The 56569-nt window shown below is 66.3% G+C and carries 51 protein-coding genes and 2 pseudogenes (1 of these 53 cut by a window edge); 23 read left to right on the top strand and 30 right to left on the bottom strand.

Annotated features, from left to right (window positions below; all coding sequences use genetic code 11):
• The 4 genes and pseudogenes from G0A00_RS19585 to ybgC all read right to left on the bottom strand — a co-directional run.
• Window positions 1-319: pseudogene (locus G0A00_RS19585) on the bottom strand (cell envelope biogenesis protein TolA); the annotation flags it as partial.
• A 10-nt stretch (window positions 320-329) separates the two neighbouring features.
• Complete coding sequence (tolR, locus tag G0A00_RS19590) at window positions 330-821, bottom strand: protein TolR (RefSeq protein WP_066107648.1); 492 nt, start codon at window positions 819-821, stop codon at window positions 330-332.
• A 3-nt stretch (window positions 822-824) separates the two neighbouring features.
• Window positions 825-1520, bottom strand: a complete 696-nt coding sequence (tolQ, locus tag G0A00_RS19595; RefSeq protein ID WP_066107651.1) for a protein TolQ — start codon at window positions 1518-1520, stop codon at window positions 825-827.
• 270 nt (window positions 1521-1790) lie between these two features.
• Window positions 1791-2180 (bottom strand): tol-pal system-associated acyl-CoA thioesterase, encoded by a 390-nt coding sequence (gene ybgC / locus G0A00_RS19600; protein WP_164183446.1) that lies wholly within the window; start codon window positions 2178-2180, stop codon window positions 1791-1793.
• 102 nt (window positions 2181-2282) lie between these two features.
• Between ybgC and G0A00_RS19605 the strand changes: the two genes are divergently transcribed.
• Complete coding sequence (locus G0A00_RS19605) at window positions 2283-3470, top strand: APC family permease (protein WP_164183444.1); 1188 nt, start codon at window positions 2283-2285, stop codon at window positions 3468-3470.
• Window positions 3471-3535: 65 nt separating this feature from the next.
• On the opposite strand, the gene G0A00_RS19610 is transcribed toward G0A00_RS19605, so the two are convergent.
• The 14 genes and pseudogenes from G0A00_RS19610 to G0A00_RS19670 all read right to left on the bottom strand — a co-directional run bounded on the left by G0A00_RS19610 (window position 3536) and on the right by G0A00_RS19670 (window position 16204).
• Entirely contained in the window at window positions 3536-4792 is a 1257-nt protein-coding gene (locus G0A00_RS19610; RefSeq protein ID WP_164183442.1) for an MFS transporter, read from the bottom strand.
• An 11-nt stretch (window positions 4793-4803) separates the two neighbouring features.
• Window positions 4804-5160, bottom strand: a complete 357-nt coding sequence (locus G0A00_RS26590) for a glutaredoxin domain-containing protein (protein WP_368667723.1) — start codon at window positions 5158-5160, stop codon at window positions 4804-4806.
• Window positions 5161-5262: 102 nt separating this feature from the next.
• Window positions 5263-6300, bottom strand: a pseudogene (gene cysK / locus G0A00_RS19615) (cysteine synthase A); the annotation flags it as partial.
• A 37-nt stretch (window positions 6301-6337) separates the two neighbouring features.
• Complete coding sequence (locus tag G0A00_RS19620; RefSeq protein ID WP_164183439.1) at window positions 6338-6493, bottom strand: hypothetical protein; 156 nt, start codon at window positions 6491-6493, stop codon at window positions 6338-6340.
• A gap of 92 nt (window positions 6494-6585) precedes the next feature.
• Entirely contained in the window at window positions 6586-7284 is a 699-nt protein-coding gene (locus tag G0A00_RS19625) for a response regulator (RefSeq protein WP_164183437.1), read from the bottom strand.
• Window positions 7281-9191: an ATP-binding protein gene (locus tag G0A00_RS19630; protein ID WP_164183434.1), complete on the bottom strand. Its 1911-nt coding sequence runs from the start codon at window positions 9189-9191 to the stop codon at window positions 7281-7283. The genes G0A00_RS19625 and G0A00_RS19630 overlap by 4 nt, the downstream gene beginning before the upstream one ends.
• A gap of 2 nt (window positions 9192-9193) precedes the next feature.
• The gene (locus tag G0A00_RS19635; protein WP_164183432.1) at window positions 9194-10246 is read right to left on the bottom strand and encodes an adenylate/guanylate cyclase domain-containing protein; all 1053 of its coding nucleotides are present in this window, start codon (window positions 10244-10246) and stop codon (window positions 9194-9196) included.
• 4 nt (window positions 10247-10250) lie between these two features.
• A complete protein-coding gene (locus G0A00_RS19640) occupies window positions 10251-10607 on the bottom strand; it encodes a group 1 truncated hemoglobin (protein WP_066105019.1) in 357 nt (118 codons plus the stop codon).
• A 314-nt stretch (window positions 10608-10921) separates the two neighbouring features.
• Window positions 10922-11854, bottom strand: a complete 933-nt coding sequence (locus tag G0A00_RS19645; protein WP_164183430.1) for an isoaspartyl peptidase/L-asparaginase family protein — start codon at window positions 11852-11854, stop codon at window positions 10922-10924.
• The gene (locus G0A00_RS19650; RefSeq protein ID WP_066105012.1) at window positions 11851-12750 is read right to left on the bottom strand and encodes a polysaccharide deacetylase; all 900 of its coding nucleotides are present in this window, start codon (window positions 12748-12750) and stop codon (window positions 11851-11853) included. The genes G0A00_RS19645 and G0A00_RS19650 overlap by 4 nt, the downstream gene beginning before the upstream one ends.
• Window positions 12747-13499 (bottom strand): SDR family NAD(P)-dependent oxidoreductase, encoded by a 753-nt coding sequence (locus tag G0A00_RS19655; RefSeq protein WP_164183428.1) that lies wholly within the window; start codon window positions 13497-13499, stop codon window positions 12747-12749. Before G0A00_RS19655 ends, G0A00_RS19650 begins: the two co-directional genes overlap by 4 nt.
• On the bottom strand, window positions 13490-14509 hold the full coding sequence (locus G0A00_RS19660) for a ketopantoate reductase family protein (RefSeq protein ID WP_164183426.1): 1020 nt from the start codon (window positions 14507-14509) through the stop codon (window positions 13490-13492). Before G0A00_RS19660 ends, G0A00_RS19655 begins: the two co-directional genes overlap by 10 nt.
• Window positions 14506-15207 (bottom strand): creatininase family protein, encoded by a 702-nt coding sequence (locus tag G0A00_RS19665; RefSeq protein WP_164183424.1) that lies wholly within the window; start codon window positions 15205-15207, stop codon window positions 14506-14508. The genes G0A00_RS19660 and G0A00_RS19665 overlap by 4 nt, the downstream gene beginning before the upstream one ends.
• A gap of 1 nt (window position 15208) precedes the next feature.
• The gene (locus G0A00_RS19670) at window positions 15209-16204 is read right to left on the bottom strand and encodes a GntR family transcriptional regulator (RefSeq protein WP_164183422.1); all 996 of its coding nucleotides are present in this window, start codon (window positions 16202-16204) and stop codon (window positions 15209-15211) included.
• Window positions 16205-16373: 169 nt separating this feature from the next.
• On the opposite strand from G0A00_RS19670, the gene G0A00_RS19675 reads away from it, so the two are divergent.
• From G0A00_RS19675 to G0A00_RS19700, 6 genes are all read left to right on the top strand, one after another.
• Window positions 16374-17945 (top strand): ABC transporter substrate-binding protein, encoded by a 1572-nt coding sequence (locus G0A00_RS19675; protein WP_164183420.1) that lies wholly within the window; start codon window positions 16374-16376, stop codon window positions 17943-17945.
• A 92-nt stretch (window positions 17946-18037) separates the two neighbouring features.
• On the top strand, window positions 18038-19012 hold the full coding sequence (locus G0A00_RS19680) for an ABC transporter permease (RefSeq protein WP_164183418.1): 975 nt from the start codon (window positions 18038-18040) through the stop codon (window positions 19010-19012).
• Window positions 19012-19947, top strand: coding sequence for an ABC transporter permease (locus G0A00_RS19685; RefSeq protein WP_164183416.1), 936 nt, complete (start codon window positions 19012-19014; stop codon window positions 19945-19947). The genes G0A00_RS19680 and G0A00_RS19685 overlap by 1 nt, the downstream gene beginning before the upstream one ends.
• On the top strand, window positions 19944-20909 hold the full coding sequence (locus tag G0A00_RS19690) for an ABC transporter ATP-binding protein (RefSeq protein WP_164183414.1): 966 nt from the start codon (window positions 19944-19946) through the stop codon (window positions 20907-20909). Before G0A00_RS19685 ends, G0A00_RS19690 begins: the two co-directional genes overlap by 4 nt.
• Entirely contained in the window at window positions 20906-21928 is a 1023-nt protein-coding gene (locus tag G0A00_RS19695) for an ABC transporter ATP-binding protein (RefSeq protein ID WP_164183412.1), read from the top strand. Before G0A00_RS19690 ends, G0A00_RS19695 begins: the two co-directional genes overlap by 4 nt.
• Window positions 21925-23406, top strand: a complete 1482-nt coding sequence (locus G0A00_RS19700; protein WP_164183410.1) for a carboxypeptidase M32 — start codon at window positions 21925-21927, stop codon at window positions 23404-23406. Before G0A00_RS19695 ends, G0A00_RS19700 begins: the two co-directional genes overlap by 4 nt.
• Before the next feature lie 18 nt (window positions 23407-23424).
• On the opposite strand, the gene G0A00_RS19705 is transcribed toward G0A00_RS19700, so the two are convergent.
• Complete coding sequence (locus G0A00_RS19705; protein WP_164183408.1) at window positions 23425-24318, bottom strand: LysR substrate-binding domain-containing protein; 894 nt, start codon at window positions 24316-24318, stop codon at window positions 23425-23427.
• Between the two features lie 119 nt (window positions 24319-24437).
• On the opposite strand from G0A00_RS19705, the gene G0A00_RS19710 reads away from it, so the two are divergent.
• The 4 genes from G0A00_RS19710 to G0A00_RS19725 are packed head-to-tail and all read left to right on the top strand — an operon-like array spanning window position 24438 to window position 27584.
• A complete protein-coding gene (locus G0A00_RS19710; RefSeq protein ID WP_066104974.1) occupies window positions 24438-24719 on the top strand; it encodes a (2Fe-2S)-binding protein in 282 nt (93 codons plus the stop codon).
• Complete coding sequence (locus G0A00_RS19715; RefSeq protein WP_164183405.1) at window positions 24716-26095, top strand: NAD(P)/FAD-dependent oxidoreductase; 1380 nt, start codon at window positions 24716-24718, stop codon at window positions 26093-26095. Before G0A00_RS19710 ends, G0A00_RS19715 begins: the two co-directional genes overlap by 4 nt.
• Window positions 26092-27243, top strand: a complete 1152-nt coding sequence (locus G0A00_RS19720; protein WP_164183403.1) for an FAD-binding oxidoreductase — start codon at window positions 26092-26094, stop codon at window positions 27241-27243. Before G0A00_RS19715 ends, G0A00_RS19720 begins: the two co-directional genes overlap by 4 nt.
• A complete protein-coding gene (locus G0A00_RS19725; protein ID WP_164183401.1) occupies window positions 27240-27584 on the top strand; it encodes a RidA family protein in 345 nt (114 codons plus the stop codon). The genes G0A00_RS19720 and G0A00_RS19725 overlap by 4 nt, the downstream gene beginning before the upstream one ends.
• A gap of 163 nt (window positions 27585-27747) precedes the next feature.
• On the opposite strand, the gene G0A00_RS19730 is transcribed toward G0A00_RS19725, so the two are convergent.
• The 7 genes from G0A00_RS19730 to G0A00_RS19760 form a co-directional block, all read right to left on the bottom strand.
• Window positions 27748-29481, bottom strand: coding sequence for a hydantoinase B/oxoprolinase family protein (locus tag G0A00_RS19730; protein ID WP_164183399.1), 1734 nt, complete (start codon window positions 29479-29481; stop codon window positions 27748-27750).
• Window positions 29482-29484: 3 nt separating this feature from the next.
• A complete protein-coding gene (locus tag G0A00_RS19735; RefSeq protein WP_164183397.1) occupies window positions 29485-31509 on the bottom strand; it encodes a hydantoinase/oxoprolinase family protein in 2025 nt (674 codons plus the stop codon).
• A 27-nt stretch (window positions 31510-31536) separates the two neighbouring features.
• A complete protein-coding gene (locus G0A00_RS19740; protein WP_066104955.1) occupies window positions 31537-32826 on the bottom strand; it encodes a TRAP transporter large permease in 1290 nt (429 codons plus the stop codon).
• Entirely contained in the window at window positions 32823-33320 is a 498-nt protein-coding gene (locus tag G0A00_RS19745; RefSeq protein ID WP_164183395.1) for a TRAP transporter small permease, read from the bottom strand. Before G0A00_RS19745 ends, G0A00_RS19740 begins: the two co-directional genes overlap by 4 nt.
• A gap of 71 nt (window positions 33321-33391) precedes the next feature.
• Window positions 33392-34387, bottom strand: a complete 996-nt coding sequence (locus tag G0A00_RS19750; protein WP_164183393.1) for a TRAP transporter substrate-binding protein — start codon at window positions 34385-34387, stop codon at window positions 33392-33394.
• A gap of 28 nt (window positions 34388-34415) precedes the next feature.
• Window positions 34416-35528, bottom strand: a complete 1113-nt coding sequence (locus tag G0A00_RS19755; RefSeq protein WP_368667722.1) for an NAD(P)/FAD-dependent oxidoreductase — start codon at window positions 35526-35528, stop codon at window positions 34416-34418.
• Between the two features lie 577 nt (window positions 35529-36105).
• On the bottom strand, window positions 36106-36777 hold the full coding sequence (locus tag G0A00_RS19760) for a GntR family transcriptional regulator (RefSeq protein ID WP_164183391.1): 672 nt from the start codon (window positions 36775-36777) through the stop codon (window positions 36106-36108).
• A gap of 119 nt (window positions 36778-36896) precedes the next feature.
• Between G0A00_RS19760 and G0A00_RS19765 the strand changes: the two genes are divergently transcribed.
• The 11 genes from G0A00_RS19765 to G0A00_RS19815 all read left to right on the top strand — a co-directional run bounded on the left by G0A00_RS19765 (window position 36897) and on the right by G0A00_RS19815 (window position 50734).
• Window positions 36897-38996 carry a hydantoinase/oxoprolinase family protein gene (locus tag G0A00_RS19765; protein WP_164183390.1) on the top strand — a complete coding sequence of 700 codons (2100 nt, stop codon included), beginning with the start codon at window positions 36897-36899 and terminating at the stop codon, window positions 38994-38996.
• Window positions 38993-40597: a hydantoinase B/oxoprolinase family protein gene (locus G0A00_RS19770; RefSeq protein WP_164183389.1), complete on the top strand. Its 1605-nt coding sequence runs from the start codon at window positions 38993-38995 to the stop codon at window positions 40595-40597. Before G0A00_RS19765 ends, G0A00_RS19770 begins: the two co-directional genes overlap by 4 nt.
• A 67-nt stretch (window positions 40598-40664) precedes the next feature.
• Entirely contained in the window at window positions 40665-42194 is a 1530-nt protein-coding gene (locus G0A00_RS19775) for an ABC transporter substrate-binding protein (RefSeq protein WP_164183388.1), read from the top strand.
• A 10-nt stretch (window positions 42195-42204) separates the two neighbouring features.
• A complete protein-coding gene (locus tag G0A00_RS19780; protein ID WP_066104934.1) occupies window positions 42205-43161 on the top strand; it encodes an ABC transporter permease in 957 nt (318 codons plus the stop codon).
• Window positions 43161-45014, top strand: a complete 1854-nt coding sequence (locus G0A00_RS19785) for a dipeptide/oligopeptide/nickel ABC transporter permease/ATP-binding protein (protein WP_164183387.1) — start codon at window positions 43161-43163, stop codon at window positions 45012-45014. The genes G0A00_RS19780 and G0A00_RS19785 overlap by 1 nt, the downstream gene beginning before the upstream one ends.
• On the top strand, window positions 45011-46018 hold the full coding sequence (locus G0A00_RS19790; RefSeq protein WP_203595446.1) for an ABC transporter ATP-binding protein: 1008 nt from the start codon (window positions 45011-45013) through the stop codon (window positions 46016-46018). Before G0A00_RS19785 ends, G0A00_RS19790 begins: the two co-directional genes overlap by 4 nt.
• A 289-nt stretch (window positions 46019-46307) precedes the next feature.
• Window positions 46308-47117, top strand: coding sequence for a creatininase family protein (locus G0A00_RS19795; RefSeq protein ID WP_066104927.1), 810 nt, complete (start codon window positions 46308-46310; stop codon window positions 47115-47117).
• A 76-nt stretch (window positions 47118-47193) separates the two neighbouring features.
• The gene (locus G0A00_RS19800) at window positions 47194-48195 is read left to right on the top strand and encodes a TRAP transporter substrate-binding protein (RefSeq protein ID WP_164183386.1); all 1002 of its coding nucleotides are present in this window, start codon (window positions 47194-47196) and stop codon (window positions 48193-48195) included.
• A complete protein-coding gene (locus G0A00_RS19805) occupies window positions 48192-48755 on the top strand; it encodes a TRAP transporter small permease (protein ID WP_083191219.1) in 564 nt (187 codons plus the stop codon). Before G0A00_RS19800 ends, G0A00_RS19805 begins: the two co-directional genes overlap by 4 nt.
• A 3-nt stretch (window positions 48756-48758) precedes the next feature.
• Window positions 48759-50045, top strand: coding sequence for a TRAP transporter large permease (locus G0A00_RS19810; protein WP_066104918.1), 1287 nt, complete (start codon window positions 48759-48761; stop codon window positions 50043-50045).
• An 11-nt stretch (window positions 50046-50056) separates the two neighbouring features.
• Window positions 50057-50734, top strand: a complete 678-nt coding sequence (locus tag G0A00_RS19815; protein WP_164183385.1) for an RraA family protein — start codon at window positions 50057-50059, stop codon at window positions 50732-50734.
• A 4-nt stretch (window positions 50735-50738) separates the two neighbouring features.
• Here G0A00_RS19815 and G0A00_RS19820 read toward each other — a convergent pair whose 3' ends face one another.
• Window positions 50739-51650, bottom strand: coding sequence for a LysR family transcriptional regulator (locus G0A00_RS19820; RefSeq protein WP_066104909.1), 912 nt, complete (start codon window positions 51648-51650; stop codon window positions 50739-50741).
• Window positions 51651-51691: 41 nt separating this feature from the next.
• Between G0A00_RS19820 and G0A00_RS19825 the strand changes: the two genes are divergently transcribed.
• A complete protein-coding gene (locus tag G0A00_RS19825) occupies window positions 51692-52624 on the top strand; it encodes a glyoxylate/hydroxypyruvate reductase A (protein WP_164183383.1) in 933 nt (310 codons plus the stop codon).
• Between the two features lie 66 nt (window positions 52625-52690).
• Here the strand turns inward: G0A00_RS19825 and G0A00_RS19830 are convergent, their stop codons facing one another.
• The 3 genes from G0A00_RS19830 to G0A00_RS19840 all read right to left on the bottom strand — a co-directional run.
• Window positions 52691-53419: an SDR family NAD(P)-dependent oxidoreductase gene (locus G0A00_RS19830; protein ID WP_164183381.1), complete on the bottom strand. Its 729-nt coding sequence runs from the start codon at window positions 53417-53419 to the stop codon at window positions 52691-52693.
• A gap of 61 nt (window positions 53420-53480) precedes the next feature.
• On the bottom strand, window positions 53481-55148 hold the full coding sequence (gene ggt, locus G0A00_RS19835; RefSeq protein ID WP_164183379.1) for a gamma-glutamyltransferase: 1668 nt from the start codon (window positions 55146-55148) through the stop codon (window positions 53481-53483).
• A gap of 420 nt (window positions 55149-55568) precedes the next feature.
• On the bottom strand, window positions 55569-56569 hold the 3' portion of the coding sequence (locus G0A00_RS19840) for an FGGY family carbohydrate kinase (protein ID WP_164183377.1). The gene runs 403 nt beyond the window's last position; the window shows 1001 of its 1404 coding nt (coding positions 404-1404); the start codon falls outside the window, past its right edge — the gene reads right to left on this strand; its stop codon occupies window positions 55569-55571.

The following is a 56569-nucleotide window of genomic DNA, read 5'->3' on the forward strand; positions in this document are numbered from 1 at the left end:
CCACCGGCTCGGGGGTGGTTTCCGGTGCCGGTTCGGGCGCGGGCTGCGGCGGCTCTGGGCTCGGCGCGGGTTCCGGCTCGGCGGGCGCAGGGGCCGGCTCGGGCTCGGGTTCCGCAGCGGGCGCGGGCGGTGCGTCGACCTCCTGAGCGGTCTCCGGCGATTGCGCGGCACGGGTCATCGCAGCGAACTCGGCTTCCGAGATCACCGTCACCGCCGAGGTCTCGACCTGCGGCGGATCGGGGCGGAACACATTGCCGAAGATCGCCCAGAGGATCACGGCAAGGTGCAGACCGCCCGAAATATAGAGGCTCTTGCGCAAGGGCGCTCCCTCAGTTGCCAGACAGTCCGGCCGCGCCGTCGAGCGCCGGGCCGCCGGTGTCGGTGACCAGACCGATCGACGAGAACCCGCCACGGTTCAGCGCGCCCATCACCTTGGCCACGGTGTCATAGGGCACCGAGCCGTCAGCGCGCAGGAAGATGCGGTCGTCACTGCGTTCCTCGGCGATGGCCCGCAGGCGCGGGGTCAGCTCGTCCATCGCCACCTCGGTGGTCTGGATCATCACCATGCCATCGGCGGCGATGGTGACGGTGAGCGGCTCCTCGGCCTCGTTCGGCAGCGCGGTCGCGGCGGTTTTCGGCAGCTCCACGGGCACGCCCACGGTGAGCAGCGGGGCCGCGACCATGAAGATGATCAGCAGCACCAGCATCACGTCCACCATCGGCGTGACGTTGATCTCGGCCATGGGCTGGCCGCCGCCACCAGAGCGGCGCCGCCTGCGGCGACCGCCGCCGCCTCCCTTTTTCATCACGCCTCCGGCCATGGTTCAGGCGTCCAGCTGGCGCGACAGGATGGTGGAGAACTCGTCGGCAAAGGCCTCATAGCCCGCGATCACGCGGTCCGAGTCTGCCGAGAGCTTGTTGTAGAAGATCACCGCCGGGATGGCCGCGACGAGGCCGAGCGCCGTGGCAAAGAGCGCCTCGGCGATCCCCGGAGCCACGACCACCAGCGAGGTGTCCTGCTGCGCGGCGATCTCGATGAAGGCATGCATGATGCCCCAGACCGTGCCGAAAAGCCCGACGAAGGGCGCCGCCGAGGCGACCGTGGCCAGCACCGGCAGTCCGCGCTGCAGCGCCTCAGCCTCTTTCTGGATCGCCACATCCATCGAACGGTCGATGCGCGCGCTGGCGTTGGCGATCATGCCGCCGTCGCCGCGATGCGAACGGCGCCATTCGGTCATGCCCGCGGCAAAGACCCGCTGCGCGCGGCCGCGCGGCTCGGGGCCGATCTGGTCAAACAGCTCGTCCAGCGGCTCGCCGGACCAGAAGGCGCGGTCGAAGACGGCGGCTTCGCGACGAGCGCGACGATAGGCGACGAGTTTCTCGAAGATGATCGCCCAAGCCCAGACCGAAGCGAGGATCAGCATCAGCATCACCAGCTTGACGGTCAGTGTGGCGCGGGCAAAGAGCCCCCACATGGAGAAATCGATCTCCTGCGCGAGCGCGAGGGTATTTGCGTCCATAAGCCTGCTCTTCCTCATGGGCTATGAAATGGCCTCTGTGCCGAGGCTCTGATTACCGGTCTACATAGCCGATTTGCAGCGCCGACACCAACACAATGGCGTCATTTTGGTGTCAGGGCGGCGCATTTCCCGCAGGAAATTGCCGATTTCCGTAGCGGCATGCAGGGCGTTTCGGGGGCGCTGCCCCCGCTTGGCCTACGGCCAATTCACCCCCGGCGTATTTTTAAAGAGAAGAAGGACCGGTAAAGAGAAGAAGGGCCGGCGGCGCGCTCAATGCACCTGCTGGCGGATCGCGGCGGGCAGGCGCGCGGGCTGGCCTTCGGCGGTGATCGCCACCAGCGTCACCTCGGCGCGGAACAGCGGCTTGCCCGCGCGCTGCACCTCCTGCACCAGTCCCAGCCGCACGCCGGAGACCGATTTCACCTCGGTGCGCACCATGAGATCTTCGTCGAAATGCGCCGGAGAGAGATAATCGGCCTCGAGCCGGCGGACAACGAAGACGATGCCCTCGGCCTCGCGCAGCGCGTTCTGGTCGATGCCGCGCGCACGCACCCAATCCGAGCGGGCGCGTTCGATGTATTTGAGGTAGTTGGCGTGGTAGACGATCCCCGCCATGTCGGTGTCTTCATAGTAGACACGCACCGGAAATTCATGGGCCATGCGCCACTCCTACAGCTTGCGGCGCGACCCTAGTGCGGCTGCGACATCGCCGCAAGCCGTGTCGCATTTCCTTTGCCGCCGCATGGGATTAGCGTGCACGGCATGATGACGATCGCAATTCTCGGCGCGGCGCTCTGCACGGCGCTTCTGCTGCTCTGGCCAAGGCTCTCGGGCGCGCCGCTCTGGCGCGCCACGATCACCCCTTTGGCCTCGATCATCGGCAGCGGCTTTCTGGTGCTGGGCCCGATCCTCGAGAGCGCCTATGGCATCTGGGCCCCGGCGGTGATGGCGGCGCTCTGCCTTGGGGCGTGGCTGTTTGGTGCCGCCGTCCGGGCCAATATCGCGCGCCGCGCAAAGGGAGCGCGCAGCGCCGCCGAGGAGCGTCTGGAAACCCTCGCCTCCTGGGCGCTGGCCTTCGCCTATGTGATTTCGGTGGCCTATTACCTCAACCTCTTCGGCGCGTTCGGCACCCGGCTGACACCGTGGAACGACCCGCTGCACGCCAAGCTGCTGACCAGCGCGATGCTGCTGATCGTGCTGGCGGTGGGCTGGACCCGTGGCTTCGGCGCGCTGGAGCGGATGGAGCAGATCGCCGTGGGGCTGAAGCTGGCGATCATCGCCGGGCTTCTGGCCGGGCTGGCGCTATACTTCGCGGGCAAACTCGAGGAGGGCGCGCTGCTGTCCAATCCGCCGGGCGTCTCGGGCTGGGCCGCGCTGAGCCTTGGCTTCGGCCTCATCGTCACGGTGCAGGGTTTTGAGACCACGCGCTATCTGGGAGCCGAATACACCGCCCCCACCCGCATCCGCGCGATGAAACTGGCGCAGGCGCTCTCGGCGGCGATCTACATGGCCTACATCGGGCTTATCGCCTATGTCTTCCCGCCCGGCACCGGCGATCAGAGCGAGACGGCGATCATCGGGCTGATGGGGCTGGTCGCGCCGATCCTGCCGCTGATGCTGACCGCCGCAGCGCTGGCGGCGCAGTTCAGCGCAGCCGTGGCCGACACCGGCGGTGCGGGCGGGCTGGTTGAGGAATTGACCCGGCGCCGCATCCGGGTGCGCAGCGCCTATGCGCTGCTGGTGGCGCTTGGCCTCGTACTGACCTGGACGCTGGATGTCTTTGAGATCATCGCCTTCGCCAGCCGCGCCTTTGCGCTTTATTACGCGCTGCAAAGCGGCATCGCCGCGCTGGCGGCGCGGGCCGAGGCGCGGCGCGGCACGGCGCTGGCCTTCGAGGCGCTGGCGCTGCTGGGACTGGTGATCGCGGTCTTCGGCGCTCCGGTGGAGTGAGGCGGGGCGCATCTGCGCCCCGTGCCTGCCAACTGAGGCCCACCCAGGCCCACCGCCGCGCAGGCTCAGCGGGCGATCTCGCCCGCCCCCTCCCATGCCGCCTCTGCAGGGTCATCCGCAGGGCTGCGGAACACCAGCCAGCCCAGCACCGAGAGCAGCGCAAGGTTCAGAACCCCGGCCAGCGCCGCGACGCCGAAGGTAAGCCCGTAGCTTCCGGTCATGTCGAAGAAGAGACCGCCGAGCCAGCCGCCGAGCCCATGCCCGCCCCATGCGAAGGCGATGATGATCCCGCCTGCCCCGGCGCGGCGGTCGGCGGGGATCAGCGCGCGGATGGTGGTCAGCACCCCGGTCATCACCCCGGCATAGCCAAAGCCGTAGACCGGCGCGAAGAGGTAGAAGAGCGAGATGTCGTCGATCTGGGTGAAGAGATAGACGAAGGCGGTCTGCCATGCGCTCGCCGCCATATAGGCCGGCAGCGCGCCGATCATATCGGCCAGCTTGCCGAAGGCCACGCGCCCGGCGATGGCGGCGATCATCATCACCAGCACCACGCTGCCCGCCTCCGAACCGCTGGCACCGCAAAGCTCTACGAGCGGTCCGAGGTGCATCAGCGGCACCGACATCAGCCCGCAACAGAAGATCACGCCGAGGCTCATCAGCACGACCACCGCCGGGGTCGGCACATTGGGCACCCGCTGTGCCGGAGCCGCCGCGCCCGCCGCCTGCGCATCCGGGGCGCGAGTCAGCAGGGCCAGCGGCACCAGCAGCACGAGGGTGAAGATGCCGATGGCGATGAAAGCGCCGCGCCAGCCGAAGCTCTCGATCAGCAGCGCATTGGCAAGCGGGATGCCGCCCTGCCCCATGGCCTGCCCCGCCGAGACGATGCCGATGGCAAGCCCCGCGCCGGTGCTGAACCAGCGCCCGACGAGGGCAAAGAGCGGCGCGAAGAGCGCCCCGCCACCAAGCGCTCCGGCCACGAAGAAGAGCGCGTAGAGCTGCCAGAGCGACGACGCGAAACCTGCCGCCGTGACACAAGCACCGGTGACCAGCGCGCCGGTGAGAATGACCTTACGCGTCTCGATCCGGTCGGCCAGCCAGCCCATGCCGATCCCGCCAAGCGCGAGGCCGATCAGCCCCGCCGAGTTGATCAACGCGATGTCGGCGCGGCTCCAACCCATCGCTGTCTCAAGCGGGGTGAAAAACGCCGAAAGCCCGTTCACCAGCTGCCCCAGCGCCACCGCCAGCAGCAGCGAGGCGGCGATCACGATCACCCAGCGATAGCGGTCAGGCGCCGCTTGGGGCGCCTTCGATGCCTGTTCCATTCCCCTGCTCCTTACGCCGCCGACGGCTTGCGGGGATGCAGCCAGCCGGGCAGGAAATCATAGGCATTGCCGATGCCTTCGGTGCCGATCTCGCGGCCATGCTGCGCCAGAAGCTCCTGAAGAGCGCCGCTGTTGAACGCGTCAAAGGTCTCGGTCGCGCCGCCAAGATGCTGCCCGCCGACAAAGATCTGCGGGATGGTCACCGCGCCGGTCTTTTCGGCAAGCGCCTTGCGCAGCGCCCCGCCCCGATCGCCTTCGCGGTAGGCCGCGCCGTCGAGATCGACCGAAGTGTAGGAGATCCCAGCGGCGGCGAAAAGCTTGCGCACGGACCAGCAGAACTCGCACCATTCCAGCGCGAAAAAGACCACCGGCTCCTCGGGATCGGAAAGCAGCGCCTGAAGCTCGGCGCGCGCCTCGGGAGAGGCTTCTGCCGGGGCGGCCTGCGGCGCAGGCGCAGCGCTGGCGTCGAAGCGGAAGCGTGGGGTCGAGGCGGCGATGGCCATCTCCTCGGCGTTCATCACCTCCTCGATGGCCCCGAAAAGCGGGGTCGAGAGGTAGCGCTCGCCGGTGTCCGGCAGCATGGCGAGGATACGCGCCCCGCGCGGTGCGCTGCGCGCAATGTCGAGCGCGGCGGCAAAGGTGGCCCCGGCGGAGGTGCCGCAGAGGATGCCCTCAAAGCGGGCCAAGTCTTGCGCGCATTTCATCGCATCCGCCCCGGCCACCGGGCGGATCTCGTCGATCCATCCGGCTTCGAGCACGTCATTGGCCAGCTTCGGGATGAAATCTGGCGTCCAGCCCTGCATCAGATGCGGACGGAAGGCGGGATGACTGGCGGCGGGCGAGCCGTCCTCGTTGAAGGGCTGCACCACGCCCGAAGACAGCAGCGCGGAATTGTCCGGCTCCGAGGCGATGATCTTTGTGGTCGGGCTGCGCTCTTTGAGTTTGCGCGCCACGCCCTTCATCGTGCCGCCGGTGCCGAAACCCGACACCCAATAGTCGAGCGGCGCATCGTCGAAAGTGGCGAGGATTTCCTCGGCGGTGGTGCGCGAATGCATGTCGGGGCCCGCCTCGTTCTCGAACTGGCGGGCAAGGAACCAGCCATGTTCCTCGGCCAGTTCGCGCGCCTTGGCGATCATTCCCGAGCCTTTCTCGGAGGCGGGGGTCAGCACCACTTTGGCCCCCAGAAAGCGCATCAGCTTGCGGCGTTCGATGCTGAAGCTTTCGGCCATGGTCACCACCAGCGGATAGCCCTTGGCGGCGCAGACCATGGCGAGCCCGATGCCGGTATTGCCCGAGGTCGCCTCGATCACCGTCTGGCCGGGCTTCAGCGAGCCATCGCGCTCGGCCGCTTCGATGATCCCCAGCGCCAGCCGGTCCTTGACCGAACTCATGGGGTTGAAGGCCTCGAGCTTGACGTAAAGCTCGACGCCCTCGGGCGCGAGGCGGTTGATGCGCACGATCGGGGTGTTGCCGATGGTTTCGAGGATCGAGGGGAATGCTTTGGTCATCAGGAAAGTCCTTGTGTTCAGGATGTGTGTGCGGAGGTCAGAAAAGCGGAAGACCGCAATGAACGAAGACGCCGCTGGCGAGCGCGAAGGCCACTGTGCCGAGCAGCCTCCGCCCGCCACGCGCCTTAAGCGCGGCGGGTGGAATGGAGGGATGTGGGCGGATGTCGGCGATAGTCTGCGGTGTCAGGTTCATGGCGCGATCCTTTCGTTCGGATGATGCAGCCAGTCTCGCCGTTCCGCGTTTCGCGCCCATGTCCCCACATGCAGGCGCGTGTTTCAAAGGTTTCAGCCCGGATCGTAGATATAGCCGATGCCGCGTACGGTGCGGATCACCTCGGGCTTGGCGGGGTTCACCTCGATCTTCTTGCGGATGCGCGAGATGCGGATGTCGATCGAGCGATCGAAAGGATCCCATGCCCGGTCATGCGCCCCTTCGAGGATCTGGTCGCGGTTCAGCACGCGCCCCCGGTTGCGCGCGAAGAGCTTCAGCAGGTTGAACTCCATCGCCGTCAGCGGCATCTCGGCGCCATCTTCGTCAAAGAGCTTGGCGGCCTCGAGATCGAGCCACGCCTTGCCAAAGCGGAAGCGGCTGCGCTCTTGCGGGGCCTCGGCGGGCGCGCTGAGCCGCCGCCGCAGCACCGCCCGGATGCGCGAGACCAATTCGCGCAGATCCACCGGCTTTGCGAGATAATCGTCGGCGCCCATCTCCAGCCCCACCACCCGGTCGATCACATCGCCCGCAGCGGTCAGCATGATCACCATCGGCGCTTCGGGCCCCTGCAGGCTGCGCAGCACGGAAAGCCCGTCCTCGCCGGGCATATTGATGTCGAGCAGGATGAGATCCGGCCGCGCCACCGCAAGGCTGGTGCGCAGGTCGTCGGCACCCCCGGCGAGCGTGGTGCGAAACCCGTGCTTGCCAAGATATTCGGCCAGCATTTCGCGCAGGTCCCGCTCGTCGTCGCAAATGAGGATGTGATCGCTCATCCTCCGGCCCCTTCAAGCATGGCGCGGGCCAGCCGTCGCAACTCTTCAGGGGCGATGGGCTTTTCGAGGAAGGGCCGCCCTGCGCCGTCAAGAAAGCCGCGGGCCTGCGGGCTCATCGTGTCGCCGGTGACAAAGCCCATGCGGCGCGCCTGTCCGGGACGGTCGCGCATCAGCCGCTCATAAAACCCCCGCCCGCCAAGACCGGGCATATTGAGATCGCTCAGGATCAGCGCGAACTCGCGCGTCTCGAGCTTTTCCAGCGCTGCTTCGGCGGTGCCTGCCACCTCCACGTCGAAACCATCGCGCAGCAAAATCTCGCGGATGAGGTCAGAAACGTCGGGCTCGTCATCGACCACAAGCACCGCGCCACGCGCCTCGGCAGGCGCGGCGCGCGGGCCCTCGCCCGCTCCGGCGCTCTCGGCCTCGGTGGACGGCAGCCGCACGACCAGCGTCGCCCCCTGCCCGCCTTCGGCGAGCCTGATCTGCCCGGCGTGGGCAGTGGCGATCCGGTGACAAAGCGCCAACCCGATCCCCGTGCCCGACCCCACCGGCTTGGTGGTGAACAGCGGATCAAAGATGCGGCTGCGGATGTCCTTGGGGATGCCCGGCCCATTGTCGGCCACGCGCAGTTCCACCATCTGCGCCCCCGGATCATGGCTCAGCGTCACGCGGATCAGATCGCCGATCCCGCTTTCCTCAATCGCCTGATCGGCGTTGGTCACGAGGTTGATCACCAGTTGCGAGACCTGATGCGCATCGCCGCGCACCGTGGGCAAATCGGGCGCGATCTCGACCTCGACCCGCGTCGCAAGACCGTCGGCACCGTTGCGCAGCGCGTCGACCGCCATCTGCGCCGTCTCGGCCATATCCATCGGCACCAGCCGCGCGGGCTGCTGCCGGGCCATGGCAAGGAAGGATTTCACAATGCGGGCGCAGCGCTCGGCGGCCTCGGAAATCTTCTCGACCCGGCGCCGCACATCGTCCGAGATATCCTCGTCGCGCAGCATCAGCGCGTGGCCGACGACCACCGAAAGCGGATTGTTCAGCTCATGGGCCACACCGGCAAGAAGCTCACCCAGCGCCGACATCTTCTCGGCCTGAAAGATCTGTTCGCGCTGCTCGGCAAGGCGGCGGCGCAGATCCACCTCCTTTGAGACATCGACGGTGGAGGACACCAGCACATCCTCGCCGCGGTATTGGATCAGCCGTGCCGAGACGAGGCTGGGAAAGCGCGTGCCGCTGGCGCGGACGCCGGTCACCGGCATGTCGTCCACCCGTCCATCGGGCAGCACAGCGGTGACGAAATCGGCCCGTTCGGCGCGCGAGGCGAAATGCGCATGGGTGTGTGCGGCGTTGCCCAGAAGCTCTGTCGCGGCGGGCGAGCGGTAGATCACCTCGCCGTCGCCGACGCGCGACATGATGATATTGGCCGGGCAGTTCTCGAGCACCTTGCGCACCAGCTGATCGGCGGCGCGCTCGGCCTCTTCGAAGGCGTGATGCTCGGTGACATCCGTCTGCACCAGAACGAAGCCTCCCGCTGCGGTGCTGCGCAGCAGCAGTTCGAACACCCGGTCGCCGCTCTCGAGCTCCAGCGGCGTGACCATCCAGTCGCCGCCGGCAAGCCGCGCCTCCATGAAGCTGAGCCGCTCGGCGTCCTCGGCAGTGAGCCCGCCGCGCGCCGCCCATTCGCGCAGCAAAAGCGCCCAGTCCAGCCCTGGCTCCAATAGCCCCGAGAGCGCCGGGTTCATCTCGTGAAAGCCCGAGTTGAAGCGCAGGAGCACGGCGTTTTCGTCGAAGATCGCGAGCCCCTCGGACAGCGCGTCGATCACCTCTTCGAGCATGTCCGAAGGCTGCCGGTCCGGGCCTGCGCCCGCCTCCGGCATCGAGGGATCGAAACGCACCGCCATGATCAGCCGCCCTGCGCCGCGCGCATCTGCTCGGCCTCTATGCGGAACACCGGTTCTTCGATTTCGTCCGAGAGCGCCAGCCGCCCCACTTCCGAGGCGGTGAACTGGTCATCGAGGCTCTGCGTCGCGGCACCATTGCCGGTGATCGTCATCGGCTCGGCCATGTAGCGTAGGCGGCTGGCGTAGATCACCGCCGGGCCGAAGACGTCGTAGATGTATTTCTGCACCCCCACCACAGAGCCCACCACAGGCCCCGAGGCGATGCCGACGCGGCAGCTCCACTGGATCGGATGGCTGGCGTTGCGCTGGTGCAGGTAGCGCATGAACCGGATCGCCGCATTGGCCGCCGCCTGCGCGTGGTCCTCGGTGGGATCGGGCATGCCCGCGACACCGATGTAGAGATCGCCCACCGCACGGATCCGGGCACAGCCGAACTGCTCTCCGATCCGGTCGAAGGCGGTGTAGATGTCGTTGAGTTCCGACACGATCACCGCAGGCTCATGGGCGGTGACCATCTCGGCAAAGCCGATGAAGTCGATACAGACCACCGAAACCGGATCGTAAAGCCGGGGCGTGACGATGCCGAAGGTCTTGTATTCCTCATAGACCGAGCGCGGCATCATGTTGAGCAGCAGCTTCTCGACCTGCTCCTTCTCGCGCTTGATCTCGCGGGTGTTGCGCTCGACCATCACCGAGTAGCTGTCGATCATCGACTCCAGCTCTTTGATGCGCGAGATGTTCTGGCACACCAACACCACGATCGGCTCTTCCTCGTCGAGCGCGCGATTGAAATCCATCGCCACGGTCATCGTGCGGCGGCGCAGGCGAAAGGTGGTCTCGGTGGCGTGTCGGCCCTCGGCGGTCAGCGCCGCGCGCAGCGTCTCGCTGTCGAAGTCCTGAAAGTTGTCGAGCAGATTGCTTCCGATCTCCATTTCGCCGAACCAGCCGCGGAAGGTGTCGTTGCAAAAGCGCAGCCGCAGCGTCTCGAGATCGAGCAGCGCCACCCCGACCCCGATGGCCCTGAGCAGCTGTTCGTTGATCGCGGCGATGGTCATGGGCCTACTCCGTCACCAGTCCGCGCCGCGCCTCGAAAGCCCCAAGGATGATCTCCTGATCCTCGGGGGCGACGCCGTGGTCGGCGAGTGTGGCGCGCAGCAGCCCCTGCAATTTGTCGAAATGGGCCTGCTGGATGTCGAGATGCCTGTGCATCCGGCGGATTTGCTCGTCGGTGTAGGAGGCCGGGCCGCCCATCAGCGACGAGACGAATTTGGTCTGGTGATCGACGATGCGCGCCATGTCGATCTCGTCGAAGAACGGGCCGACGTCGTCATCGTCGAGAAGCCGGTCATAGAGGTCGAGGACGATCTTGCTGACGACGGAAAAGCCGCCGTACTTTTCGAAAAGGGATTTCTCCATCGCCACCTCCCCCGGGGCAAAGCCCCTCACGGCGTGAAAATTCTCTGTTTTGAAATCTCCTATAAACATGCGGGATCTTGCACCTCTGTGGCAAGGATTTCATCCGGGGGCGGATATTCAGCCTTGCGTGCAAAGGTTTCCGGCATGTGTCGCGGCCCGGCGGCTTGTGTTTCGATTGTTTCAATCGAAGCCGCCTGACATCGCGTCCGGGCCTGGGTTTGGGTCTTAGTCTGGGTCTGGTTTGGGCGCAGACCGCGGCCGGTCCGGCAGAGCCGGACCAGCCATTCTGTTTGAGTGGGTCGCGGGTCCGGGGCTCAGGCGTCGCGGTAGATCGCGACCTGCGGCGCTTCGCCTTCGCGCACCGAGCCGCGGTACATGCCCTCGCAGTTAAACGGCATCGAGATCGACCCGTCGTGGGCGATGGCGATCACTCCGCCAGAGCCGTCGTGATCATGCAGGTCCTTCATCACCACATGCTGCGCCGCCTCGTCGAGCGACTGGCCAAGAAAACGCATCCGCGCGGCGATCTCGCTGCCAGCGGTATAGCGGATGAAGACCTCGCCATGGCCGGTGCCCGACACGGCGCAGGTGGCGTTCTCGGCGAAGGTCCCGGCCCCCGGCAGCGGCGTGTCCCCCACCCGTCCCGGCAGTTTCGCGGTCATGCCGCCGGTCGAGGTGGCGGCGGCGAGATTGCCCGCACGGTCCCGCGCGACGGCACCGACGGTGCCGTGGCGGCGGGCGGGATCGTCGCTTTCCTGCCCTTTGCGGCGCATCTCCATCGTCTCTTGCAGCGCGTCCCAGCGCGCCTGCGTGAAGAAATAGTCGCGCTCTTCAAAGGGCAGCCCGGCATCGCGGGCGATCTGCAGCGCCATCGGGCCGATGAGCAGCACATGCGGGGTTGTCTCCATCACCGCGCGCGCCACGCGCACCGGGTTGCGCGGGCCGAAGATACCGGCCACCGCCCCGGCGCTGCGGTCGCGCCCGTCCATGACGCAGGCGTCCATCTCCTGCGCTCCCTCGGTGGTGAAGACCGCGCCGCGCCCGGCGTTGAACAGCGGCTCATCCTCCAGCGCGCAGACGGCGGCAGTCACCGCGTCCATCGCCGTGCCGTCCTGCCGCAGCACGTCTTCGCCAGCGGCCACGGCGCGGGCCAGACCGGCCTTATAGGCCGCTTCCTTCTCGGCGGTCATCTGCGAGCGCAGGATGGTTCCGGCGCCCCCATGAATGGCTAGCGAATAGGTGCTCATGACGTTCCTTTCAGCCCGGCCTGCTCGGCGCAGTAGCGGGCGATCTCGGCATGCGGGGCGATCCAGCAATCGCCCTTGGCGGTGATGTGCTCGAGCAATTGCTCGAGAATGAAAATGCGCGAGCGGTACCCGGTGACATGCGGATGCATGGTCAGCAGGAACAGCCCGCCCTCGGCATAAGCCCCATCAAATTCGCGGCGGAAAATGTCGAGCACGTCGGTCGGCGGCGTATAGGGCCGGTGCGGGCCAAAGCGGTTCATCATGAAGTAGACCGCATCATCGCGGATCCATTCCACCGGCAACTCTACGATGCCCGTCGGCTCGCCATCGTCGAGGATCTCGAAGGGATCGTCATCGTTGAACAGCGAGCTGTCATAGAGCAGCCCCATCTCGCGCGCGATCTTCAGCGTCACGGCGGAGTAGTCCCACGAAGGCGTGCGCATCCCCACCGGGCGGGTGCCGGTGATCTGCTCGAGCGTGTCGGCAGAGCGCAGCATCAGATCGCGCTCCGCCTCGGGCGGGACCAGCGTGTTGCGCTCGTGGATCCAACCGTGCAGGCCGATTTCATGGCCTTCCTGCGCCAGCATACGCTGCTCTTCGGGATGCAGCAGCGCCGCCACCGCGGGCACGAAGAAGCTGGCCTTCACGTCGAAGCGGTCGAGCACCTTCTTGATCCGCGGGATGCCGCGACGGGTGCCGTATTCGCCCCATCCGAGCCGGGCGATCGAAGTGCCGCCATCGCGCAATTCGTTGGTTTCATGGTCGCTGTCAAAGCTCAGCGCCACGGCGCAGCGCGCGCCGCCGGGCCAGCGCTCCGGCAACAGGCTGCGCCCGGCGCGCACCTGCTCGACCATGCCGCGCCACTGCGCTTCTTCCCATTCATACGGCTCGCTCATGCGTGACCTCCGTCCACGGACAGCACCTGTCCGCTGATCCATTCCGCCGCGTCCGAGGCCAGAAAGGCCACCGCGCTGGCGATGTCGTCCGGGCGCCCGAGGCGCCGGGTGTGAATTGCGTTCAACACGGTCTTCTGGCGCTCTGACCCAAAGGCTTCCCACTGTTTCTCGGTCGAAGGGTTGGAGAGCACAAAGCCCGGCGCCACCGAATTGACGGTGATCCCCTGCGGCCCCAGTTCCAGCGCCAGTTGCCGGGTCAGCCCGACCAGCGCGTGTTTGGCCGAGGCATAGGCCTGAATGCCGGTGAGGCTGGGGCGCAGCCCCGCGCCCGAAGAGATGGTGATGATCCGCCCGCTGCCGCGCGCCCGCATCCCCGGCACAACCGCCTGTGCGCACCACATGGCCGCGTCGACATTGGCGCCAAAGATCGCGTGCCAATCCTCTTCGCCGATCTCGTCGATGGGGCGGCCGACCTGTCCGCGCACCCCGCCCGCAGAGGTGACCAGAATGTCGATCTTTCCATGCTGCGCGAGCACCGCCTCGATAGCGGCGGCGGCACTGTCACGGCTGCCGAGATCGGCAGCGTGACGGCTGATCCCCTCGGCCTCGAGCGGCGCCATGCCCTCCAAGTCGATATCGAGCGCCGCCACGGTCGCGCCCGATGCTGCAAAACGCCGGGCGATGGCCGCGCCGATGCCCTGCGCCGCGCCGGTGACGGCGACGGTCTTTCCTTCAAAATTCAGGTGCATATCGGCAGCATCTCCGTCACCAGTTCCGCCGATTGTGGGCGGCGGCCTTCTTCGATGTCGTGGATCAACTCGACCATGCGGGCGATGGCAGAGACGTCGACGCCATGCGCCCGGCCCAGCTCGACCATGATGCCGATCTGCGCATCCACCTCGGTGCGGCGCTTGCGCACCGCCAGATCGCGCCAGATGCCCGAGTGGGTTTTGGCGGTCTTGCGGTTGTGGGCCACCATCTTGTCCATCGAGGCGTCGATCGCCGCACGGTCGGCGCGGCGGAAGGCGTCGGGGTCGAACCCGTTGAAGCCAAGCGGCGTGACCCCCTCGGCGGCGGCCAGCGTCATCACCTCGTGGCCAAGCCGCGCATAGACCTCGCGGTGCTCGGAACGGGCCATGGCATCGGACATGCTGTCGGGCGTCAGCGCCGTGCAAAACAGCAGCGATCCATAACCCATCTTGCCCCAGAGATAGCCCCAGATGTTGTCGGTGAGCACCGCCTCGGGTTCCAGAACCGAAAGCAGCGCGTGCACCTCGCGCGCGCGGTCGGTGATCTGCCCGTCAAGCTCGCCCACGGCAACTGCGGCGCGGTTGCCAAAAAGGATGCGCCCCGGCTCCAGCCAGTCGGCGCCGTAATTGACGAAACAGCCCACGGTGTTCTCGGCCCCGATGCGCGCCGCGATGGTGCGCTCGTTGAGGCCGTTCTGCGCCGAGACCACATAGCCACCCTCGGCCAGATGCGGGATCAGCATGTCGAGCGCCGCCTCAGTGATATGCGCCTTCACCGCAAGGATGATGCGGCTGTAGCGCCCGGTCAGTTCCTGAGGCGTGCTGGCGGGCAGAACCTGCGTGAAGGTCTCGACCGGCCCTTCGATGTGCAAACCGCTGGTGCGCATCGCCTCGACATGTTCGGGCACGATATCGACCATATGGACGGCGTGTCCCGCGCGGGCGAGATAGGCACCGATGATGCCGCCGATGGCCCCCGCCCCCCAGATCAGGATCGGATCATCGCTCATGCCCAATCCCCTTCGAGCAGCGCGCGGGTCTCGGCCACTGCGGTGGCCCAAAGGCGGTCCGTGTCGGCCTCGGGTTTCTGGTAGACGCCGCCATAGTTGCCGTCGCCGATCAGCTCGCGCACGCCAGCCGCGTTGCGGTCGCGCAGGCGCTCGAAGGGCACGAACGGCTTTTGCTCAGTCGGCAACTCACGGCCCGGCAGGCGCGTCCACGGGAAGTTCTCCATCCAGCTGGCATGGCTGGCCACCGGGTCGATCTCTTGCACGCAGGCCCATGTCTTGGGGGCGCGCCACCAGTCGTGGAACCGGCAGCGGGCACCGGGGTTGGCCTCCATCCACTCCATGGTGACCGGCTGGACGGGGCTGTTGCCACCGTGGCCGTTGACGATCAGGATCCGGCGGAAGCCGGTGGCGTAGAGGCTGTCGAGGATATCGCGCAGCAGCGCCGCATAGGTCGACAGCTTCAGCGTCACGCTGCCCGGAAACGCCATGAAGTAAGGCGTCAGACCATAGGCCACCGCGGGAAACACCGGCACGCCCAGAGGTTCGGCGGCATCGGCCCCCACCTTCTCGGAGAGGATCGAGTCGACCGACAGGCTCAGATAGGCGTGCTGCTCGGTGCTGCCGAGCGGCAGCACGCAGCGGTCGTCCGTCTCGAGGTATTTCTCGACCTCGAACCAGTTGCTTTCGGAAATCTTCACGTCACGCTTCCTTCTGTGTGCCCAGACGCAGACGGACGGCCTCGATAGCTGGGAGGAGCTCGGCCTTCACGGATTGATTGTCTGGGGTATGTCGATACTCGAATGCGGTCTGGCCCGGCGCCAGATCGGCCTGCACGTATTCCGCCCCGGTGGCGAAAACGAGCACGCTGGCCTCGGCGATCAGCGCCTCGGCTCCGGGCTCGCCGCGCACCGCCATGGAGACATCGGCCACATGCGGCGCAAAGCGCCGGATGCCCGCCTTCATGATGGTGACGAACTCGGGGAAATAGGAATAGCCGACCACGCGGGCGTCAGAGGGCAGCGAGGCCAGCGCGACCCGCGTCGCCTCGTCGGGGATCAGCGTCAGCCCGCAGACCTCGGCCTGCGGAAACAGGTCTCTTGCGGCGCCGAGCAGCGTGCGCGGCACAAGCACCACGTCGATGCCCTGCGGCAGCGCCGCGCGCACCTCCGACAGCACCGCAACGCTCATCGCATCGCCGTCGCGCAGCTTTGGGCGCAGAGCTGCGGCATACGCCTCGGTCGCATCGTGGAAATTGCCCAGCATCAGCAGGCGCAGCGGACGGCGGGACCGGCCTTGCGCCGAAGCGACCCGCGTGGCGATGTCGGCGGCGCTGAAACCGCACTGACGCCCCACCGCGAGCAACTCGCCGATCAGATCGTCGAGCTTGCGCAGATGCGCGGCATTGCCCACCGACGCACCGGGCGCGACGAAAGTGCCAGAGCCCACCCTGCCCTCGATATGACCCGCGTCCTGCAGCGCGGCATAGACGGTGCTGACGGTGACCGGCGATATCCCCAGCCGCGCCGCCATGACCCGCACAGAGGGCAATCGCGCCCCGGCGGGCAGCTCGCCCGAGGCGATTCCGAACTCCAGCGCGCCGCGCAACTGGACGGAGACTGATACCGAAGATGCCCGGTCGATCGCCTCCGCGAGCCGCTCAAGGGACCGATCGAGCTGTGCCTGTTTTTCACTCATTTCGTGACAATGCATTAGAACACTTAACCTGCCAAGTGTTATATGTTTACCCGCCTAAAATTGAAGCGCGCCGTAAATCTCGCAGATTTTCGTTACAACATTTTCTTGACCGTATCAGAATCCGCCGACAGTGTGACATCATAAGATAACACAACAGGGAATTCACATTATGACGAGAGCGACCCTAAAGTCCGCCGTCGCAGCGCTTGCGCTGCTGGCCGCCGCGCCGATGGCCATGGCCGAAGATCTGGTGATCGGCCTGCGCGCCGGTCCGGATTCCATTGACCCGCATTGGTCGACGCTTGGCAGTCAGGCCGAAGCGCTGCGCCACATCTACGACACGCTGGTCGACGTGGATGACAACCTGCAGCTCAAGCCCGGTCTCGCCCTCTCGTGGGAAGCCGTCGACGACACCACTTGGGATTTCAAACTGCGCGAAGGCGTGAAATTCCACGATGGCACCGATTTCACCGCCGAGGACGTGAAATTCTCGATCGAGCGCATCCCCGAGGTCACCGGCCCGATGTCGATGACGCTCTACACCAAATACGTCGACAGCGTTGAGGTCATCGACGACTACACGCTGCGCATTCACACCAAGGGTATCGCTCCCGCCCTGCCGAACGACTTCACCCGCCTTTTCGTCGTGCCGTCGGAAACCGGCATGGAAGCGCGCAACGAAGAGTTCAACTCGGGCGCCAAGGCGATCGGCACCGGCCCCTACAAATTCGTTTCGTGGCAGCCCAAGGGCGATCTCGTGCTCGAGAAGTTCGACGGCTACTGGGCGGAAACCCCGATCTGGGAAAAGGTCATCCGCAAGGAGATCCCCGACGATGCCGCCCGCGTCGCGGCGCTGCGCTCGGGTGAGGTGGACCTGATCAACTACGTGCCCGCGTCGGACTATCTGGCGATGAAGAACGACTCCGATCTCGAGACCTTCATTTCCGACTCGGTCTACATTCTCAACGTGCAACCCTCGGTCGTTGACGAAGAGCCGCAGCCGATCACCATCAACGGCGAGCCGGTCGACGGCAACCCGCTGCAGGATGTGCGCGTGCGCAAGGCGCTCGATCTGGCGATCAACCGTGACGTTCTGGTCAACGTCGTGCTCGAAGGTCTCGGCACCCCCGCCAACCAGCTGATGCCCGAAGGGTTCTTTGGCTACACCGACGAGCTTGGCGCGCGTGAGTATGACATCGAGCAGGCCAAGGCTCTGCTGGAAGAGGCTGGCTATCCCGAAGGCTTCGAGATCGATTTCACCTGCACCAACAACCGCGTGCCCGGCGACGCCGTGGTCTGCGAGGCGCTGGCGCAGATGTGGTCGCGCCTTGGTCTGACGGTGAACGCGCAGGCGCTCAACGGCACGGTCTTCTTCCCCGCCGCCGCGCGCAAGGAATACACGATGGCCATGTCCGCATGGGGCACGCTGACCGGCGAGGCCGCCTATACCTATGGCGCGCTGGCCCACACCCAGGACGAAGAGAAGGGCTTCGGCAACTTCAACCGCACCGGCTATTCCAACCCCGAGTTCGACAAGGTGTTCGATGAGGGCGCGCAGACGCTCGACCCCGAAGAGCGCCGCAAGCTCTATGAGCAGGCGTCTTACATCGCGATGGAAGACCGGGCGCTGATCCCGACGGTGATCCTGCAGACGGTCTGGGCCGCTGACAAAGACACGCTGAGCTTCGCGCCGCGCGTCGATCAGGAAACCCGCGCCTACGAGATTACTCCGGTCGAGTGATCCCCTTTCGGGTGCCCCTCGGGGCACTCTGATTACCCTCATGCGCGCGGCGGCCTTGGGCGGCCGCGCGTCTCATCCGACAAGAGGCCCACATGCTAGGATATCTCGTCAGGCGCCTTGCGCAGGCCGTGGTCGTGGTCTTTGCCATGTCGATCATCGTCTTCGTCGGGGTCTATGCCATCGGCAACCCGATCGACGTGCTGATCGACCCCGGCGCGACGCAGGAAATCCGCGCCAAGCTGATCGCCCAGTACGGGCTCGACCAGCCGCTGTGGCGCCAGTATTTCACCTTCCTCGCCAATGTCGCCCAAGGCGATCTCGGCACCTCGATGGTCTACAACATTCCGGTCGTCGACCTCGTGTTCTCGCGCCTGCCCGCGACGCTGGAACTGGTCTTCGTCTCGGTCTGCATCGCGACCTTCATCGGCATCCCGGCGGGCCTCTACGCGGGCTACAAGCCGGACAGCCTCGCCGCCCGCGCGATCATGGCGCTTTCGGTGCTGGGCTTTTCCGTGCCAACCTTCTGGATCGGCATGCTGCTGATCATGGCGTTCGCGGTGAACCTCGGCTGGCTGCCCTCTGGCGGGCGCGGCGATGTCGGCAGCCTCTTCGGCATCCCCACTTCGCTGGCCACTGGTGATGGCTGGACGCATGTGATCATGCCCGCGCTCAACCTGTCGCTCTTCAAGATGGGCCTGCTGATCCGCCTCACCCGCGCTGGCATGGTCGAGGCGATGCAGACCGACTACGTGAAGTTCGCCCGCGCGCAGGGCCTGCCCGACCGGCAGATCGTCTTCAGCCACGTGCTGCGCAACATCTCGATTCCGATTGTCACGGTCTTTGGGCTCGAGCTTGGCTCGACCCTCGCCTTCGCCGTGGTGACCGAAAGCGTCTTCACATGGCCCGGCGTCGGCAAGCTGATCATCGACTCGATCCTGCAACTCGACCGTCCGGTGATGGTCACCTACCTCGTCCTCGTGGTGATCCTCTTCGTGCTGATCAACCTCGTGGTCGATCTCGTCTATGCGCGCCTCGATCCGCGGGTGCGCCTGAAGGGGAACGCCTGATGTCCGACACCGCCCCCCTCACCAACCCCGCGCTGGCCCTGCCCGGCGCCGAGGTGGAAACCCGCGCCCAGCGCCTGCGCAACTTCTGGGCCGACTACCGGCGCTCGCCGGTGGCAGTGGCCTCGCTCGCAGTGATCATCGCGCTGATCTTCGTCTCTTTCGGCGCGCCGCTGGTCTCGCCGCAGGATCCCTATGACATGGCTGCGCTCGACTGGATGGACGCCTTCCTGCACCCCGGCGAGACCGGCTCGGGCGGCTACACCCATCTGCTCGGCACCGACAACGCCGGGCGCGACATGCTCTCGGCGATCTTCTATGGGCTGCGCACCAGCTTTGTGATCGGCCTCTCGGCGGGCGCGCTGGCGCTGCTGGTCGGCATCTGCGTTGGGCTCACCGCCGCCTATTTCGGCGGCAGGATCGAGAGCCTGCTGATGCGGATCGTCGATCTGCAACTGTCGATGCCGGCGATCCTGCTGGCGCTGGTGCTGGTGGCGATGCTGGGTCAGGGCGTGGGGCAGATCATCCTCGCGCTTGTGGTGGCGCAATACGCCTATTTTGCCCGCACCACCCATGGCGCCGCCACCGTCGAGCGCAGCAAGGATTACATCGAGGCGGCGCGCTCCACCCCGCTGCCGACGCGCCGCGTGCTGTTCCGCCACCTGCTGCCGAACGTCCTGCCGCCGCTCATCGTGGTGGCCACGGTGCAGGTCGCCAGCGCCATCGCGCTGGAGGCGACGCTGTCCTTCCTCGGCGTGGGCCTGCCGCTGACCGAACCGTCGCTGGGCTCGCTGATCTCGAACGGCTTCAAATACATCCACTCGGACCGCTACTGGCTGTCCATCTATCCGGGGATTTTCCTGATGATCACCGTGGTTGCCATCAACCTCGTCGGAGACCAGGTGCGGACCGTGCTCGACCCGCGAGGCCAACGATGAGCGCCGCGCTGGACGTGCGCGGGCTGACAACGCGCTTCGACACCCGCAAGGGCCCGGTCACCGCCGTCAACGATGTGAGCTTCTCGGTCGCGCCGGGCCGGATCATGGGCCTCGTTGGCGAGAGCGGCTCGGGCAAGAGCGTGACCGGCTTTTCGGTACTCGGGCTGATCGACGCCCCCGGCGAGGTCACCGGCGGTCAGGTGCTGGTCGAAGGACAGGACCTGCGCGCCCTGCCCCCCGACGCCATGCGCAAAATGCGCGGCAGCAAGGTTTCGATGGTCTTTCAGGACCCGATGATGACCCTGAACCCGGTGCTGCGGGTCGGCGATCAGATGGCCATGGCTGTGCGCGTGCACGAGAAGATGAGCAAACGCGCCGCATGGGACCGCGCGCGGCAGGCGCTCGAGACGGTGGGCATCCCTGCCCCTGCCGAGCGGCTGAAGGCCTACCCCCACCAGCTTTCGGGCGGCATGCGCCAGCGCGTCGCCATCGCCATGGCGCTGCTGCACCAGCCCGCGGTGATCATCGCCGACGAGCCCACGACGGCGCTCGACGTGTCAATCCAAGGCCAGATCCTTGCCGAGGTGCGCCGCCTTGCCGATGAGACCGGAACCGCGATCGTCTGGGTGACGCATGATCTGGCGGTGGTCTCCTCGCTCGCCGACGATATCGCGGTGATGTACGCGGGCCGCATCGTCGAAAGCGGCACCGCCGAGCAGGTGATCGAAGCACCGCGCCATCCCTATACGCGGGGCCTGATCGAAAGCGTGCCAAGCCTGCACGAGCCGGGCCGCAAGCTGCCGCAGATTCCCGGCTCCACCCCGCAGCTTGCCAATCTGCCCTCGGGTTGCCCGTTCCGCCCGCGCTGCGCCTTTGCCACCGAAGCCTGCACGACCGCACCGCCCCTGCATGAGACCCATGGCCGCCGCGTGCTGTGCCATCACCCGCTGGAGGCCCAATGACCGACGCGCTGTTGAAAATCGAAAACGTCTCGAAACGGTTCAGTCGCAAGCCCGGCCTTCTTGGGCGCGGGATCGACAGGCTCACCGGCCGCAGTTCGGAAAGCACCGTGCATGCGCTCACCGATGTGTCGCTGCAGGTCGCGCGCGGCGAGGTGCTGGGGGTCGTTGGCGAGTCCGGCTGCGGCAAATCCACCCTCGGGCGCATCGTGTCGGGCATCTATGCGCCCACCGAAGGGGCTGTCACGCTTGAGGGCCAGCCAGTGGCCAAGGGCAGCGACCGAGACATCGAGAAGCTGACCACCCGGGTGCAGATGATCCATCAGGATCCCTTCGCCAGCCTCAATCCGCGCATGAAGGTGGGCGAGACCATCTCTGAAGGCCCGCGCGTGCACGGCATCGTCGAGCCCGCGCGCCTGCGTGCGCGGGTGTCGGAACTGCTCGAACAGGTCGGGCTTGAAGGCGCTTATGCAGGTCGGTTGCCGCACCAGTTCTCGGGCGGGCAACGCCAGCGCATCGCCATCGCCCGCGCGCTGGCGATGGAGCCGGAACTGCTGGTGCTGGACGAAGCTGTGGCCTCCCTCGATGTCTCTATTCAGGCGCAGGTGCTGAACCTCTTCCTCGACCTGCGGCGCGAGCTTGATCTGACCGCGCTTTTCATCAGCCACGATCTGTCGGTCGTCCGCCACGTCTGTGACCGGGTGGCGATCATGTATCTTGGCCGGGTGGTCGAACTGACCAGCGCCGCGCGCATCTACGCGCAGCCGCTGCACCCCTATACCAAAGCGCTCTTCGCCTCGGTGCCGACGCTGGGCACCGGGCGCGCGTCGTTCCATCCGATCAAGGGCGAAATTCCCTCGCCCCTGAACCCACCCAAGGGCTGTGCCTTCCACCCGCGCTGTCCGCTCGCCGGGCCGCGCTGCAAGGCCGAGACCCCGCGCCTCACCGAGCCGGAGGCGGCGCATTCGGTGGCCTGCCACCTGCACGATGGCGGCACGGGTTCCGCCGAGGCGGCGGCATGAGCACGGCACTGAACACGCGCGTCGCACGGCTGAACGATGTGCTGTGCAGCGTGAATGCGCTGCAATGGGACGCAAGGGTGATGATGCCGCGCGGCGGCGCCGAAAGCCGGGGCCACCAGATCGCCACGCTGAAGGGCATTGCGCGCGAGATGATCCTCGACCCGGCAATGGAGGAGGCCGCGCAGGCGGCGCTCGGGACCGGCGAAGATGCCTCGGCGCGTGCGGTGCTGGCTGCGCGCGCGTGGCATGCCGCGATCCCCGCCGATCTGCTGCGCCGCCTCGCCGAGCAATCGGCCCTCGCTGGCACGGTCTGGGCCGAAGCGCGTGCGGCGGGGGATTTCGCGCTCTTCCAGCCCTATCTGCAGCAGATGCTCAACCTGTCGCGTCAGGTCTCGGCTGCCAGCGGGCTCGGCAGCCACCCTTATGATCCCATGGTGCATGTCTTCGAACCCGGCGAGACCGCCGCCAGCCTTGGCAGCCTCTTCGACCGGCTGCGCGCCGCGCAGAAGCCGATCCTCGACCGCGCGCTCGGCAAGCCCCGCCCCCGCACCGATTTCCTCTACCGCGACTACCCGGTGGCGCAGCAGCAGGCCTTCTGCCGCGCGCTGGTCGCCGAGCTTGGCTATGACTTCACCCGCGGGCGGCTCGACACCGCTGTGCATCCCTTCGAGATTTCCATGACCCGCAGCGACGTGCGCATCACCTCGCGCTGGCCGACAGACTATCTGCCCATGGCGATCTTTGGCTCGATCCACGAGACTGGTCATGCGCTCTATGAGATGGGTGTCGATCCGGCGCTGAGCCGAAGTGCGATGACCACCGACATGATCGGGCTCTATGCGGTGGGCGGCACCAGCTTTGGCATGCACGAAAGCCAGTCGCGCCTGCTGGAAAACCACGTTGGACGGTCCCCGGCCTTCTGGGCGCGCCACTTCGGGACATTGCGTGACCATTTCCCGCAGCAGCTTTCAGATGTCACCGAAGAAGAGTTCGTCGCCGCGGTGAACCGGGTCGAGCCGGGGCTCATTCGCGTCGAGGCGGACGAGCTGTGCTACGACTTCCACATCATGCTGCGCGTGCGTCTGGAAATGGCGCTGATGGAGAGGGCTCTGTCCGTCGCCGACCTTCCCGCAGCGTGGAACGAGGCGATGCGGAGCGACCTTGGCGTGGAGGTTCCGCATGACGGTGTGGGATGCCTGCAGGATGTCCACTGGTCGTCGGGCTACATCGGGTCTTTCCCGACCTACACCATCGGCAATATCACCGCGGCGCAGATCATGAGCGCCCTGCCCGCGCAGCAGCCAGAGGTCGGCGCGGCGCTGTCGCAAGGCGAGACCGCACCCCTGCGGGCGGCGCTGGAGTGCCATGTCTGGCGGCACGGGCGCGGGCGCAGCCGCGCTGAACTTCTGGGCGCGCTCGGGCAAGAGGCGTCGGACCCGACCGCCTATATCGGCTATCTGCAAAGCAAGTTCGGCTGAGCGCAGGGCGCAAGCCGCTCAACCGCTGTAGCGGGCGACTTGGGCGTCAAAGACCTCGAGCAGCGCCTCCAGATCAGGGCCCAGCGACATGCCGCGCGGCCGGATGATCGCCAGCCTGAAACGCGCGTCGGTCTCGAAGGGCCGCGCCAGACCGCCCTGCGCCTCATGCGAACGGGCGGTGAAGGGATCGACGAGCGAAACGCCCAGACCGCGCAGCACCAGCGCCGAGACCAGCGTCGACAGATGCGATTGCACGATGACCTCGGGCGCATTGACCATCTTGCCGAACTCGCGTTGCAGGAAGGCGCCCGTGGCGGTGTTCTCGCTGTAGCCAACCACCGACTGACCGGCGAAATCCTCAAGCCGCAGGCGATCCTTGGCGCCGAGCGGGTGCTCGCGCGGTAGGATACAGACGTATTCCAGCTCTACCGTGCGCACCAAGTCGATATCGTGCTCGTGCCGCGTCGGCGAAGTGAACCCAAGTTGGCTCTGGCGCGAGGCGACCTGCCGAACCACGTTGTGGGTTTGCATCGAGAGCAGTTGCACGCGGAAATTCGGGCGCTTCACCAGCAGATCCACAAGCGCGTCGGGCAGCAGCGAATGCGCCAGTGCAGGCATCGCCGCAACTGCGACCGTGCTGCGCCGACCCTGACGGATCTCGGTCGCGGTCTTCTCGATGGTCGCGAGGCCCACGAAAGAGCGCTCCACCTCCACCGCAAGCTCCCGCGCCTCGGGGGTGGGAACGATCTTGCCGCCGAAGCGGGTGAAGAGTTGCAAGCCCGTCCGATCCTCGAGATCGCGGATCAGGCGGCTCACCGCGGGCTGCGAGACATTCATGATCTCGGCGGCGCCAGAGACGCTGCCGCTTTCGAGAACGGTCTTGAAGGCTTCGAGCGCGCGTTGTGACAGCATGGCTATAACATTCCCGGATGGAGGTCGCTGTATTTGTTATTTGATTTATGGGCGCCAATGCAAGGAAACTGCCTCTCGAAACAGATATTTCTGCCACCGAAAGAGCCCCGTAACCGCCCATGTACACGCGAACCGAGCCGGTCAGGACACCGATCACATTCACCTTCGAGGGCCGGTCGATCAGCGCCGATGCGGGCGAGAGCCTTGCCGCCGCCCTGCTGGCCGAAAACGTGGGGTCCTTCCGCGATACGCCGGTCAGCGGAGCGCCGCGCGCGCCGTTTTGCATGATGGGCACCTGCTTTGAGTGTCTGGTGACGGTCGATGGCGTGCCGAACCGGCAGGCCTGCATGACCGAGGTGCGTGAGGGCATGGTGGTCAACCGCCAGAAAGGCGCCGCATGACCCATCAGGACCTTTGTATCATCGGCGCTGGCCCGGCAGGCATGGACGCGGCGATTGCCGCCCGGCAGGCGGGGCTTTCGGTCACCGTGCTCGACGAGGCGCTGCGCCCCGGCGGGCAAATCTACCGCGATGTCACCCGCGCCGACGACGCCCGCCTAAAGATCCTCGGGCCGGACTACGCCGCGGGCCGCAAGCTGGCCGAGGCCTTTGCCGCCAGCGACAGCACCTATCTCTCCGGCGCCACCGTCTGGCATGTGGAAACCGACCCGGCGGGCTATGCGCTGTCCTACTCGCAGAACGGCGCCTCGCATGTGGTGCGGGCGGATGCGCTGATCGTCGCCACCGGCGCGGTCGAGCGGCCGATGCCCCTGCCCGGCTGGACCCTGCCCGGCGTGACCACCACCGGCGCGCTGCAAATCCTGCTGAAAACCGCGGGCACGGTCGCCGAGGATGTGGTGCTGATCGGCTGCGGTCCGCTGCAGCTGCTGCTCGCGGCGCAGATGGTTGCCGCAGGCCGCCCGCCCCGCGCCATACTCGAAACGGTGCCCAACGCCAACTACCTGAGCGCGCTGAAGCATCTGCCGGGTGCGCTGCGTGGCATGGGTTATCTCACCAAGGGCCTGACGCTGCTGCGCAAGGTCCGCGCGGCAGGCGTGCCCATCTACCGCGATGTTCAGGACATCTCGCTGGACGGCGACAGCCAGCTTGAGGCAGTCAGCTTCTCTGCCGGGGGCCGCAGCCATCGCATCGAAACCGGCACCGCCGGACTGCACCATGGCGTCGTGCCGAACCAGCAGATCACCCGGCTGATGCGTTGCGAGCATGTCTGGAACGACGCGCAGCACGCGTTCCAGCCGGTGACGGACAGCTACGGGGAAACCTCCCTGCCCGGGCTCTATGTGGCGGGCGACGGCGCGGGCATCCGCGGCGCGCGCTCTGCGGCCTTGGCCGGGCGCATCGCCGCCCTGCGCGTGGCAGAAAAGGCCGGACGTCCCGCCTCGCCGGACCTGCCCCGGCTGCGCCGCGAGCTGGCCAAGGACGCCGCTGTGCGCCCCTTCCTCGAAACGCTCTACGCGCCGGCGGCGCAGGCGCTGGCGCCGCGCGACGAGGTGATGATCTGCCGCTGCGAAGAGGTCACCGCCGGTCAGATCCGCGCCGCGGCCAAGGCCAATGCGCCCGGCCCGAACCAAGTGAAATCCTTTCTACGCACCGGCATGGGGCCCTGTCAGGGCCGCACCTGCGGGCTGGCGGTCACCGGGCTCATCGCCGAAACCTCCGGGCGCAGCCCCGGCGAGACCAGCTATTTCCGCATTCGCCCGCCGCTCAAGCCGCTGTCCCTTTCCGAACTCGCCGCCTTCGAGCCCGATACGGAATGACCTCGGGCGCGGCATCCGATCTGCTGGTCATCGGCGGCGGGCTGCACGGCTGCGCCGCCGCGATGTTTGCCGCCGAGCGGGGCCTGCGCGTCACCCTTCTGGAGAAGGACAGCGTGGGCCGCCATGCCTCGGGCGCGAACGCTGGCGGGGTGCGGCGTCTGTGGCGCGACCTTGCAGAGGTGCCGCTGGCGAACCTGTCGATGCAGATGTGGCACCGAATGTCGCAGATCGTTCAGGACGACTGCGGCTTTCAGCCGGTGCCGGGGATCAAGGTCGCCGAAGGCGATGCCGATATGGAGTTTCTCGCCGCCCGCGTCACCCGGATGCAGGAGGCCGGGCATACCCACGAACGGCTGATCGACCGCGCCGAGTTGCGGGAGCTTGTGCCCGCCATCTCCGAACATTGCACCGGCGGTCTGCTGTCCGAGGACGGATTTGCCATGCCCGCCCAGACCACCGCCGCCTTCGCCCGCCGCGCCCGCGCGCTCGGCGTGACGATCCTCGAAGGCGAGGCGGTGGCGGCGATCGAGCACAGCCGCGGGCTCTGGCGCGTGGAGACGCAGAGCGGGCGCCACACCGGCGCCAAGCTGCTCAACTGCGCTGGCGCATGGGGTGGCAGGATCGCCGAGCTGCTGGGCGAGACCGCCCCGGTAGAGGCCATCGCGCCGCTGATGATCGTCACCCAGCGCATGCGCCCTTTCTGCAGCGCCGTGATCGGCGTGGCGCGGCGGCAGCTGTCGTTCAAGCAGATGGCCAATGGCACGGTGGTGATCGGCGGCGCCCGTCTCGGCCGGGTCGATCCCGCCCGCAACCGCACCGAAATCGACTTTCGCGAGCTGCGCCTCACCGCGCGCACCGCGCAGGACATCTTCCCGATCATGCGCGGCGCCACGGTGCAGCGCGCGTGGTCCGGCATCGAGGGGCGCACGCCCGACCGGCTGCCGATCATCGGCCGCTCGTCGCGGCACGAGAGCGCCTTTCACGCCTTCGGCTTTTCCGCACATGGCTTTCAGCTTGGCCCGGCCACCGGCGCGCTGATGGCCGAGCTCATCGACACGGGCCGGCTCGCTCCAGAGCTGGACCCCTTCGACATCACCCGCTTCTCGGCTCCCACCGAGGCGGCTACGCAACCAAGGAGACTTGCATGATCACCCGTCACATCCAGGGCAAAATCCACCACCGCATCGTCGAGCACGGCGACACCATCTACATCGGCGGTCTGGTGGCCAGCGACAAGAGCAAGGACATGAAGGGCCAAGCCGAGGAAATCTTCGGCAAGCTCGAAGAGCTGCTCGCTCAGGCTGGAAGCTCGAAAGACAAGCTGCTGTCGGTGACCATCTATTCCGCCGCCTTCGATCAGAAAGACGCCTTCAACGCGGCGTGGACCGAATGGCTCTCGCCCGAGAACTTCCCGGTCCGCGCCTATATCGGCGGTGCTGAACTGTCGAAGGGCACGCTGGTGGAGATCACCACCATCGCGGCGAAATAAGCGCCGCTTTCACCTTACCTCCCTGAACTGCCCCCCGCCCTGCGGGGGGCTTTTTTTATGCCCTAGCTTTCCTTGGTCCGCCCGCGCACCCAATGAGCGGCGCAAAAGAAAACGCTCCCCGCCGCAGCGGAGAGCGTTCTACTGTCCCTCGGGGGAAGCCGTCTCAGGCGCGGTCGAGCGCCTTTTCCAGCATCTCCTTGCCGTAAAGCTCTTCGGCTTTTTCACGGCTCATCCGCCCGTCACGCAGGTCGCGCCCAAGCTCTGCGGGATCGCGCTCTGCCGGGGTGCCGTAGCCGCCGCCGCCGGGGGTTTCGAGCCGCACGCTTTCACCCGCACCAAGGCTGAGACCGGCGATCATCGGGCTCAGTTCCTCGGCGTGATTGCTGCCGGGGTTCTTCACCAGATGCGCCTCGCGCCCGGCGCTGCCGCCCTTGGCCCCCGGAGCGCCCTCGCGGTGCCCGTCCGAACGCGCGGTGAAGATCACCCCGCCATTGGGCGCCGAGATCTGCCGCGCGATGCCCATGCCGCCGCGATAGCGGCCCGCGCCCGAGCTGTCCTCGACCAGCGCGTATTCATCGACCAGCAGATCATATTCGATCTCCAGCGGCTCGATCGGCAGGTTCGAGGAGTTGGTGACATGCACATGCACCCCGTCCATGCCGTTGCCGAGCGCCCGCGCGCCTGCGCCGCCGCCGATGGATTCGAGATAGACATAGCCCTCGTCACGGCCCCGGCGCTTGCCAGCAAAGACCATGACCGGAACGATGTCCTGCCCCGCCGCCTGTCCGCGGTCCTCGGGCAGCAACTGCGAGAAGGCCCCGATCAGAGCGCGCACCACCTTGTTGCAGGTGATCGAGCGGGCGCCGGTGGCCGCGGGCTGGCGCGGGTTCAGCAGGCTGCCTTCGGGGGCCGAGATCTCGACCCCGTCAAACATGCCCGAGTTGGGCAGGAGGTAAGGATCGAGCAGCGTCTTGACCACATAGTAGACCGAGGCGTTGAGCGCCGAGGCCACCACGTTGAGACCGCCGCGCGCCTGCGGGCCGGTGCCTTCGAAGTCGACGATCAGCCGGTCACCCTTGACGGTGACATTGGCTTGGATCGGCACTTCGACCGGGCCGAGGCCGTCGCTCTCGATCTTGGAATGGAAGCTGGCGGTGCCGTCAGCCATTTCCGAGATACGGTTGCGTAGGCGCTGCGCGGTATAGGCGAAGAGGTCTTCGACCAGCGCATCGACCTTGTCGGCCCCCAGCGTGTCGGCCAGCTCGCGCATCAGCCGCGCGCCGCGTTCGTTCGCCGCCGCCTGCACCTTGATGTCGAGCCAGCGTTCCTCGGAGGAGCGCGAGTTGAGCGAGATCATCCGCAGCAGGTCTTCGTCGAGCTCGCCCGCGCGGAACAGCTTCATCACCGGCAGGCGCAGGCCCTCTTCGAAGATCGAGGTGGCGCCGCCGTGGATCGAGCCCGGCACAGTGCCGCCGACATCCGAGTGGTGGCCGATATTGGCGGTGAAGTAGCGCAGCCGCCCGCCCGCGAACACCGGGGTGATCACCGAGATATCGGGCGTGTGGGTGCCACCGGCAACATAGGGATCGTTACAGATGAAGACGTCGCCTTCGACCATCTTCTCGATCGGATAGGCCTTCAGCACCGCGTTGACCGAGCCCATCAGCGAGCCAAGGTGCAGCGGGATGTGGCTGGCCTGCGCGATGAGCCGGCCATCCGCCGAGAACAGCGCCACCGAGCAGTCCTTGCGCTCTTTGATGTTGGACGAGAAGGAGGCCCGGATCATCGAGGTGCCGATTTCGTCGGCGACCGCGAGCAGCCGGTTGGTAAAGACCTCCATGGCGATGGGGTCGGAAAGGGCGGGTTTGCTTGCGTCGCTTTTGCTTGTGTCGCTCATGGGTCAGACCTCGATGATCATGGTGCCCGAGCCGTCCACGCGCAGCCGCTGGCCGGGCTCCACGATGGTGGTCGAGGACATTTCCTGAATGATGGCCGGGCCCTCGACATAGGGGCCGACCGGAAGGCGGGCGCGCTCGTAGATGGTGGTCTCGTACCAGCCGCCTTCGAAATAAACCTGCCGCGCGCCGAGCGTCGGATCGCCCTCGGTCGCGGTGTATTCGGCATCCGGCGCAGCCGCCGAAGCGCCCTTGACCGAAAGCCGCAGGTTGACGATCTCGACCGCGCGGTCCTCGATGTCATAGCCGTATTCCTGCCGGTGCGCGGCGCGGAAGCCTTCGAGGAAGGTGTCATAGGCCGCGTCGGCACTGTCCAGCGTCACCTGTACCTCGTGGTTCTGACCGTCATAGCGCGCGTCGACCACATATTGCATCGAGCGGCGGTCTTCCGGCACTCCCTCGCCGCTGAGCCAGTCCTGACCGTCCTTCAGCATCTCCTTGAAGGCCGCGCCGATGGCAGGCCAGCTTTCGGGCGTGGCGTTGGACACGCCGGTGCGCACGAAGTCAAAGCCGACGTCCGACAGCAGGATGCCGCGGGCGCACATGGTGCCGGGCTGGGCGGGCACGATCACCGTCTTCATGCCGGTCTCTACCGCCACGGCGGCGGCGTGCAACGGACCCGCGCCGCCATAGGCGAAGAGCGCGAAGTCCTGCAGGCGGTGGCCCTTCTCGGTGGAGACGGCCCGGATCGCGCGGCCCATGTTGGCGACGGCGATGCGCAGGATACCGAGCGCGGCCTCTTCGACCGTCAGGCCAAGCGGCTTGGCGATCTGCGTCTCGATGGCGTCGCGCGAAGCCTGTTTGTCGACCTGCATGCGGCCCGAAAGCAGCGTGTCGCTGTCCAGCCGTCCAAGCACGAGGTTGGCGTCGGTGGTGGTCGGCTCTGTGCCGCCCTGCCCGTAGGCCACCGGCCCCGGATAGGCGCCCGCAGACCGCGGCCCCACTTTCAGCGCCCCGGCATCGTCGAGCCCGGCAATCGAGCCGCCGCCCGCGCCGATCACGTTGATGTCGAGCATCGGGCAGCGCACCGGGTAGTCGGCGACCAGCCGCGAGGTGGTGAAGGCCGGGCGTCCGCCCTCGACCAGCGACACATCGGTGGAGGTGCCGCCAACGTCATAGGTGACGATGTTGGGATAGCCCGAGATGCCTGCGACCTTGGCCGCACCGACCACACCCGCAGCGGGGCCCGACAGACAGGTGCGCACGGGGAAGCTGCGCACGGTGTCCACCGACATCAGCCCGCCGTTGGAATGGATGGTGCGCGGCGCGTTCTTGATGCCGATGTCGGCAAGACGCTGCAGGAAGCGCTCGAGATAGCGATCCATGCGCGGGCCGACATAGGCGTTGATCACCGTGGTCGAGAAACGCTCGAACTCGCGGAACTCGGGCAGCACCTCGGAAGAAATCGAGACATAGGCGTCCGGCAGCACTTCACGCACGATCTCGGCGGCGCGGCGCTCGTGGCGGCCATCGCGATAAGCGTGCAGGAAGCACACCGCCACCGCTTCGGCCCCGGCGTCGCGCAGCGTTTCCGCCGCCGCGCGGACCTCAGCCTCGTCGAGCGGCTGCAACACATCGCCGTTGGCGTTCAGCCGCTCGGTCACTTCCAGCGCCATGTAGCGCTCAACCAGCGGCTCGGGCTTGGTGATCGCGTAGTCATAAAGGTGCGGGCGGGTCTGGCGACCGATCTCGAGCACGTCGCGCGCGCCCTTGGTGGTGATCAGCCCGGTCGGCACGCCGCGGCGCTCGATCACCATATTGGTGGCGACGGTGGTGCCATGGCCGACGAACTCGAAGTCCTCGGGCGCGACGCCCAGTTCCTCGACATAGTGGCGCAGGCCGGTTTCGATCGCCTCGGAGGGATCATGCGGGGTGGAGGAGGTCTTGAAGTGGATGGCCTTGCCGCTTCCGGTCTCAAGCGCCGTGAAGTCGGTGAAAGTGCCTCCCACATCGAAGCCGATACGGTACATTGCGTTGGGTCCTTTGCAATCTGCGCCTTACTGAGCCGTCGGCATCAGCAGGTCGGGAAGGAAGAGCGTGATCTGCGGCACGAAGGCGACAAGCAGCGCCACCACGATCATCGCGACATAGAATGGGGCCAGCGCCCGGGTGAGTTCGCCCATGCCGACGCGCGCCACCGTCATCACGGTGTAGAGCACAAGGCCGACGGGCGGTGTGATGGTGCCGATCATCATGGTCACCACGACGGTGACACCAAGATGCACGGTGTCGATGTCGAAGCTCGAGGCGATGGCCAGCAGCGTCGGGACCAGCAGCACCAGCGCGGCCAGCACCTCCATGAACATGCCGACGATCAGCAGGATCACGATGATCAGCGCGATGGCGGCGGCCTTCGATACAAAGAGCTCCTGCATCATGTTCACCATCTCGATCGGCAGCCGCTGGATCGAGATGATCCATCCGAACACCGCAGAGACGGCGATGATGAAGAGGGTCGAGGCCGAGGTGCGCACAGTACCCAGCAGCGCCTCGACGATCAGCGCCCGGTCAAAGCCCATCGAGATCGAGCCGATCACGAGGATATAGAGCACCACGACCACCGACGCCTCGGTCGGGGTGAACACCCCGGCAAGGATGCCGCCCAGCAGGATCACCGGGGCCATCAGCGCCGGAAGCGCGGCCCAGAAGGCGCTGACCACTTCCGAGAAGCTGGCACGCGGCAGACGCGGCGCGTCCTCGCGCCCGGTCACCACCAGCACGTAGATGATCACCATCAGGGCAAAGCCCGTCAGCAGACCCGGCAGCGCGCCGCCAAGGAACAGCCGCCCCACGGATTCTTCGGCAAGGAAGCCATAGACCACCAGCGTGATCGACGGCGGGATGATCGGCCCCATGGTGGCAGAGGCGGCGGTGACAGCGGCAGAGAAGCGCTTGGAATAGCCCGCCTGCTCCATCGCCTTGATCTCGACAGCGCCGAGACCGCCCGCGTCGGCGACAGCCGAGCCCGACATGCCGGCGAAAAGGATCGAGGCAACGACGTTCACATGGCCCAGACCGCCGGTGATATGGCGCACCAGAACACCGGCGAAGTTGAAGATGCGCTCGGTGACGCCCATGCCGTTCATCAGGTTGCCGGCCAGCAGGAACATCGGGATCGCCAGCAGCGAGAAGCTCTCGATGCCGCCCGAGGCGCGCATGGTCAGCTGGATCTCGGGCAGGCCCGCCATCAGGATATACACCGCCGAAGTGACCAGCATGGTGTAGGCGACCGGCAGGCCGAGGATCAGCAGGCCGAAAAAGGAGATCAGAAAGATCGCGGTGGTCATGTATCGGCCTCCACCTTCTCGCCGCGCAGTTCGGCCCAGATCGCCTCGAGGGCGAAAAGGATCGTCATGGCAGCGCCCAGCCCGAAGGGCAGAAGGATGAGCATGAATTTCGAGGTAAGCGGCCCGTTCGGTATGGTGCCGAACTCGAGCCGCGACATCAGCGGCTGCAGCTGCCGCACTTGCGTCAGCACATAGGCCAGCACGGCGATCACCAGCACGTGCAGCGCGACGCGCAGCGCCCGATGCGCGGCAGCAGGAAGAACGGAAGACATCACGTCCAGTCCGATGTGGCCGCCCTCACGGTAGACGAGGGCCGCCCCGAGGAAGGTCATCCAGATCAGCGAGATCTCTGCGATGTCATCGGTCATATGCACCGGCGCGTTGAACACATAGCGCGAGACGATCTGGACGCTGAGCGCCCCGATGATCGCCACCGCCAGCGTCGCGCAGAGCCACAGCGTGGCCCGGTGCAGACCGGAAAAAAGCTTGGTCATGGCAGGGTCCGAGGGGTTGGGGTCGCGGGCCGGAACATGGCCCGCGAGAGTGTTTCAGGCAGTGTGGCGGATCACTTCATCGCCTGGATCTGATCCCACCAGCCTTCGGGCAGCAGCCCCTCTTCCTCGAAGGAGGGCACCGACTCGGCGACCTTCGCGGCAAAGGCTTCGCGGGTCTCGGCGGACATGTCGCAGAAGGTGACGCCTTCGGCTTCCATGGTCTCGCGGTTCGGCGCGGTCTGCTCTTCGACCAGCGAAACGAAGTAATCGCCCGCGTCCTCTGCCGCTTTGGTGACGATCTCCTTGTCCTCGTCCGACAGCTGCTGGAACGAGCTTTCGGCGATGTAGACCGAGTTCTGCGGATACATCATCTGCGCGTCGGTCACATAGGGCAGCACTTCGTAGAATTTCGACGAATAGACCTGCTCGCCCGCGCTTTCCGCCATATCGGCAACGCCTTGGCTGAGGCCCATGTAGGTCTCGCCGTAGGAGATGGTCACCGGCACGGTGCCCACCGCTTCCCAGCCCGCGATGAACATCGGCAGGTTGGGCGAGCGCACGCGCTTGCCAGCGATATCCTCGGGCGTTTCCACGCAGGCGCCCTTGGTCATGAACACGCGCGGCAGGCGGAACCAGTTGGTGGCGAGGATGCGCACGTTGAAATCGTCACGCAGCTCGTCCTTGAGGCCCTTGGCCAGATCGCTTTCCATGAACTTCAGGAAGTGATCCTGGCTTTGGAAGACGAAGGGAATGTCGACGACGCCGAATTCCTTGACGAGGTTCGAAGCGTTGGAGCCCGACGAGATGTAGCCGTCCTGCGCACCGGCGGACATGGCCTCGATCTGCGCGGGACCGGAGCCAAGCTGCGAGCCTTCGTAGAAATCGACGTGAACGCGGCCCTCGGTGCGCTCGTTCACCAGTTCGGCGAAACGCTTCGAGGCTTGCGTGACCGGCGCGCCCGGCGGGTTGATGCCGCCAAAGGTGAGGCTGACCTGAGCGCTGGCGGCCGAAGCGCCGAGCACGCCCGCGGCGGCGAGTGCGAGAAGGGAGAATGCTTTATGTTTCATAGTTTTGTTCCTGTTGGACGTTTGGTTTTTATGCAAAGCGTTGCGCGGTGAAGCTGGCGAACTCGGGCGGTCGCTGCCCGTTCATGATCCACTGCGCAAGCGGTCCCCGGTGGGCGGGGGCCAAGGTCACGCCCGAATGGGTCGTGGCCACAAAGACCCCCGGATGGGTGGGGGACTCATCATAGACGGGGTTGCCATCGGGGGTCAGTACGCGCAGCGCGGCCCAGCTGCGCACCACCCGAAGATTTCCAATTGCGGGAAGCAGGCGAACCGCCCGGCTGGCGAGTTCGCGGATGCCTTCGCCGGTGGAATGATCCTCGCCGGTCTCTTCCTTGGTGTCGCCAATGAGGATCGTGCCCTCGGCGGTCTGCCGCAGGCCCGAGGTCACCGCAGGCAGGATCGGGGCGCTGCGTTCGGTCACGAGGATCTGGCCTTTCTGGGGGCGGACCAAATCCGGGAAGCCAAAGGGACGCGCCAGATCATTGGTCGCAAGCCCCGCCGCGATCAGCACTTTCGGTGCCTTCGCCGCCAGCCCTTCGGCGGTGACCGTATAGCCGTTGTCGCTGCTCTCGATAGAGCTGACCGCGACGTTCGACAGCAGCGTCGCCCCGGCGGCCTGAGCCCCGAGGCTGAGGCCTTGATACAACGACAGCGAATGACATGCGCCGTCGATCGAAGAGATCGACGCACCGCAAACCTCCGGGCCGACGCCGGGCATGATCTCGGTCAGCTCGTCGCGGCGGATCATCCGCACATCGTCGCCGGGAAGCTCATGCGCCGCGACCCGCCCGATCATCTCTGCCCGCTTGTCGAACTCCGCTTCGCTCAGGCACAGATGCAGGCCAAGGCCGTTCTCATAGTGGGTATCCACGCCGCAGAGCTCTTTCAGCTCCTCTTCCAGTTCGGGCCAAGCGCGCACCGCAGAGCGGGTCCATGTGGCGTAGTCACGGTTGCCCGCGCCTTTACTCTGCGCCCAGACGAGGCCGAAGTTCCCGCGGCTTGCCCGAAAGCTGGTGTCGGAGGCATCGAGGATCAGCACACGCGCACCATCGCGCGCCATGCCAAGCCCGGCCGCGGTGCCCACGAGGCCGCCGCCGACCACGATGATGTCCCAGTCACCCAGATTTTTCACGTCGCGCACACCTGTTTCCATCGGAAGTCTCGACGGATTAAGGGGTGCGGGAGCGCATAAGACAAATATCAATACCTTCAATTGCGATACACTTTTGTTATAGTGATCGCTGTGTTCCTCGCATGGCTGGACGGTTCGCAATCTCGGCCCGGTCGTGCGGGCTCCCTTCTCGCGCATTTGCGATGCCCGACGATGGCACATGCTCAAGTTGCGGGCAGATGCAGGGCCTGTGGGAAAGTTTTCCGCGTGTCTGTTCGCCGAGATTTTCGCGGGCGGGGCACCCCGAGTCTGGCCGCAGAGCCGCTGGCTCAAGGGACGGCCCCTGCCCCTCTCCAAACCCGCTCTCACTGGAAAATCAGGCGAGTTGCATCGCAGGCCCCATGCCCAGAACGGCCGAGCCGCGCGGCGCCGATCAATAAGAAAAATCTCTAGTGTCACAAAACTTTTGAATTGGACGCGGCGGGGGTCGGGCCGCTCACTTTGACTCAACACGACGCTCCAGCAGGCCTATCGTCCCAAGCCAGAGGCACCAATGACCGCCCTTGCCCACACGCTCCCCTCGACTGCCGCCGCACGCACCGAAAGGTCAGCCGGGCAAGACGCGAGCCAGCTGCGGCATCAGCGACAGATGTGCGTGAACGATCTCCAGCGCGCGGGCTTCATCATGCTCGGACAGCGCGGCGACAAGCGCCCGGTGCTCATGCTCGATCGCCTCCGTCTTACCGAACCCCTTGCGCAGCGACAGCATCGCCAGCCGCGACAGCGGGGCCTGAAGACCTTCGTAAACCGTTGCGAGCACGGTGTTTCCCGCCGCTTCGACAATCGCTTGGTGAAACTGGCGGTTGTTTTCCAGACAGCTCAGATGGTCTGTGGCCGGGGTCGCCTCATGCGCATCGCACAGCGCGGTGAGGCGGTCCGGTATCTCGCGCCGCTCGCGGCAAATCTTGATAACCGCCTGCGTCTCGACCATCAGCCGGACTTCATGAAGGTCGCGCAGTTCGGCCGGAGACATCGCGCGCACCATCGCGCCTCTGCGCCGGTGCAGATCGACGTAGCCCTCGGCGGCAAGACGGTTGAGCGCCTCGCGCACCGGCGACCGCGACACACCGGTCAATTCGCAGGCGACAGCTTCTTCGACGTAGCCACCCGGCGGAAAATCACCGTTGAGGATGCCGGAGCGGATCGAATCGTAGGCCAACTCGCGCGCCGACAAGCGCGGCAGTGGCTCGGCTCCTGCGATGGAAGAATGTCTGTTCATTCACCTTTCTCCTCAAAAAGTGCCCGTATGGGACATCTTTCGCCCGTTCAGTCTCGACAGACGGCGGCAATCACACCTCTATGTATACTTGACGTACACGCAGGAAAGGCAACCCAGCCATGATGGACGGAGCTGCAGATTTCGAAACCGACGCCTCTTGGCGGGTCGGGGTCGACTCGGGAGGCACGTTCACCGACGTGTGCATGTTCAACGAGGCCAGCGGCGAGATCGCCATCTGGAAGGTATCCTCTACCCCCGATGACCCCTCGCGCGGCATCGCCCAAGGTGTCGAGGAAGGCATGCGGGAACGCGCCGGCGGCGGTGCTGATCCGGCGTCGGCCATCGCGTATCTCGGTCACGGCACGACCGTCGCAACCAACGCGCTGATCACCCATCGCGGTGCCCGCGTCGGCCTGCTGACCACCGAAGGCTTCCGTGATCTGCTGGAAATCGGCCGCCAGAAGCGCCCCGACCTTTACGACCTCTTTGCCGAAAAGCCGCAAACGCTGGTGCCGCGCGACCTGCGGTTCGAGCTTCCCGAGCGCATGCTGCACACCGGCGAGGTGCTGAAGCCGCTCGACGAGGCCGCGGTGCGCAAAGCCGCGCAGGCGCTGAAGGCCGCCGGTGTCGAGGCGGTGGCGATCTGCTTTCTCTATGCGTTCGTCAATCCCGAGCACGAGCGCATCGCCCGCCGCATCGTTGAAGAAGAACTGCCCGATGCCTTCATCTGCGCCAGCCATGAGATCGCGCCGGAGTTCCGCGAGTTCGAACGCCTGTCGACCGCCACGGTCAACGCCTATCTCGGGCCGATCATGCACCGCTATATCAGTCGCCTCAGCCCGCGCCTGAAAGACCTCGGCCTGCCGATCCCGCCGCATCTTACGCAATCGAACGGCGGCGTGGTGCGCTTCGAGACCGCTGCACTGACCCCGGTGCGCGCGGTCCTGTCGGGGCCGTCCACCGGCGTCGTCGCGGCGCAGGTGATCGGCAGCAGCGCAGGCTATGACGACATCATCACCTTCGACATGGGCGGCACCTCGTCGGATGTGGCGCTGATGGCGGCGGGGCAGACCACCCAGACCAACGAGAGCATCGTGCACGGTTATCCGATCAAGGCGCCGATGCTCGACATTCACACTGTCGGCGCGGGCGGCGGCTCGATCGCCGCGATCGACAGCGGCGGGCTGCTCAAGGTTGGCCCAGAAAGCGCGGGCGCTGATCCCGGCCCGGTTTGTTATGGCCGCGGCGCGACCGAGCCCACGGTCACCGACGCCAATATCGTGCTGCAGGTGCTCAACCCCACACACCTTCTGGACGGGCGCATGGAAGTGCGCCGCGATCTTGCCGTCGAGGCGCTTGGCCGGATGGCCGATCAGCTGGGCATGGACACTATGGATGTGGCGCAGGGCATCATCTCCGTGGTCACCGCCAATATGGCCAAGGCGATCCGGGTGATCTCGGTGCAGCGCGGGCACGATCCGCGCGGCTATGCCCTGATGGCCTTCGGCGGTGCCGGTCCGCTGCATGCGGTCCGACTGGCGCAGGAACTGGGCATGGCGCGCGTCATCATCCCGCGCACACCGGGCACGCTCTGTGCCATGGGCCTGCTGCTGACCGATCTGCGCGCCGATTTCTCCTCTACCCGCATCCTGCCGCTCGAGGAGAGCAGCCTCGCCCCGATCGCCGAGGCGCTGCGCGAGGTCGAGGACGAGACCGGCGCATGGTTTGAAAAAGAGGCCATCGCAGAGGGCAAGCGCCGCAGCACGCGCCGCATCGACATGCGCTATGAGGGCCAGAACTACGAACTGTCGATCCCGGTGCCGGACGGCCCGCTCGACGCGGCGGCGCTCAAGCTGCTCGAAGAGCGGTTCACCGAGGCGCATACACGGCTCTACGGCTTTGCCGTCGAGGGCGAGCGCATCCTCTGTGTCACCTTCCGCGCCGAGGCGCTGGGGCTGGTGCAGAAAGCCGCCCTGCCCGAACACCCGCTCGGGGCCGCAGATGCCTCGGGCGCGATCACCGGCAGCCGCGACGTCTGGTATCCCGAGACCCGCGCCTTCACCAAGACCACGCTCTACGCCCGCGACCGCCTCGCTCCCGGCATGACCTTCGAGGGCCCGGCGATCGTCGAGCAGATGGACACCACAACGCTTGTCCCGCCGAGCGTACGCGTTTCGGTGGACAAGATCGAAAACCTCATTCTGGAGGTAACCCGATGACCCAGCAGGCCACCACTCACGCACTCGACCCAATCACTGTCGAGGTCATCGGTGCGGCGCTTTCTTCGATCGTGGAAGAGACCGGCGAGGCGCTTGTGCGCGCCTCCTACTCGACCAACATCAAGGAGCGCCGCGACTGTTCCACCGCCCTCTTTGACCGCGAGGGGCGCACGCTCTGTCAGGCCGAGCACATCCCCGTGCACCTTGGCAGCTTTCTGGACTTCATCCCCATGGTGCTGGCCGATCACGACCCGGCCGAGATGCAACCCGGCGATGTGTTCGTCGGCAATGACGCCTATCGCGGCGGCGGCACCCACCTGCCCGACATCGTGCTCGCCGAGCCGATCTTTGTGGGCGGCGAACTGGTGGCATGGACGGTCAACCTTGCGCACCATTCGGATTTCGTCGACCGGGCGCATGCGCATATCTATCAGGAAGGCCTGCGGATCCCGCCGATCCGCCTCTACCGCGCCGGAAAGCTGCAGAAGGACGTGCAGGAACTGATCCTGCTCAACTGTCAGGTCCCGCGCGAGCGGCTGTCGGACCTGCGCGCGCAGATGGCCGCCAACCGCGTCGGCGTGCAGCGTTTTCAGGAGCTGTGCGAGCGCCACAGCCTCGACACCGTTCTGGCCTCGGGCGAGGCGCTGCTGGACTACGCCGAGCGCAAGATGCGCGCGGGCATCAAGGCCCTGCCCGACGGAAGCTGGCGGTTCGAGGATGTCTTCGACAACCTCGATCTTGACGCTCCGCTGCCGCTGGCGGTGACCGTCACCGTCGCGGGCGATGAGATCAGCTTGGACTTCGAGGCCCCGCCGCAGCTGCGCGCCGGGATCAACATGACCCGTACGGCGCTGCTCGCCACGGTCTATTACATCGTCAAATCGGTGATCGACCCGACGGTGCTGCCCAATGCCGGGCTTGCCCGTCCGATCACCGTCAACGCGCCGCATGGCTCGGTGCTCAACTGCGCGCATCCCGCCGCCGTGAATGGCCGCGTGCAGACCTGCCAGCGTGTCGCCGACCTGATCATCGGCGCCTTTGCGCAGGCGGTGCCCGAGCGCGTCTCGGCCTGCACCAACTCGAGCTGCACCGTGGCGCTCTTTTCGGGCACCCGCCAGTCCGGCCCCGAGGAAGGCAATTACTGGGTCTATCTCGAGACCATCGGCGGTGGCGGTGGCGCGCGGCCTCACGCTCAAGGGCTCGATGGCATCCACGTGCATGCCACCAACACCTCGAACCTGCCGGTGGAGGCGCTGGAGCTGGAATATCCGCTGCTGCTGGAGCGCTATGAGCTGGTCGACGGGTCCGCGGGCGCGGGCAAATTCCGCGGCGGCATGGGACTGCGCCGGGTCTACCGCGCGACCGAAGACTGCATGGTGCGCGTCGACATCTCGCGCAACCAGTCGCGCTCTTGGGGCCTGCAGGGCGGCGGCGAAGGCGGCCACGGCAGCTATGCCACCAGTCCCGAGACCGAAGCATTCGACCGCGGCGCGGGCATCCTGCGCGCGGGCGAGTGGCTCGAGGTCGTGACCCCGGGCGGCGGCGGCTACGGTGCCCCCGAAGAAGACGCGGAACCCACCACCCATCTTGCCGCGGAATGACGCGGCAGGCCTCACTTCTCATTCAAGGGCCGACAAGAGCCCACATCCTCAACATGGAGTCCAAACGATGAAGAACCACATGAACCGCCGGGGCTTTCTGGCCACTACAGGTGCCGCTGGCGCGCTCACATTCCTCGGCCCGAAGGTCCTGCGCGCGCAGGACAACGGCACGCTGCGCTTTGGTCTCTCGACCTACCCGCCCAGCTTTGACGTCTGGGCTTCGAACGGCACCTCCGCCGGCACCATCAAGGTGCTCTGCCACCGCGGCCTGCTGAGCTACGACAAGGAAGGCCTCGTCCGCTCCGAACTGGCGGAAAGCTGGGACGTGGCCGAAGACGGCACATGGACGTTCAAGCTGCGTGACGCCAAGTGGCACGACGGCTCCCCGGTGACCGCAGAAGACGTGGCATGGACCGTGACCGAGGCGCAAAAGCCCGACTCCGCCGCCTATCTGCAGGCCAGCCTCGCGACCATCACCTCGGTCGAGACCCCCGACGAGAAAACCGTCGTGATGAAGACCAGCGAGCCGCAGGCGGTGCTGCCGGAGTGGTTCGCCAACTACAACATGTCGATCATGAAGAAGGGCTCCGAGCGCGACAGCCTGATGGGCGCCGGTCCGTTCAAGCTGGTCTCGACCGACCGCGGCGTTTCGGTCACCGTCGAAGCCAACCCCGACTATTACAAAGAAGGCCTGCCCAAGGTCAGCACCATTGAGGCGATCGTCTACGCGGACGAGAACCTGCGCGTCGCCGCGCTTGAAGCGGGTGACGTGGACATCGTGGAATATGTGCCGTGGCAGGCGATGGAGCAGGTTGCGGAAAACGACGCGCTGAAGCTCGACACCACCTTCGGCCCGTTCATGTATCTGACCTTCAACGCGAGCAAGCCGCCGTTCGACAACCCGCTCGTCCGCCGCGCCATGGGCCACGCGATCAAGCGCGAGGACATCGCCGCAGCCGCCTTCTACGAGCGCGGCGCACCGCTTGAGCATCTGCCGCTGCCGGACGCGTCGGAGTACTACAACGCCGAGTTCGCCAACGCGTGGAACTACGACCCCGAGAAAGCCAAGTCGCTGCTGGCCGAAGCGGGCTATCCCGACGGGTTCAACTGCACCATGCTGTCGACCGCGCAATACGGCATGCACCAGTCGACCGCAGAGGTCTGTCAGGCGTATCTGTCGATGATCGGCGTCAACGTCACGCTCGACCTGCCGGAATGGTCGACCCGCGTGAAGAAGGGCAACGAGGGCACCTATGACATCGCCGTCATGGGCACCGCCGCCGCGAACAACGATCCCGACGGTCTGGCCACCGTGCTCGACGGCTCGCTGAGCCCGAGCTATGCGCGCAGCTACGGCATGGAAACGCCCGAGATCTCCGAAGCCTTCGCCAAGGGTCGCGCCAGCTTCGACACCGAAGAGCGCAAGGCGATCTACAAGGAGATGGAGCGCGTCGCCATCGAGACCGCTCCGATCATGGGCCTGTGCTGGCGCGAACAGGGCTACGGCATGGCGGCCAATGTCTCGGGCTTCAGCAACCTGCCCGGCCAGCTGACCTTCCATTCCGGCTTCACGCTGGAAGAAGCGATGATCGGCTGATCGCAGACCCATGTTGAGATACATCGCCTTCCGTAGCTTGGTGGCTCTGTTCCTTGTCTGGATCGTGGTCACCGTCGTCTTCTTGCTCCTGCACCTGATCCCAGGTGATCCGGCGGAACTTCTGCTCAGTCAGGGCAATATTCCGGCCGATCCCAATGCGGTCCTCGCCCTGCGCGAGAAGATGGGGCTCAACGCCCCGCTCTGGCAGCAGTATCTCGACCATATCGCCGGTATCTTCACCGGAGATCTCGGCGCGTCGTTCCGCGATGGCGCGCCGGTGATCGAACAGATCGGGCTTCGCCTGCCCCGGACGCTCGAGGTCATCGTGTCGGCCGCGCTTATCGCCTCGGCGATCGGCGTGCCGCTCGGCACCTTCGCCGCGATCCGGGCCGATGGCCGCGCCGACGCCGTGATCTCGTTCTTCGCCTCCGCCGCGCTGTCCACACCCGTTTTCGTGGTCGGCTCGGTGGTGATCCTGATCTTCGCGCAGGAGCTGAAATGGCTGCCTGCCGGGGGCTTCGTGCCCTTCAGCGAGGATCCGGTCGAACATCTCAAACTGCTGCTGCTGCCCGCCGGGACCGTGGCGCTGTCGCTGCTTGCGGTGATCACCCGCATGAGCCGCGCCTCGGTGCTCGAAGTGCTCGAGCGCGACTATGTGCGGACCGCGCGCGCAAAGGGTGTCAGCCGCGCGCGCATCCTGCGCCGCCACGTGGTGCGCAACGCGCTGATCCCGGTGCTGACCATTCTCGGCCTCGAGCTTGGCACGCTGATCGGAGGCACCGTCTTGGTGGAATTCGTCTTCAACTGGCCCGGACTGTCGGGCTACCTCGTGACCGCCGTCGATGCGCGCGACTATCCCGAAGTGGTGGGGATCGTGATGACGATCTCGGTGCTCTTCGTCCTTCTCAATCTCGTGGTCGATGTGGTCAACGCCATGCTTGACCCCCGTATTTCGCTGGTGCGCTGATGAGCCGGACAACACGCAAACTGCTTCTGCCCGGCACCATCATCGCGCTGATCGTCGCGACCGTGCTGCTGGCCCCCGTGCTGCCGCTGCAAGACGTGCGCGGCATGGACATCCCGCATCGTTTCGCCCCGCCCTCCGCCGAGCACTGGCTTGGGCAGGACGACTTTGGCCGCGATGTGCTGGCGCGCCTGATCTGGGGCGGCCGGGCCTCGCTCTTCATCGCCGTCGGCTCGGCGCTGATCGCCGCCGCTATCGGCACGACGCTGGGTCTGCTCGGTGGCTATTTCCGCGGCGTGGTCGAACTGCTGACCGTGCGCGCCTCCGAGATCATCCTGTGCCTGCCGCCGCTGCTTCTGGCGCTGCTCGTCGTGGCGATCCTCGGCGCGGGCACCTGGCCGCTGATCATTGCGCTGACCATCCTCTACACGCCGAACTATGCCCGCGTGGTCTATGCCGCCACGCAGCAGGTGCGCGGGCTCGACTTTGTCACCGCACAGCGCGCCATGGGCACCCACCCGCTGCGCATCCTCGTGCGGACCATCCTGCCGAACGTGCTGCCGCCGCTTCTGGTGCAGATGTCGCTGGTGGTCGCCTCTGCGATGGTGATCGAAAGCGGTCTGAGCTTCCTTGGCCTCGGCGTCGTGCCCCCCACCCCGTCGTGGGGCCTGATGATCCGCTCGGCCCGCGGCGCCATGGAGGTTGCCCCGCTGCTGCTGGTCTGGCCGTCGCTGGCGCTGGCTGGCACGATCCTTACCTTCAACCTGCTTTGCGACCGGCTGCAGTCGGTGCTCGATCCGCGCAGCTTCACCGCTGGCGGTGCGCTGTGGCTGCGCCCGCGCCAGAAGCACAAGGCGAAGAAGCCGGTCAAAGCGCTCGAAACCGACGCACCGCTGCTGGAAATCCGCGATCTGTCGATCGCCGCGCACAACCTTGAACTGGTGCGCCGTGTCGGTCTGACCGTGCGCCCTGGCGAGACCGTGGCGCTGGTCGGCGAGAGCGGATCGGGCAAGACCCTCACCGGGCTTGCGATGACCGGGCTGCTGGCCGACACGCTGCGCATCACCGGCGGCTCTGCCGTCTACCGCTCGCGCAGCGGCGAGCCGATCGACCTGACCGGGCTTGACGAAGATGGCTTCCGCGCCCTGCGCGGCGAGGACATCTCGATGGTCTTTCAGGACGCTGCGGCGGCGCTCAACCCGGTGCTGCGCATCGGCGAGCAGGTCGGCGAGGCGATCCGCGCGCATCACGACATCGACGACGCGGCCCTCAAGACCCGCGTCATCGAGTTGCTGCGCCATGTGGGTATTCCCGACCCGGAAACCCGCGTCTCGGCCTATCCGCACGAGCTGTCCGGCGGGCAGCGACAGCGTGCGATGATCGCCGTGGCCGTGGCCAACAACCCGCGACTGCTGATCGCCGACGAGCCCACCACCGCGCTCGACCCGACGATTCAAGCGCAAATCCTGCAGCTGTTCGCGCGGCTCAAGGAAGAGACACCCGAGATGGGGATGATCTTCGTGACGCATGATCTGGCCGTGGTCGCCGAGATCGCCGACCGGGTGACCGTGATGTACGCCGGTGAGGTGGTCGAGGAAGGCCCGGTCGCCGAGGTCTTTGCTGCGCCCAAGCACCCCTACACGCAGGCGCTGATCGCCTCCGTCCCCGAGGGCGGCTCCGAGCGGCTGGTGGCCATTCCCGGCGCCGTGCCCTCGCCCCGCGCCATGCCCACCGGCTGCCGCTTTGCACCGCGCTGCTCTTATGCGCTGCCCAGCTGCATCGACCATGCACCGCAGGCCGCAGAGCCCACTTCAGACCGGCTGACACGCTGCTTCCGCTGGGAGGATGTCTCTTGATCCACGACGTACCCACCGCACCGCTGGTCGAGGCAAAGGACCTTGGCCGCAACTTCCCGTCGCGCAAGGGCCTGCTCGGCAAGAAAAAGGACGTCTGGGCGGTCAATGGCGTCAGCCTGACCGTCTCGCCCGGCGAAACCGTCGGCGTGGTCGGCGAGTCCGGCTGCGGCAAGTCCACGCTGGGCCGGATGATGCTGGGGCTCGACGCTCCGACCACAGGGGCCGTGACCTTCGATGGCCGCGACCTCTCGGGGATCACCGGAGCCGACCGTCGCCGCCTGTCGCGCCGCATGCAGATGGTGTTTCAGGACCCTTTTGGATCGCTCGACCCGCGACGCTCGGTCGGCGCGCAGATCGCCGACGGGCTCCGCACCCATAACATCGTGCCGTCGAGTGAAGTCGACGCCGAGGTCGCGCGGCTGCTCGAACAGGTCGGCCTGCCCGCCTCGGCGGCGCAGCGCCGTCCGCATCAGTTCTCGGGCGGTCAGCGGCAGCGTATCGCCGTCGCCCGCGCGCTCTCGACCCGGCCCGATTTCATCGTGGCGGACGAGCCGGTCTCGGCGCTCGACGTGTCGATCCAGGCGCAGGTGGTGAACCTGCTGATGGACCTGCGCCGCGATCTTGACCTCGCGATGCTGTTCATCAGCCACGACCTGCATGTGGTGCGCCACCTCTGCAACCGGATCGTGGTGATGTACCTCGGCCGTATCGTCGAGGAAGGCCCCGCCGAAAAGGTCTTTGGCACACCGGCCCACCCCTACACCCGTGCCCTGCTCGCGGCGACGCCGTCGCTGGAGGCACGCGGAGACGATGCGCGCGACAAGGTGCTGGAGGGCGAACTGCCAAGTCCGGCGAACCCACCTTCGGGCTGCCCGTTCCGCACCCGCTGCCCGATGGCCGAAGAGGCCTGCGCCGCAGCCGTGCCCGCGCTGGAGCCGGTCGGCACCGGTTGGCGCGCCGCCTGTATCAAAGCGGGGCCGCAGCCCCAGACCACCGCGGGCTAAGCCCGCCTCGGGCAGCGGGGCATACCCTACCCCCGCCTCGCTGCCAGCACTCAGAACGACTGCGTTTTCCAAAGCCGAAGCGATCCCTCCCGGCCCTGGAAAGCGCCCCACCCACCCCCGCGGCGCGCCCTGCGCGACCGTTGCGGCGGAGCTGTGCCTATGGCGGCAAGCCACGGTAAAAATTGAAAAATTTTCTCTATGGCAAGGCAACCCGAATGAATTGGACGGCTACGGCCCGGCACGGCTTCATTGACCTCAAAGACGACCAAAGCAACAGGAACCTCCCCAAATGATCGAGAAGATCCGCATCGCCGAGCTGACCTCGGAAGAGGCCCGTCAGGAACTGACCTCCGAGGCCGTGGTGCTGCTGCCCATGGGCTCGCTGGAAGACCAGGGCATCCACGCACCGATGGGCGACTATCTCGCCGCAGACCTGATGGCGATGGAGATCGCCAAGGCCGCGCGTGCCGATGGCGTGCCGACTTTCGTGGCCCCGGTGATCCCCTTCGGCGGCAAAGACTACTTCGAGTCGAGCCACGGCGGCATCTCGATCAGCCATGCGACGCTCTGCGGCATCCTCGACGACATGTTCGGCTGTCTGAACCGGCACGGCATCCGCAAGCTGATGATCGTCAACGGCCACGGCGGCAACGTCCCCGCGATCACCGAGGTCGCGCTGCGCTGGCGCCAGAAAGCGGGCCTCTTCGTGCCGTCGATGTATCTGTGGCAGGTCGCCTACGGCCAATTGCCCGCGCTGATCGGCGCCGAGAAGGCCAAGGCCTCGTCGGGCCACGGCGGCGATCCGCTGACCTCGGTCGGCCTGCACTTCTACCCCGACCTGATCCGCAAGGACCTCGTGCGCGAGGCCCCCACCGGCAGCACCATCAAGGGCATGGCCATCGGCGGCTTCTCGTCGATCGAGTATGACGGCGCGAAAATTCAGGCCCCGATCGAGGCGCTCGAAGCGACAGAAACCGGCGCCTACGCCTGCAACCCCACGCTCTGCTCGGCCGAGACCGGCGACGTGCTGGTGGCGCGGCTGGCCGAGATCGGCGCTGGCCTCGTGCGCGACCATGTCGCCAAGGGGCTGCACGACTGATCACCCCCCGGATCCACGCATTCACAACAATGAGCCGGGACCACCCGGCCATTTCCCCCAACACGGAGAACGACACATGAAGAAAAGAACCTTTCTTGGCCTCGCGACCAGCCTCGCGCTGGTGCTCGGCTCTGCGGCACAGGCCGAAACCACTTGGAAAATGGCCACCAAGATGCCGGTCGACAGCCCCGAGGGGCAGGTCTTCGAGAAATTCGCCGAGCTGACCGAGGAATACACCGGCGGCGAATTGAAAATCACCGTCTACCCCAACGAGCAGCTCGGCAAAGAGAACGCCGTTCTCGAGCAGCTGCAGGCCAACATCGTTCAGGTCTACGCCGAGGGCTTTGGCTACATGAAGAAGTGGGAGCCCGCGCTTGGCTGGCTCGCTGGCCCTTACGCCTTTGACGACTTTGGCCACTGGCAGCGGTTCATGAACTCCGACACCGTGAAGGGCTGGTTCGACAATGCCGCCGAGAAATCCGGCGTGCGTCCGCTGGGCGATCCGACCCTCGTGCTGCGTGGCCCGTTCCGCGTCACCGTCTCGAACGTGCCGGTGAAGACGGCGGCCGATTACGAAGGCCTCAAGATGCGCATGCACGAGAACAAGGTGGCGATCGACACCTGGGACCGTCTGGGCGCCGAGGTCATCACCCTGCCCTGGACCGAAGTCTATCAGAGCATCTCGAAAGGCATCGTACAGGCGGTGAACTCGCCCGTCGCGCTGGTTGAATCCATGCGCTTCAACGAGGTCGCGCCGTATATCGCCCGCATGGACGAATACTGGCAGTCGGTTGGCTTCATGGTCAACGAAAGCGCCCTTAACGCGCTCGACGAAGACACCCGCGCAGGCCTTCTCAAGGCCTATGAAGACGCCGGTGAGATGTCGCAGGACCTGATGTTCAGCGTCGCCGAAGAGAGCATCGAGCGCATGGTCGCCGATGGCGCCGAGTACACCGTGCTCGACACCGCGCCGCTGGTCGAGAAGATGAAGGCCTACTACGAAGAGATGGCCGAGAAGGGCGAGCTGCCCGAGGGCTTCATGGAAGCCGTCGAAGCGGCCCGGGCGCCCGCGCAGTGACGCCGTTCGACCTTTCACCGGAGGGCCCGCTGCAGCGGGCCCTCAACCGCCTCGACCGTCTGAACTGGTCCATGGGCGGCGTGTTCCTCTGGATTTCCAACATCTGCCTTCTGGTGATGCTGGGGCTGACCACCGCGACGATCATCCTGCGGCCCATGAGCATGGCGCCCTACTGGATGTGGCCGTGGACGATGGTGTTCTTCATCTGGCTCAGCTTCTTCGGCTTCTTCGCCCTCTACGCCCGTCTCAAGGACGTGCGCATCGATTTTCTGGCCGAGCGACTTGGCCCGGCGGGTGTCGTCTTTACCCGCATCCTGTCGGACGCGGCGACGCTGCTGGTCACCGGCGTGCTGCTTCAGCAGCTGCCCACGGTCATCGCCACTTCGAACGGCGTCTATGACGGCGCGATCCTCCCCGGCGGCGCCGAGCTGCCGCGCTTCGCCCTCTCTGCGCCCCTCTTCATCTCGACCTTCCTCGTTGCCCTGACCGCCGTTCTCGATCTTGCGAAACTGGTTGCCGGGCTGCCGGAGAACGTCACAGACCACCATCCGGAAGTGTAAACCATGGCCTGGATTCTCTTCGGCACATTCATCGCGCTCATCCTGCTGCGCGTTCCGATCTCGATTGCCATCGGCACCGCAACGGTGCTGACCTTCCTGACCTCGGATTTCTCCACCGCGCTGCAGATCATTCCCCAGCAGATGCTGGAAGGGGTGAACAAAGCCTCGCTGACCGCTGTGCCCTTCTTCATCATGGCGGGCAATCTGATGAACGCCACCGGCGTCACCGAGCGCATCTTCGCCTTCGCGAACGCGCTGGTGGGCCACCTCAAGGCGGGCCTCGCGCAGGTCAACATCCTCTCCTCGATGATCTTTGCGGGCATCTCGGGCGCCGCCGTGGCGGACTGCGCCGGTCTGGGCGCGATCGAGATCAAGGCGATGCGCGAGAGCGGCTACAAAGCCGATTTCGCCGCCGCGATCACCGTCGCCTCTTCGGTCATCGGGCCGCTCATCCCGCCCTCGATCGGCCTCGTGCTCTATGCCTTCCTCGCGCAGCAATCGATCGAGCGGATGTTCCTTGCGGGCCTCGTGCCGGGCATTCTCGTCGGTCTGGCGCTGATGATCTACGTGCGTATCCGCGCGCAGTTTCAGGAGTTCCCGACCCAGCCCCGCGCCTCCGCCCGCGAAGTCGTCGGCACCGCAAAGCATGGCTTTCTGGCGCTGGTCGCCCCGGCGATCATCTTGGGCAGCATCATGTTCGGCTTTGTCACCGCCACCGAGGCGGGCGTGCTGGCCTGTATCTACTGCGTGCTGATCGGCATCTGGTACCGCGAGCTGACCTTCCGCGCCTTCTTCAACGCGCTGTCGGACACCGCAATGATGACCGCGGTCATCATGATCATCATCGCCTTCTCCATCGCCATGGGCTGGCTGCTGGCCATCGACCAGACGCCGCAGAAACTGGCCGACTTCACCTTCAGCCTGACCGAGAACAAGAACGTCTTCCTCGGACTGCTGCTGGTGTTCATCATTCTCGTCGGCTGCGTCGTCGAGGGTGTGCCCGCCAAGCTGATCCTCGTGCCCACCCTGCTGCCGCTGATCGACGCCTATGGCATCGACCGCGTGCACTTCGGGATCATCATCCAGCTTGGCCTGCTGATCGGCATCGCCACGCCGCCCATGGGCATCGGCCTCTACATCGTCGCCGAAGTCGGACGCGTGCGCTTCGAGAAAGTGACCATGGCCGTGCTGCCGATGCTGCTGCCGCTCTTTGCGGTGCTCATCCTCCTGACCTTCGTGCCGCAGACCGTGACGCTGCTGCCCGACCTCATCCTCGGACCACAAAACTAAAAGAGGGACCCATGTCCAATCTCGTCTACAAGCTGAACCCGATGCCCGAGCCCATCCCGCAGGACAAGCTCGACCGGCTGGCAAAGCTCGAAACCGCCACCATCGGCCACTTCTACCACTTTGGCTTTGCCGCCCCCGCGATCCAGCCGGTGCTGCCGGGCAAGGTCGTCGCCGCCACCGTCGCGACGCTGGCCATTCCGGGCCTCGACAGCACGCTGCTGCACCATTGCCTTAGCCAGTGTGGGCCGGGCTACTTCCTTGCCGTCGACCGTCTCGGCGACACGAAATACGCCTGCTGGGGCGGCGGCGTGACCCGTATGGCCGCGATGATCGGCCTCGAAGGCGGCTGCGTCGATGGTCCGCACACCGACACCGCCGAGATCAAGGATCAGGATTTCGCCATGTGGTCGCGCGGCCCCTCGCCCGTCACCACGCGGCTTTACAACACCGGCGGCGGCTTCAACGTGCCGGTCTCGATCGGCGGCGCCACCGTGCTTCCGGGCTACGCGGTGCTGGCAGATGAAAGCGGCGTGCTGTTCATTGCCCCCGAGGACCTCGACGAGGTGCTGGCCGAGGGCGAGCTGAAGACCGAGCGCGGCCGCGTCAACGAGGCCAAGGTCACCGCTGGCACGCACCTCGGTGAGATGTCCGGCGCGACCAAGATGGTCAAGGCCAAGACAGAGGGCTAAGCCCTCAGATCTCGACGAAGGAGCTGTACTCAGGATGTTCTGCGCACCACTCTCTGGCGGCCTCACGGGCCAGCTCGAGCACCTCGACCACCTGCTTTCGGCGGGCCCGGTTGAGGTGGGTGCAGGACACGTGCAGCGGCGCGAGCGGTTCGGTCGCCGGAATATGGACGACCGTGCCGCGCGCCAAATCCTCGCGCAGCGCGGTGAGCGCCAGCGCCGAGGCGCCGTAGCCGCCGCGCACCATCTCGCAGATCGTCGAGAGCGAATTGCCGTAATGGCGCGGCGCGGGACGCTCGCGCATGTCGTCGACATAGTCGGCGACCGGCGTAAAGAGCGGCGAGGTCTTGGGATAGAGCACCAGCGGCAGCTTGCGAAGCTCGTCCGGGCTCATCGGCATCGCCCTGCCCTCGATCACGTCGGGTCGCGCCACCCAGCCCACGTCGTAGCGCACGGCGAAATCCGTTCCCCGCGCCCTATCGCCCGTCGCGGTGAAGGCCGCGTCCAGCGTGCCGGCCTCGACAAAGCGGCGCAGCTGCAGGTCCGAACCGGCGTAAATGTCGAGGATCAGCTCGGGATGCGCTGCCTCGACCGCGGCGCGCAGCAACGGACCCCAAGTCAGCGCGGCCATGCCCGCAAGCCCGATGCTCAGGCCGCGCTTTTGCTTGTCCTGCAGCCGTCCCATCATCGCCTCGCGCAGATTCAGGAAGTCGACAGCGAACTCGGCCACCTCCAGCCCCTGATCGGTCAACACGAAGCCCGGCGCTTCGCGGTCGATGAGGGTCTTGCCGAGGTCCTTCTCGAGCGACTGAATCCGCGCGGACACCGCAGGCTGCGTCAGACCCAGATGCTCTGCCGTCTGCCTGTAATTATGAAACTCGCTAAGCCAGTAGAAGGCTTCGAGCTGTTTGAAGTTCATTCCCTTGTCTCCGATACCAAGGCCACACCCAAGGAGTTCCCATGACTGTCGCCGTCTATCTTCCCCTCGCCGATAAGACCCAATGGTGGGTGGACATGCTGCAAGACCTGCTGCCCGGATGGACGGTCCAGCCGCTGGATGAGGTGACCGACCCCGAGGCGGTCTCCTATGCCGTCGTCTGGCGTCCGCGCACCGGCGATCTGGCCAAGCTGCCCAATCTCAAGGCCATCGTCTCGATCGGCGCCGGCATCGACCACGTACTGGCCGACGAAGCGCTGCCGCAGGGCGTGCCGATCATCCGCACCGTGGGCACCGACCTCACCCAGCGCATGCGCGAATATGTGGCGCTGCAGGTGCTGCGGCATCACCGCGACATGCCGCGCCAGCTGCAGGCGCAGGCCGAGAAGGACTGGCACGCGATCGTCGTTCCCGTCGCCCCGAACCGCACCGTCGGCGTCATGGGTCTTGGCAACCTCGGCACCGCAGCGGCGCAGACGCTGGCCGGGCTCGGCTTTACCACGCGCGGCTGGTCCAAATCGCCCAAGAGCATCGGGGGCGTCGAGACCTTCACCGGCCCCGAGCAATTCGACGACTTCCTGTCGGGCTGCGAGATCCTCGTGAACCTGCTGCCGCTGACCGACCAGACCCGCGGCCTGATGAATGCCGAGCTTTTCGGCAAGCTGGCCAAAGGCGCCTGCGTGATCAACTGCGCGCGCGGCCCGCACCTCGTGGACGAAGACCTGCTGTCGGCGCTCGACAGCGGCCAGATCAAGCAGGCGACGCTCGACGTCTTCCACCAAGAGCCGCTGCCGACCGACAACCCGTTCTGGGATCATCCGGCGATCACCGTGACGCCGCATGTGGCCTCGCAGATCGACGCGGCCACCGGCGGGCGGATCATCGCCGCCAACCTCAAGACCTATGAGGAAACCGGCACTTGCGCCGATCTGGCGGATGCGGGGCGCGGCTACTGAGCCGCCCCCTACCCTGGGAACAAAACCGCGGGGGCGGGCGTGTCGCATCACGCCCGCCCCTTTGCTTCAGGCATGCTGGCCACCGTTGACGTCGATCGAGGCGCCGTTGACGTAAGAGGCCTGTTCGGAACACAGGAACAGCACCACCCGCGCCACCTCATCGGGCTTGCCGAGGCGGCGCAGCGGAATGATCTCGGCCATTTCCTCGGTCCCCGGCGAGAGGATCTCGGTCTCGATCTCGCCCGGCGTCACCATGTTCACCCGCACCCCGCGCGGGCCAAGCTCTGCCGCCGCCTCGCGGGTCAGTGCGGCCAGCGCCGCCTTCGAGCAGGCATAGGCCGCCCCGGCGAACGGGTGCACCCGCGAGCCGACGATCGAGCCGACGTTGACCACCGCGCCCTTGCCCTTTTCGAGCTCGGGCAGCAGATCGCGCATAAGCGCCGCCGGACCCATCAGGTTCACTGCAAGCACCTCGCGCCAGACGTCATCCGAGCTTTCGGCGATGCCGAGCCGCGACCCGCCCTCGCCTTTCGGAGAAATCCCGGCATTGTTGACGATGGCGTTGAGCCCACCGTCACCAAGGCTTTCGCGTACCCGCGCCACCAGATCGGCGCGATTTTCAGGGTTCGACAGATCGCCCTGAAAGTGATCGGTGGATCCAGCGTGCCACGGGCAGCGGTCGTCAAAGCCCGTGCGCGAGACGGTCAGCACCCGCCAGCCCGCCGCCTGAAACACCTTCACCGTGGCATGGCCAATCCCCCGGCTCGCCCCGGTCAGCAATAGCGTCTTTTGCATGTCTCGTGCCTCTCAGTCTGCTGCGCTGCGCCATGTGCTGGCGCTGCGCCTCTGCACATTGTCAGATATGGAAAGCGATGCCTTCGCCCGCCAGCCCGCCGCCAAGCGCCGAGACCGTGCCATCGGCGCGCCAGCAGGCGGCCCCGGTCATCTCGCCGTCGGCGCCAAAGGCAATGGCATTCATCCCGCCGCCGATATGCGGCACCACGCGCACCTCATGGCCCATCGCGGTCAGCGCCTCCGCATGATGCGCGTAGGCGGGTTCAAGCTCCACATGCGCGCCCTCGGTCCAGACCCGAGGCGCCTCGACCGCCTGCTGCGGCGTCATGCCGAAATCGATCATATTGATGATCGCCTGCATCGCCGAGGGGAAGATGCGCACGGCGCCCGGCAGCCCCAGCGCAAAGCTCGGCTTGCCATCCTTCAGCACGATCATCGGCGCCATGGAGGTGGGCACACGCTTGCCCGGTGCGATCGACAGCGCCTTACCGGGATGCGGGTCGAAGTTGTACATGTAGTTGTTGGGGATCATGCCGGTCCCCGGCACCATGAAACGCGCACCAAAAAGACCGTTGATCGTATGCGTTGCCGAGACGATCCGCCCATCGCGATCCGCCACGGTGATATGCGTGGTGTTGCGGCTCTCATAGCCCGGCGGCACATGGCCCGCGCCGCCCGCGAGGAGCATACGGTCGCGGCATGCCTCGCCATAGGCCTTGGAGATCAGTTTCTCGACCGGGATATCGACGAAATCGGGATCGCCCGAAGCGGCGCGGCGGTCTTCGAAACCGATGCGGATGGCTTCGGCCAGAAGGTGCAGGCGCTCGGGGCTGTCAAAGCCCATGGCCGCCAGATCAAAGCCCTCGAGGATGTTGAGCATCTGCGCCACATGCACGCCCGACGAGGCGGGCGGCGGCGGGCCGACGATGTCATGGCCGCGATAGCTGCCAAAGATCGCATCGCGCTCCTTCGCGGTGTAGCCTTCGAGATCCGCCATGGAGACGAGCCCCGCATCCGGCCCGCCGGTGGCGAGCCGGTCAACCAGCGCGCGGCCCAGAGCGCCGCCGTGCAACGCCGCGGCGCCTTCCTTGGCTACAAGCTTCAGGCTCTCGGCATAGTCGCCCTGCACCAGCCGATGGCCGGGTTTCGCCGGGGTGCCGCCGGGCAGGAAGATGCGCGAGATCTCGGGGTCCTTGGACATATCTTCGGCGTGGCGCTCAATGTTGGAGGCCAGATAGTTGGTCACCGCAAAACCGCGCTGCGCGTAACGGATCGCCGGAGCGATCACATCCTCGAAGGGCAGCGCGCCATGGGCCTTTTGCATCGCGCACCAGCCCTGCAGGTTGCCGGGCACCGCGACTGCCGAGGGGCCCACGAGATTGCGGCGGCCCGCCGTCTCCATGTAGTCCGGCAGCCGGTCCGAGACCGGCTGGAACATGTCCGGCGTTGCCGCCGCCGGGGCCTGCGACAGGCAGTCATAAACCGTGTGCTCTCCGTTCGGCAGGCGCAGATGCGCCACACCGCCGCCGACGATGCCCACCATCATCGGCTCGACCACAGTCAGCGCCAGCAGCGAAGCCACCGCCGCATCCACCGCATTGCCGCCCGAGGCGAGCATCTCGTGCCCCGCCACCGAGCCAAGCGGATGGTTCGTCACCACGATGCCCTGCGTGCTCCGCGCGGGCGTCTTGCGGCAGACAAAGGGGAGCGGCGGGTTTTCGGAGGTCATGAGCTTTGCTTTCCTGTTCGGTCTTTCAGAGCCACACCCACGTCGGAAATCGGGGCGGGTTGTGGTTTCGGTCAGCGTATGACCGAGGTGATCCTAGGTCACGGGAAAACTCCCGTCCCGGCGCGCTCTGCCGTGCTTGCAGAGCAAGAAATGCAGGGTGCGCGTCACGCCGGGCAAGCCTGCCGGAGGCTGGCATGTGCACTATGTGCATTGCCCGGGGGAAGTTAAGGGACTCGCAAGAGAAATGCCGCTTGGGCGACAGTTTGGCCTGTTTTTTACACAGCCCTGCCTTCTGCAGTGCGGTTTCGGAATCCGCGCTGGAGAGCGCCACATCAAAACTGACCGAATGGTCTATTTTTCGCCCGATATGGGAGATGGCTCCACACCGCCAAAACGGAGAGAACTGAGCCCGAAACACCCCTACTGCCGCCATCCACGGGCCCGCGTCACCGCGTCGGAAAACCGCGACATGCGTGCTGCCCTGTCACAGGCGCGGGGGGTGATTTCTGCCCTCGGCAGCGGGGCGGGCAGCTTCACGCCCAGTCCCAGCGCCGCCAATTGCGCCGCGCCATAGGCCGTGAGTTCTTCCGTCCCCGGCAGCACGATCTGCGCGCCGGTCACATCCGCGAGGAACTGGCACAGGTATTCCGAGCGGCTCAGCCCACCGTCCACGGAAATGCGCTCGATGGCACCCTGCGTTTGCCCCATCCGTTCCACCACCTCAGCCGCGCGCAGCGCCACGCCTTCGATCAGCGCCTGCGCCAGATCATCCCGCGTCGTGGCTCCGGTCATGCCAATGAAGAGCCCCGCAGCAGACCCGTCCCAATGCGGCGCGGCCAGACCCGACAGCGCGGGAACGAAAGCCAGATCGCGATCAATGGCGGGCACAGCATCGAATGCCGCCAGCGCCTCCGGGCCGTCCAAGAGCCCAACGCGCAGCGCCCATTCCACCGCCGCGCCAGCCGCATGCACGCCGCCGTCGCTGGCATAACGCGTCCGCTCTCCAAGACGCCACGCCACCGTCGGCAGCAGCCCGCTGCCCTCCAGATCGGGACGTGTCTCGCCTGCCAGCGCCAAAGCGAAGGCCCCGGTTCCAAAGGTGATTTTCGCATCCCCCGGCGCGCGGCACCCATGCCCGTAAAGCGCCGCCTGCTGATCGACGATAGCTGCGGTCACCGGGGTTTCGCCGATGCGCCCGAAGTCGCTCACCGTGGCGCGGATCACGGGCAGGCACTCCAGCGGGACACCGAAGAGCGCGCAGAGGTCCTGATCCCAACTGCCTGTCTCCAGCGACATGAGCGATGTGCGCGAGGCGGTGGTCACATCGGTCAGCGCCGCACCGGTCAGGTTCTGCAGAAAAAAGGCGTCCGTGGTGCCGAGCCGGAGCCGCCCTGTGCGATGCGCCTCGGCCACCTGCGGCT

Source organism: Salipiger sp. PrR002, assembly GCF_010500775.1.
Lineage (GTDB): Bacteria > Pseudomonadota > Alphaproteobacteria > Rhodobacterales > Rhodobacteraceae > Salipiger.

Excerpts from the sequence above, each read along its gene's own strand:
- tolR (WP_066107648.1), bottom strand. The coding sequence starts at position 821 with ATGGCCGGAGGCGTGATGAAAAAGGGAGGCGGCGGCGGTCGCCGCAGG.
- tolQ (WP_066107651.1), bottom strand. The coding sequence starts at position 1,520 with ATGGACGCAAATACCCTCGCGCTCGCGCAGGAGATCGATTTCTCCATG.
- ybgC (WP_164183446.1), bottom strand. The coding sequence starts at position 2,180 with ATGGCCCATGAATTTCCGGTGCGTGTCTACTATGAAGACACCGACATG.
- G0A00_RS19605 (WP_164183444.1), top strand. The coding sequence starts at position 2,283 with ATGATGACGATCGCAATTCTCGGCGCGGCGCTCTGCACGGCGCTTCTG.
- G0A00_RS19610 (WP_164183442.1), bottom strand. The coding sequence starts at position 4,792 with ATGGAACAGGCATCGAAGGCGCCCCAAGCGGCGCCTGACCGCTATCGC.
- G0A00_RS19620 (WP_164183439.1), bottom strand. The coding sequence starts at position 6,493 with ATGAACCTGACACCGCAGACTATCGCCGACATCCGCCCACATCCCTCC.
- G0A00_RS19625 (WP_164183437.1), bottom strand. The coding sequence starts at position 7,284 with ATGAGCGATCACATCCTCATTTGCGACGACGAGCGGGACCTGCGCGAA.
- G0A00_RS19630 (WP_164183434.1), bottom strand. The coding sequence starts at position 9,191 with ATGGCGGTGCGTTTCGATCCCTCGATGCCGGAGGCGGGCGCAGGCCCG.
- G0A00_RS19635 (WP_164183432.1), bottom strand. The coding sequence starts at position 10,246 with ATGACCATCGCCGCGATCAACGAACAGCTGCTCAGGGCCATCGGGGTC.
- G0A00_RS19640 (WP_066105019.1), bottom strand. The coding sequence starts at position 10,607 with ATGGAGAAATCCCTTTTCGAAAAGTACGGCGGCTTTTCCGTCGTCAGC.
- G0A00_RS19645 (WP_164183430.1), bottom strand. The coding sequence starts at position 11,854 with ATGAGCACCTATTCGCTAGCCATTCATGGGGGCGCCGGAACCATCCTG.
- G0A00_RS19650 (WP_066105012.1), bottom strand. The coding sequence starts at position 12,750 with ATGAGCGAGCCGTATGAATGGGAAGAAGCGCAGTGGCGCGGCATGGTC.
- G0A00_RS19655 (WP_164183428.1), bottom strand. The coding sequence starts at position 13,499 with ATGCACCTGAATTTTGAAGGAAAGACCGTCGCCGTCACCGGCGCGGCG.
- G0A00_RS19660 (WP_164183426.1), bottom strand. The coding sequence starts at position 14,509 with ATGAGCGATGATCCGATCCTGATCTGGGGGGCGGGGGCCATCGGCGGC.
- G0A00_RS19670 (WP_164183422.1), bottom strand. The coding sequence starts at position 16,204 with ATGAGTGAAAAACAGGCACAGCTCGATCGGTCCCTTGAGCGGCTCGCG.
- G0A00_RS19675 (WP_164183420.1), top strand. The coding sequence starts at position 16,374 with ATGACGAGAGCGACCCTAAAGTCCGCCGTCGCAGCGCTTGCGCTGCTG.
- G0A00_RS19680 (WP_164183418.1), top strand. The coding sequence starts at position 18,038 with ATGCTAGGATATCTCGTCAGGCGCCTTGCGCAGGCCGTGGTCGTGGTC.
- G0A00_RS19685 (WP_164183416.1), top strand. The coding sequence starts at position 19,012 with ATGTCCGACACCGCCCCCCTCACCAACCCCGCGCTGGCCCTGCCCGGC.
- G0A00_RS19690 (WP_164183414.1), top strand. The coding sequence starts at position 19,944 with ATGAGCGCCGCGCTGGACGTGCGCGGGCTGACAACGCGCTTCGACACC.
- G0A00_RS19695 (WP_164183412.1), top strand. The coding sequence starts at position 20,906 with ATGACCGACGCGCTGTTGAAAATCGAAAACGTCTCGAAACGGTTCAGT.
- G0A00_RS19700 (WP_164183410.1), top strand. The coding sequence starts at position 21,925 with ATGAGCACGGCACTGAACACGCGCGTCGCACGGCTGAACGATGTGCTG.
- G0A00_RS19705 (WP_164183408.1), bottom strand. The coding sequence starts at position 24,318 with ATGCTGTCACAACGCGCGCTCGAAGCCTTCAAGACCGTTCTCGAAAGC.
- G0A00_RS19710 (WP_066104974.1), top strand. The coding sequence starts at position 24,438 with ATGTACACGCGAACCGAGCCGGTCAGGACACCGATCACATTCACCTTC.
- G0A00_RS19715 (WP_164183405.1), top strand. The coding sequence starts at position 24,716 with ATGACCCATCAGGACCTTTGTATCATCGGCGCTGGCCCGGCAGGCATG.
- G0A00_RS19720 (WP_164183403.1), top strand. The coding sequence starts at position 26,092 with ATGACCTCGGGCGCGGCATCCGATCTGCTGGTCATCGGCGGCGGGCTG.
- G0A00_RS19725 (WP_164183401.1), top strand. The coding sequence starts at position 27,240 with ATGATCACCCGTCACATCCAGGGCAAAATCCACCACCGCATCGTCGAG.
- G0A00_RS19730 (WP_164183399.1), bottom strand. The coding sequence starts at position 29,481 with ATGAGCGACACAAGCAAAAGCGACGCAAGCAAACCCGCCCTTTCCGAC.
- G0A00_RS19735 (WP_164183397.1), bottom strand. The coding sequence starts at position 31,509 with ATGTACCGTATCGGCTTCGATGTGGGAGGCACTTTCACCGACTTCACG.
- G0A00_RS19740 (WP_066104955.1), bottom strand. The coding sequence starts at position 32,826 with ATGACCACCGCGATCTTTCTGATCTCCTTTTTCGGCCTGCTGATCCTC.
- G0A00_RS19745 (WP_164183395.1), bottom strand. The coding sequence starts at position 33,320 with ATGACCAAGCTTTTTTCCGGTCTGCACCGGGCCACGCTGTGGCTCTGC.
- G0A00_RS19750 (WP_164183393.1), bottom strand. The coding sequence starts at position 34,387 with ATGAAACATAAAGCATTCTCCCTTCTCGCACTCGCCGCCGCGGGCGTG.
- G0A00_RS19760 (WP_164183391.1), bottom strand. The coding sequence starts at position 36,777 with ATGAACAGACATTCTTCCATCGCAGGAGCCGAGCCACTGCCGCGCTTG.
- G0A00_RS19765 (WP_164183390.1), top strand. The coding sequence starts at position 36,897 with ATGATGGACGGAGCTGCAGATTTCGAAACCGACGCCTCTTGGCGGGTC.
- G0A00_RS19770 (WP_164183389.1), top strand. The coding sequence starts at position 38,993 with ATGACCCAGCAGGCCACCACTCACGCACTCGACCCAATCACTGTCGAG.
- G0A00_RS19775 (WP_164183388.1), top strand. The coding sequence starts at position 40,665 with ATGAAGAACCACATGAACCGCCGGGGCTTTCTGGCCACTACAGGTGCC.
- G0A00_RS19780 (WP_066104934.1), top strand. The coding sequence starts at position 42,205 with ATGTTGAGATACATCGCCTTCCGTAGCTTGGTGGCTCTGTTCCTTGTC.
- G0A00_RS19785 (WP_164183387.1), top strand. The coding sequence starts at position 43,161 with ATGAGCCGGACAACACGCAAACTGCTTCTGCCCGGCACCATCATCGCG.
- G0A00_RS19795 (WP_066104927.1), top strand. The coding sequence starts at position 46,308 with ATGATCGAGAAGATCCGCATCGCCGAGCTGACCTCGGAAGAGGCCCGT.
- G0A00_RS19800 (WP_164183386.1), top strand. The coding sequence starts at position 47,194 with ATGAAGAAAAGAACCTTTCTTGGCCTCGCGACCAGCCTCGCGCTGGTG.
- G0A00_RS19810 (WP_066104918.1), top strand. The coding sequence starts at position 48,759 with ATGGCCTGGATTCTCTTCGGCACATTCATCGCGCTCATCCTGCTGCGC.
- G0A00_RS19815 (WP_164183385.1), top strand. The coding sequence starts at position 50,057 with ATGTCCAATCTCGTCTACAAGCTGAACCCGATGCCCGAGCCCATCCCG.
- G0A00_RS19820 (WP_066104909.1), bottom strand. The coding sequence starts at position 51,650 with ATGAACTTCAAACAGCTCGAAGCCTTCTACTGGCTTAGCGAGTTTCAT.
- G0A00_RS19825 (WP_164183383.1), top strand. The coding sequence starts at position 51,692 with ATGACTGTCGCCGTCTATCTTCCCCTCGCCGATAAGACCCAATGGTGG.
- G0A00_RS19830 (WP_164183381.1), bottom strand. The coding sequence starts at position 53,419 with ATGCAAAAGACGCTATTGCTGACCGGGGCGAGCCGGGGGATTGGCCAT.
- ggt (WP_164183379.1), bottom strand. The coding sequence starts at position 55,148 with ATGACCTCCGAAAACCCGCCGCTCCCCTTTGTCTGCCGCAAGACGCCC.